The sequence below is a fragment of the Pseudomonas sp. GW821-FHT07B01 genome (assembly GCF_059419065.1).
The window spans coordinates 57,672-113,037 of sequence record NZ_JBWKRA010000005.1; the positions used below are offsets into that span (position 1 = coordinate 57,672).

The 55,366-nt window shown below is 60.4% G+C and carries 56 protein-coding genes (2 of these 56 only partly in view); 34 read left to right on the forward strand and 22 right to left on the reverse strand.

Going from position 1 to position 55,366, the window contains the following annotated elements:
* Both AC07S6_RS07560 and AC07S6_RS07565 read right to left on the reverse strand, forming a co-directional pair.
* Positions 1-889: the 5' end (the start) of a Tc toxin subunit A gene (locus tag AC07S6_RS07560; RefSeq protein ID WP_495112004.1), read on the reverse strand. Its footprint begins 1,748 nt before the window's first position; 889 of the gene's 2,637 nt are visible here — the first part of the coding sequence; the start codon lies at positions 887-889; its stop codon lies off the left edge, out of view.
* A 183-nt stretch (positions 890-1,072) separates the two neighbouring features.
* A complete protein-coding gene (locus tag AC07S6_RS07565) occupies positions 1,073-1,549 on the reverse strand; it encodes a PA2171 family ribosome-binding persister protein (RefSeq protein ID WP_020303041.1) in 477 nt (158 codons plus the stop codon).
* Positions 1,550-1,847: 298 nt separating this feature from the next.
* On the opposite strand from AC07S6_RS07565, the gene AC07S6_RS07570 reads away from it, so the two are divergent.
* Entirely contained in the window at positions 1,848-2,054 is a 207-nt protein-coding gene (locus AC07S6_RS07570; RefSeq protein WP_032896961.1) for a PLDc N-terminal domain-containing protein, read from the forward strand.
* Between the two features lie 60 nt (positions 2,055-2,114).
* Here AC07S6_RS07570 and AC07S6_RS07575 read toward each other — a convergent pair whose 3' ends face one another.
* Both AC07S6_RS07575 and AC07S6_RS07580 read right to left on the reverse strand, forming a co-directional pair.
* Complete coding sequence (locus AC07S6_RS07575) at positions 2,115-2,675, reverse strand: type 1 glutamine amidotransferase domain-containing protein (protein ID WP_197881991.1); 561 nt, start codon at positions 2,673-2,675, stop codon at positions 2,115-2,117.
* Between the two features lie 30 nt (positions 2,676-2,705).
* A complete protein-coding gene (locus AC07S6_RS07580; protein ID WP_020303039.1) occupies positions 2,706-3,209 on the reverse strand; it encodes a DUF4142 domain-containing protein in 504 nt (167 codons plus the stop codon).
* A 196-nt stretch (positions 3,210-3,405) separates the two neighbouring features.
* On the opposite strand from AC07S6_RS07580, the gene AC07S6_RS07585 reads away from it, so the two are divergent.
* Together AC07S6_RS07585 and AC07S6_RS07590 are read left to right on the forward strand one after the other, a co-directional pair.
* Positions 3,406-3,615, forward strand: coding sequence for a hypothetical protein (locus tag AC07S6_RS07585; protein WP_057977469.1), 210 nt, complete (start codon positions 3,406-3,408; stop codon positions 3,613-3,615).
* A 178-nt stretch (positions 3,616-3,793) separates the two neighbouring features.
* The gene (locus AC07S6_RS07590; RefSeq protein ID WP_495112005.1) at positions 3,794-4,588 is read left to right on the forward strand and encodes a class II aldolase/adducin family protein; all 795 of its coding nucleotides are present in this window, start codon (positions 3,794-3,796) and stop codon (positions 4,586-4,588) included.
* Positions 4,589-4,712: 124 nt separating this feature from the next.
* Here AC07S6_RS07590 and AC07S6_RS07595 read toward each other — a convergent pair whose 3' ends face one another.
* On the reverse strand, positions 4,713-5,558 hold the full coding sequence (locus AC07S6_RS07595) for an AraC family transcriptional regulator (protein ID WP_197881989.1): 846 nt from the start codon (positions 5,556-5,558) through the stop codon (positions 4,713-4,715).
* 109 nt (positions 5,559-5,667) lie between these two features.
* Here AC07S6_RS07595 and AC07S6_RS07600 point away from each other — a divergent pair, with 109 nt between their 5' ends.
* The 3 genes from AC07S6_RS07600 (at position 5,668) to glsB (ending at position 7,460) form a co-directional block, all read left to right on the forward strand.
* Positions 5,668-6,078 (forward strand): hypothetical protein, encoded by a 411-nt coding sequence (locus AC07S6_RS07600; protein WP_014718791.1) that lies wholly within the window; start codon positions 5,668-5,670, stop codon positions 6,076-6,078.
* 73 nt (positions 6,079-6,151) lie between these two features.
* Positions 6,152-6,496, forward strand: a complete 345-nt coding sequence (locus AC07S6_RS07605; RefSeq protein ID WP_014718790.1) for a hypothetical protein — start codon at positions 6,152-6,154, stop codon at positions 6,494-6,496.
* A 55-nt stretch (positions 6,497-6,551) separates the two neighbouring features.
* Entirely contained in the window at positions 6,552-7,460 is a 909-nt protein-coding gene (gene glsB, locus AC07S6_RS07610) for a glutaminase B (protein ID WP_014718789.1), read from the forward strand.
* A gap of 194 nt (positions 7,461-7,654) precedes the next feature.
* Here glsB and AC07S6_RS07615 read toward each other — a convergent pair whose 3' ends face one another.
* Positions 7,655-8,899, reverse strand: coding sequence for a saccharopine dehydrogenase family protein (locus AC07S6_RS07615; RefSeq protein ID WP_032901677.1), 1,245 nt, complete (start codon positions 8,897-8,899; stop codon positions 7,655-7,657).
* 28 nt (positions 8,900-8,927) lie between these two features.
* Positions 8,928-10,025 carry a carboxynorspermidine decarboxylase gene (locus AC07S6_RS07620; RefSeq protein ID WP_032896982.1) on the reverse strand — a complete coding sequence of 366 codons (1,098 nt, stop codon included), beginning with the start codon at positions 10,023-10,025 and terminating at the stop codon, positions 8,928-8,930.
* 344 nt (positions 10,026-10,369) lie between these two features.
* On the opposite strand from AC07S6_RS07620, the gene metE reads away from it, so the two are divergent.
* Entirely contained in the window at positions 10,370-12,658 is a 2,289-nt protein-coding gene (metE, locus tag AC07S6_RS07625; protein WP_495112006.1) for a 5-methyltetrahydropteroyltriglutamate--homocysteine S-methyltransferase, read from the forward strand.
* Positions 12,659-12,905: 247 nt separating this feature from the next.
* Here metE and AC07S6_RS07630 read toward each other — a convergent pair whose 3' ends face one another.
* Positions 12,906-14,060, reverse strand: coding sequence for an acetyltransferase domain-containing protein (locus AC07S6_RS07630; RefSeq protein ID WP_495112007.1), 1,155 nt, complete (start codon positions 14,058-14,060; stop codon positions 12,906-12,908).
* Positions 14,061-14,131: 71 nt separating this feature from the next.
* Here AC07S6_RS07630 and AC07S6_RS07635 point away from each other — a divergent pair, with 71 nt between their 5' ends.
* Complete coding sequence (locus tag AC07S6_RS07635) at positions 14,132-14,674, forward strand: DUF924 family protein (protein ID WP_490613889.1); 543 nt, start codon at positions 14,132-14,134, stop codon at positions 14,672-14,674.
* Here AC07S6_RS07635 and AC07S6_RS07640 read toward each other — a convergent pair.
* Entirely contained in the window at positions 14,671-16,110 is a 1,440-nt protein-coding gene (locus AC07S6_RS07640; RefSeq protein WP_495112008.1) for an alpha/beta hydrolase family protein, read from the reverse strand. The two genes, AC07S6_RS07635 and AC07S6_RS07640, sit on opposite strands and share 4 nt — an antisense overlap.
* A 146-nt stretch (positions 16,111-16,256) precedes the next feature.
* Here AC07S6_RS07640 and yfcF point away from each other — a divergent pair, with 146 nt between their 5' ends.
* Positions 16,257-16,889: a glutathione transferase gene (yfcF, locus tag AC07S6_RS07645; protein WP_058410523.1), complete on the forward strand. Its 633-nt coding sequence runs from the start codon at positions 16,257-16,259 to the stop codon at positions 16,887-16,889.
* Here the strand turns inward: yfcF and AC07S6_RS07650 are convergent.
* Positions 16,848-17,132 (reverse strand): hypothetical protein, encoded by a 285-nt coding sequence (locus tag AC07S6_RS07650; RefSeq protein WP_034125707.1) that lies wholly within the window; start codon positions 17,130-17,132, stop codon positions 16,848-16,850. The genes yfcF and AC07S6_RS07650 overlap by 42 nt on opposite strands.
* Before the next feature lie 138 nt (positions 17,133-17,270).
* On the opposite strand from AC07S6_RS07650, the gene AC07S6_RS07655 reads away from it, so the two are divergent.
* On the forward strand, positions 17,271-17,915 hold the full coding sequence (locus AC07S6_RS07655; RefSeq protein ID WP_105226663.1) for an ATPase: 645 nt from the start codon (positions 17,271-17,273) through the stop codon (positions 17,913-17,915).
* 46 nt (positions 17,916-17,961) lie between these two features.
* A complete protein-coding gene (locus tag AC07S6_RS07660) occupies positions 17,962-18,303 on the forward strand; it encodes a hypothetical protein (RefSeq protein ID WP_034135746.1) in 342 nt (113 codons plus the stop codon).
* Positions 18,304-18,375: 72 nt separating this feature from the next.
* Here the strand turns inward: AC07S6_RS07660 and AC07S6_RS07665 are convergent, their stop codons facing one another.
* Both AC07S6_RS07665 and AC07S6_RS07670 read right to left on the reverse strand, forming a co-directional pair.
* On the reverse strand, positions 18,376-19,122 hold the full coding sequence (locus AC07S6_RS07665; RefSeq protein WP_014718778.1) for a creatininase family protein: 747 nt from the start codon (positions 19,120-19,122) through the stop codon (positions 18,376-18,378).
* Between the two features lie 30 nt (positions 19,123-19,152).
* Entirely contained in the window at positions 19,153-19,881 is a 729-nt protein-coding gene (locus AC07S6_RS07670) for a murein L,D-transpeptidase catalytic domain family protein (RefSeq protein WP_495112009.1), read from the reverse strand.
* A gap of 39 nt (positions 19,882-19,920) precedes the next feature.
* Between AC07S6_RS07670 and AC07S6_RS07675 the strand changes: the two genes are divergently transcribed.
* On the forward strand, positions 19,921-21,522 hold the full coding sequence (locus AC07S6_RS07675) for a L,D-transpeptidase family protein (RefSeq protein ID WP_197901366.1): 1,602 nt from the start codon (positions 19,921-19,923) through the stop codon (positions 21,520-21,522).
* Positions 21,523-21,529: 7 nt separating this feature from the next.
* On the opposite strand, the gene AC07S6_RS07680 is transcribed toward AC07S6_RS07675, so the two are convergent.
* The gene (locus AC07S6_RS07680; protein ID WP_495112010.1) at positions 21,530-22,921 is read right to left on the reverse strand and encodes a sensor histidine kinase; all 1,392 of its coding nucleotides are present in this window, start codon (positions 22,919-22,921) and stop codon (positions 21,530-21,532) included.
* A complete protein-coding gene (locus AC07S6_RS07685) occupies positions 22,899-23,582 on the reverse strand; it encodes a response regulator transcription factor (protein ID WP_003191687.1) in 684 nt (227 codons plus the stop codon). Before AC07S6_RS07685 ends, AC07S6_RS07680 begins: the two co-directional genes overlap by 23 nt.
* 375 nt (positions 23,583-23,957) lie before the next feature.
* On the opposite strand from AC07S6_RS07685, the gene AC07S6_RS07690 reads away from it, so the two are divergent.
* Positions 23,958-24,863, forward strand: coding sequence for a hypothetical protein (locus tag AC07S6_RS07690; RefSeq protein ID WP_014718774.1), 906 nt, complete (start codon positions 23,958-23,960; stop codon positions 24,861-24,863).
* 214 nt (positions 24,864-25,077) lie between these two features.
* Here AC07S6_RS07690 and AC07S6_RS07695 read toward each other — a convergent pair whose 3' ends face one another.
* A complete protein-coding gene (locus AC07S6_RS07695) occupies positions 25,078-25,986 on the reverse strand; it encodes a MurR/RpiR family transcriptional regulator (protein WP_043050572.1) in 909 nt (302 codons plus the stop codon).
* Positions 25,987-26,270: 284 nt separating this feature from the next.
* Between AC07S6_RS07695 and AC07S6_RS07700 the strand changes: the two genes are divergently transcribed.
* The 13 genes from AC07S6_RS07700 to AC07S6_RS07760 all read left to right on the forward strand — a co-directional run bounded on the left by AC07S6_RS07700 (position 26,271) and on the right by AC07S6_RS07760 (position 40,306).
* Positions 26,271-28,208: a bifunctional 5-dehydro-2-deoxygluconokinase/5-dehydro-2-deoxyphosphogluconate aldolase gene (locus AC07S6_RS07700; RefSeq protein WP_197883303.1), complete on the forward strand. Its 1,938-nt coding sequence runs from the start codon at positions 26,271-26,273 to the stop codon at positions 28,206-28,208.
* A gap of 148 nt (positions 28,209-28,356) precedes the next feature.
* Positions 28,357-29,244, forward strand: coding sequence for a myo-inosose-2 dehydratase (gene iolE, locus AC07S6_RS07705; RefSeq protein WP_495112011.1), 888 nt, complete (start codon positions 28,357-28,359; stop codon positions 29,242-29,244).
* 3 nt (positions 29,245-29,247) lie between these two features.
* Positions 29,248-30,036 carry a 5-deoxy-glucuronate isomerase gene (iolB, locus tag AC07S6_RS07710; protein ID WP_019817190.1) on the forward strand — a complete coding sequence of 263 codons (789 nt, stop codon included), beginning with the start codon at positions 29,248-29,250 and terminating at the stop codon, positions 30,034-30,036.
* A gap of 23 nt (positions 30,037-30,059) precedes the next feature.
* Positions 30,060-30,881 (forward strand): TIM barrel protein, encoded by an 822-nt coding sequence (locus AC07S6_RS07715; RefSeq protein WP_073454308.1) that lies wholly within the window; start codon positions 30,060-30,062, stop codon positions 30,879-30,881.
* 149 nt (positions 30,882-31,030) lie between these two features.
* The gene (gene iolD / locus AC07S6_RS07720; RefSeq protein ID WP_495112012.1) at positions 31,031-32,962 is read left to right on the forward strand and encodes a 3D-(3,5/4)-trihydroxycyclohexane-1,2-dione acylhydrolase (decyclizing); all 1,932 of its coding nucleotides are present in this window, start codon (positions 31,031-31,033) and stop codon (positions 32,960-32,962) included.
* Between the two features lie 19 nt (positions 32,963-32,981).
* The gene (gene iolG, locus AC07S6_RS07725; protein WP_019817191.1) at positions 32,982-33,992 is read left to right on the forward strand and encodes a bifunctional inositol 2-dehydrogenase/D-chiro-inositol 1-dehydrogenase; all 1,011 of its coding nucleotides are present in this window, start codon (positions 32,982-32,984) and stop codon (positions 33,990-33,992) included.
* Positions 33,993-34,142: 150 nt separating this feature from the next.
* Positions 34,143-35,171, forward strand: a complete 1,029-nt coding sequence (locus AC07S6_RS07730; protein WP_495112013.1) for a Gfo/Idh/MocA family protein — start codon at positions 34,143-34,145, stop codon at positions 35,169-35,171.
* Positions 35,172-35,297: 126 nt separating this feature from the next.
* Entirely contained in the window at positions 35,298-35,474 is a 177-nt protein-coding gene (locus AC07S6_RS07735; RefSeq protein WP_003191673.1) for a hypothetical protein, read from the forward strand.
* A gap of 49 nt (positions 35,475-35,523) precedes the next feature.
* Positions 35,524-36,459, forward strand: a complete 936-nt coding sequence (locus tag AC07S6_RS07740; protein WP_197883295.1) for a sugar ABC transporter substrate-binding protein — start codon at positions 35,524-35,526, stop codon at positions 36,457-36,459.
* Positions 36,460-36,523: 64 nt separating this feature from the next.
* Positions 36,524-38,077: a sugar ABC transporter ATP-binding protein gene (locus AC07S6_RS07745; RefSeq protein WP_034125691.1), complete on the forward strand. Its 1,554-nt coding sequence runs from the start codon at positions 36,524-36,526 to the stop codon at positions 38,075-38,077.
* A gap of 26 nt (positions 38,078-38,103) precedes the next feature.
* Positions 38,104-39,126, forward strand: a complete 1,023-nt coding sequence (locus tag AC07S6_RS07750) for an ABC transporter permease (RefSeq protein ID WP_003191668.1) — start codon at positions 38,104-38,106, stop codon at positions 39,124-39,126.
* A gap of 414 nt (positions 39,127-39,540) precedes the next feature.
* Positions 39,541-39,945: a TraR/DksA family transcriptional regulator gene (locus AC07S6_RS07755; protein WP_003191666.1), complete on the forward strand. Its 405-nt coding sequence runs from the start codon at positions 39,541-39,543 to the stop codon at positions 39,943-39,945.
* A gap of 157 nt (positions 39,946-40,102) precedes the next feature.
* A complete protein-coding gene (locus AC07S6_RS07760) occupies positions 40,103-40,306 on the forward strand; it encodes a hypothetical protein (protein WP_034125690.1) in 204 nt (67 codons plus the stop codon).
* Here the strand turns inward: AC07S6_RS07760 and AC07S6_RS07765 are convergent, their stop codons facing one another.
* The 3 genes from AC07S6_RS07765 to AC07S6_RS07775 all read right to left on the reverse strand — a co-directional run bounded on the left by AC07S6_RS07765 (position 40,307) and on the right by AC07S6_RS07775 (position 41,234).
* Positions 40,307-40,549 (reverse strand): DUF2789 domain-containing protein, encoded by a 243-nt coding sequence (locus tag AC07S6_RS07765; RefSeq protein ID WP_034125689.1) that lies wholly within the window; start codon positions 40,547-40,549, stop codon positions 40,307-40,309.
* A 68-nt stretch (positions 40,550-40,617) separates the two neighbouring features.
* The gene (locus AC07S6_RS07770) at positions 40,618-40,848 is read right to left on the reverse strand and encodes a hypothetical protein (RefSeq protein ID WP_034125688.1); all 231 of its coding nucleotides are present in this window, start codon (positions 40,846-40,848) and stop codon (positions 40,618-40,620) included.
* A 110-nt stretch (positions 40,849-40,958) separates the two neighbouring features.
* Positions 40,959-41,234 carry a phospholipase A2 family protein gene (locus AC07S6_RS07775; RefSeq protein ID WP_032872432.1) on the reverse strand — a complete coding sequence of 92 codons (276 nt, stop codon included), beginning with the start codon at positions 41,232-41,234 and terminating at the stop codon, positions 40,959-40,961.
* A gap of 394 nt (positions 41,235-41,628) precedes the next feature.
* Here AC07S6_RS07775 and AC07S6_RS07780 point away from each other — a divergent pair, with 394 nt between their 5' ends.
* Positions 41,629-42,078 (forward strand): hypothetical protein, encoded by a 450-nt coding sequence (locus AC07S6_RS07780; protein WP_052199932.1) that lies wholly within the window; start codon positions 41,629-41,631, stop codon positions 42,076-42,078.
* A 131-nt stretch (positions 42,079-42,209) separates the two neighbouring features.
* Positions 42,210-43,217 (forward strand): ABC transporter substrate-binding protein, encoded by a 1,008-nt coding sequence (locus AC07S6_RS07785; RefSeq protein ID WP_060767672.1) that lies wholly within the window; start codon positions 42,210-42,212, stop codon positions 43,215-43,217.
* Between the two features lie 157 nt (positions 43,218-43,374).
* Here AC07S6_RS07785 and AC07S6_RS07790 read toward each other — a convergent pair whose 3' ends face one another.
* Entirely contained in the window at positions 43,375-45,501 is a 2,127-nt protein-coding gene (locus AC07S6_RS07790) for a TonB-dependent receptor (RefSeq protein WP_495112014.1), read from the reverse strand.
* Positions 45,502-45,592: 91 nt separating this feature from the next.
* Positions 45,593-45,982, reverse strand: coding sequence for a DUF2946 domain-containing protein (locus AC07S6_RS07795; RefSeq protein WP_044274076.1), 390 nt, complete (start codon positions 45,980-45,982; stop codon positions 45,593-45,595).
* Positions 45,983-46,075: 93 nt separating this feature from the next.
* On the opposite strand from AC07S6_RS07795, the gene AC07S6_RS07800 reads away from it, so the two are divergent.
* The 6 genes from AC07S6_RS07800 to AC07S6_RS07825 all read left to right on the forward strand — a co-directional run bounded on the left by AC07S6_RS07800 (position 46,076) and on the right by AC07S6_RS07825 (position 54,856).
* A complete protein-coding gene (locus AC07S6_RS07800; RefSeq protein WP_014718756.1) occupies positions 46,076-46,513 on the forward strand; it encodes a DUF3995 domain-containing protein in 438 nt (145 codons plus the stop codon).
* A 317-nt stretch (positions 46,514-46,830) separates the two neighbouring features.
* A complete protein-coding gene (locus AC07S6_RS07805; RefSeq protein ID WP_495112015.1) occupies positions 46,831-47,997 on the forward strand; it encodes an efflux RND transporter periplasmic adaptor subunit in 1,167 nt (388 codons plus the stop codon).
* Positions 47,994-51,170, forward strand: a complete 3,177-nt coding sequence (locus tag AC07S6_RS07810) for an efflux RND transporter permease subunit (protein WP_495112016.1) — start codon at positions 47,994-47,996, stop codon at positions 51,168-51,170. The genes AC07S6_RS07805 and AC07S6_RS07810 overlap by 4 nt, the downstream gene beginning before the upstream one ends.
* Entirely contained in the window at positions 51,167-52,618 is a 1,452-nt protein-coding gene (locus AC07S6_RS07815; RefSeq protein WP_495112017.1) for an efflux transporter outer membrane subunit, read from the forward strand. Before AC07S6_RS07810 ends, AC07S6_RS07815 begins: the two co-directional genes overlap by 4 nt.
* A 474-nt stretch (positions 52,619-53,092) precedes the next feature.
* Positions 53,093-54,199, forward strand: a complete 1,107-nt coding sequence (gene zapE / locus AC07S6_RS07820) for a cell division protein ZapE (RefSeq protein WP_495112018.1) — start codon at positions 53,093-53,095, stop codon at positions 54,197-54,199.
* Positions 54,200-54,364: 165 nt separating this feature from the next.
* The gene (locus AC07S6_RS07825; RefSeq protein WP_495112019.1) at positions 54,365-54,856 is read left to right on the forward strand and encodes a GNAT family N-acetyltransferase; all 492 of its coding nucleotides are present in this window, start codon (positions 54,365-54,367) and stop codon (positions 54,854-54,856) included.
* Positions 54,857-54,956: 100 nt separating this feature from the next.
* Here AC07S6_RS07825 and AC07S6_RS07830 read toward each other — a convergent pair whose 3' ends face one another.
* Both AC07S6_RS07830 and AC07S6_RS07835 read right to left on the reverse strand, forming a co-directional pair.
* On the reverse strand, positions 54,957-55,169 hold the full coding sequence (locus AC07S6_RS07830; protein WP_116665680.1) for a hypothetical protein: 213 nt from the start codon (positions 55,167-55,169) through the stop codon (positions 54,957-54,959).
* Between the two features lie 140 nt (positions 55,170-55,309).
* Positions 55,310-55,366 carry the 3' end of a TonB-dependent siderophore receptor gene (locus AC07S6_RS07835; RefSeq protein WP_495112020.1) on the reverse strand. It continues 2,181 nt past the right edge of the window, so only the last 57 of its 2,238 coding nucleotides appear in the window; its start codon lies off the right edge, out of view; the stop codon is at positions 55,310-55,312.

Sequence of the window (55,366 nt, forward strand, 5' to 3'; positions counted from 1 at the left end):
GGCGCGCAGCACCCTTGTCCGGTGTAGTGATCGACAGGGGCGACTGGGTCGCGCCAGCCTCGGTGATCGGCCCGTTCACGTACGCGGCACCGTCGTGCAGGCGCAGCTTGGCCGGCGGCGTTGGCAGGGCGCTTGCCAGAACATTGCTCGACAGTACCGGCACATACTTGCCGCAGGCCAGTAGCGCTTCGGTCTGATCGGCGGTGAGTCCGGTTTTTTGCAACCAGTGGGGCAACTCCTCAAGGGGCTGCTGCTGGGTGCCATAGTGCTGGGTAAAAAAATCCTCTGCCTGTACGTCTCCTGATCTTTTTAAAAAAGGCTCGGTCAATAACACCTGCTGAGCAGGGCTCAGCCCGGACAGCAAACGTTGCGCTTCATAGGCCTCGTGCCTGACCACGCCGTAAGTGTTTTGCGCGCGCTGGCTGGTGGGCAGCTTGAGGCTGATGCGGTAACTGAGTTCGCCCAATTGTGGCTTGTTGCCGGACAAACCGAGCCAACACTGCCGATGCGCACGTTCGAACGGCAGCACGAAGGGGAAACGTTGCTTGCCGAGCACCTCATCAAGTGAGCGACCGCGGTATTCACGAGGGGTTTTTTTGAGGTGAGCGTCAATCTGGCGGGACAGGGTTTCGTTGATCATCGAGAGTTGAGGAATCACAGCGCTGAGGCTGCGTTCGTCCAGGGGCAGCGTCTTGAGTTCGGGGCGTCGCTGGTCGAGGGTGACCTTGGGCTGTTTGCCTTTACCGCTTTTTTCCAGCGCTTGGGCAAACAGGTATAACGCCTTCAGGTAGGCGATCGGGGAGTCGATTGCCGCCATGGAAGAGGCCGAACACAGCAGGTGCCAGTCCTCTTTGAACAGGTGGGTATAGGTGGGGGAGTGCGTGTCCATTGTGATGAATCTCCTGAAAGCCCCCGGCCACTGCCAAGGGCAATGGCACGCTAGCATGGGGCGCCAGGCCGGCTCGGTCGGCCGGATCGCTGAGTGAGCGAGGAGAAATCATCGGTGCAACTCGATAGCGCGACAGGGCCTGTGGGTCACTGTCGCGCGAACATTGCTACGAGGAGGCAGCCGTTACGCGGCCAGCGGTTTTTTCGCCATGGCTTTTTTGTGCGCGGCCTTCATCGCTTCCATCTCGGCTCCCAGCTCTTCGAGCAGCGCCTTACCCAGCAGTTTCTTGGCCTGGGGGAACATCTCGGTTTCTTCTTCTTCGATATGGTGCTCAAGCAGCTCCTTGACCACTTTGACGCGACCGGAAAACTCGGTGGAAGATGGGTCGGTCTTTTTCAAGTCCGGCAGGACCAGCGAGTCGACGGTACGGTGCTCTTCCTTGGCTTCGTGGTACATGATGTCCTGTTCCTTGCCACCCGCTTTCCTGAACGCGGGGTAGAGGATTTCTTCTTCAAGTTGGGTGTGCAGGGTGACTTCCATTTCAAGTTTGGCCAGCAACTCGGTGCGCTTTTTCACCCCGCGTTCAGTGGATTCGCTCAACTGGGTCAGCAGGGTCTTGACGCGTTCATGGTCGGCTTTGAGCAGGTCGATGGCATTCATAGGTAACCTCACGGGGGTGTGCGGGCGTGTCGAAGTGCACGCCTCGTGGTGAGGAAGGTTGCATCAGGCGTACCAACTTTTATGGTTATAAATCATCTTTAAAATCAGATGGTTATATTTTCATGTGCGCTTGTCGGTCGTGCAGCTTGCATGGTCGGGCCGCGTTGAGATTGCACAACGCACAACCGGTTGCTGACGCTCCAGCGCAACGGGCGGCCATAAAGTGTGGCCAGGAAAATTCTAATGGAACCCTTGGGGCATCTGCTTGACCTAACGCTTAGACTTCAGGAGGTGAATCATGCAAATTGAATATATCTGGATCGTATTGGCGGTGATTCTGCTGCTCTTGGAACTCTGGGCGATCAATATCGTTTTGCGCAGCACTGGCGGATGGGAGACCAAGGGGTTGTGGGTCGTGGTGCTGGTGTTCGTGCCGCTGCTGGGGTTGATTGCGTGGGCGATGTTCGGACCCAAGCGTGAAATGGCGCAGCAGCGTAAAAGCTGAAGCGGTGAGTGATAAAAAACAGGCGCCCATGGGGCGCCTGTTTTCATTGCGGTCAACCGATCAGCCGCCGACGGCCTTGGCAATCGCCTCATTGAACGCCGGTAGATCGTCCGGCGTGCGCGAGGTGATCAAGGTCCAGCCATTGGCCTGGCACTCTTTAACCTCGGCATCCACCACGCCGGCAGCGCCGGCGTTTTCAAGGTCGATGCGCACGCTTTTATAGGCGGTCAGGGTTTTGCCCTTGACCACGCCAGCGTCGATCAGGGTCCATGGCCCGTGGCAGATCGCCGCGATGGCCTTGCCGGCCTGCACGAACTCATTGATCAAGCGCAGCGCGGCGGCATCCTGGCGCAGTGTATCGGCATTCACTGTACCGCCCGGGATGACCAGCGCATCGAAGTCGGCGCTGACAACATCCGACAGTTGCACGTCGGATTCCACGGTCTGGTCTTTTTCCGTGTCGCCGACAAATGTTTGGGTAGTGCCCCCTTTGCTGGAGGCGTGCGTTACGGTCGCGCCGTAGCCACGCAGCGTCTCCAGAGGCTTGAGCAACTCGTCGCGCTCGATGCCGGTGTTGGAGGTGATGACGAGGATGTGCTTGCCGTTGAGTTGCGAGCTCATGGTCGAGTGTCTCCTTGGGTCATGGATGGTTTAATGGGCGTATTTGGTTTGCAGTTCCTTGGCCATTTTCAGGTGGGCTTCAAGGGTGGGCAGGGTCTTGGTGGCGAAGGCTTTCAGCTCGGGATTGTCCGAGGAGGCCGCTTCTTTCTTGAACAGTTCGACGGTTTTTTCATGGGCCGCTACCTGGTTGTTGGCATAGGCCTTGTCGAAGGATTCATCGCGCATTTCCAGGATGGCTTTCTTCGCCTGGTCGGTGAGCGCGGCGTCATCGGGTACTTCGATATCGAGTTTTTTCGCCAGGGCCATCAGTTCCTGATTGGCCTTGGTGTGGTCTGTGACCATATGCTGGGCGAAGGTCTTTACGTCCGCCGAGCTGCTTTTTTCCAGGGCCAGCTTGCCCGCTTCCACCTCGGTGATACCGCCCTCGGCGGCGTTGTCGACAAAGTCGTTGGAGGTCGCCGCCATCGCGGTGGAAATCGAGCCTGCAATCAGCATGAAGGTAAGGCCCATCGGTTTCATCAGTCGAGTTTTCATGGTGTCTCTCCTTGGAAATGGCGGGATGCCGGTACCTGACTGTTGAATCGAGAGGCGGGTAAAAGGTTTAAATTTTTTTGCGCTTTTTTGCCCAGTGGTGAGGCGAGGCAATTGACTTGAACCAATCCGGATTCGCAGGGTTCTGCTGCATAGGGCCGCCATCTCAGGGGCCTGCCACTGCCAGGAGGATTGCACTGTGACTGATCGTAAAACCGCCGATAAAACCCCCGACCCCGTCAGCTCTGAAGATGCGCAAAAAGGTAATGCCCAGGCCACCAAAGGGCAGACGCTTGAACCTGCGAACCCCAAGACTGACACCATCGACAAAGTCGTGACGCCGACCTCGATCAAGGACATTGAACGGCAAACGGATGCAATCAACGAAAAGCTCAACAATGGGCGTTGAACCTGCGGAGTTGATTGGCGGCGAGGGAGCTTGCTCCCGTGGTGGCCTGAACGCTGCCACTGCTGCTTTTTATAAATAAATATAATAATTAGCTTAGATTAAAATGTGCTTTTTATTATTTATGACCATCCCCTAGTCTTGCCTGGAAGTCCCCTTAGGCCATCCAGGAAGATTTGCCATGAGTAGCGTCACGCCGATTTCCAGTGTCTTGAGCAATGTGCGCCAGCGGGTCACACCGCAAGAGTGGGAGGTGCGGGTCAAGTTGGCCGCGGCCTACCGACTGGCGGCGTTGTACAAGTGGACCGATCATATCTACACGCATTTCTCAGCGCGGGTGCCAGGGCCCGAGGCGCATTTCCTGATCAATGCTTTCGGGCTGTTGTTCGACGAAATCAGCGCCTCCAACCTGGTCAAGGTCGATCTGGACGGCACCATCGTCGATGACCCCACGGGCCTGGGGATCAACTACGCCGGCTATGTGATCCACAGTGCCATCCACGGCGCACGCCATGATTTGCAAGCGGTGCTGCACACCCACACCCGCGACGGTATTGCGGTGTCGGCGCAGAAGCAGGGGTTGTTGCCGATCTCCCAGCACGCTATCGCATTCTCGGGGCGTGTGGCTTACCACGGTTACGAAGGGGTGGCGCTGGACCTGGACGAGCGTGAACGGCTGGTGGCGGATTTGGGCGACAAGAGTGTGATGATCCTGCGCAACCACGGCTTGTTGACTGGCGGCGTCAGCGTCGAGCATGCCTTCCAGCAACTACAAAGCCTGGAGCGGGCCTGCAACATCCAGATTGCGGCACAGGCAGCGGGGAATGCCGAGTTGATCTTCCCACCCGCAGAGGTGGTGGCCAAAGTCGAGCAGCAGGCCAAGGTGTTCAGCAATGGCGAAGGCCCGGGCGTGGCGCGGCATTGGAATGCGCTGGTGCGCCAGCTTGAGCGTACCGATAGCGACTACAAGAACTGAGTCGAATGGATTGTTCCCACGCTCTGCGTGGGAACACAGCCCAGGACGCTCTGCGTCCCTAAGCGTGACGCGGAGCGGCACACGAGGCATTCCCACGCAGAGCGTGGGAACGATCATCAAAACCTCACGTCAAGGCGATAGTTGACGCGTTGCTGTGCGGCCCGACGGTACTGGCACGGTCCGCCAGGTAACGCGCCGGCGGTTGGCCCATGGCCTTGCGGAACATGGTGATAAACCCGCTGGCATTTTCATAACCCAGGTCCAGCGCCACGCTCTGCACACTTTCGCCGTTGGCCAAGCGCTGCAGTGAAAGGATTACATGCAACTGCCGGCGCCAGCGACCGAAGCTCAGGCCGATCTCTTCCAACAACAGGCGGGTCATGCTGCGTTCGCTCATGCCGATGCGCACGGCCCATTCGCCCAGGGTGGATTTATCGCCGGGGTTGGCCAATAAGCTGTTGGCCAGCCGATGCAAGCGGGGGTCTTGGGGCATCGGCAAATGCAGGGCTTCGATGGGGGCCTGGGCCAGCTCGTCGAGTAACGTCGCCACCAGGCGGCCCTGGGCGCCGTCTTCGTCGTAGAGCTGCGGGAAGCTGACCGCCTTGCCGATCAATTCGTGCAGCAATGGCGACACCGACAGCGTGCAACATTGCCGGGGCAGGGCGCTGGCGGCGTCCGGGTTGATCAACAGGCAATATACATCTGCTTCGCCAGCTCCACGGGCCGCGTGGGTCACACCGCCGGGAATCCACAATGCGCATTGCGGCGGCACGATCCAGATACCCGCCTCGATCACGCAATGCACCACGCCGCGCAAGGTGTAGATCAATTGCCCGTGTTGATGGTGGTGAGGGGTATGTTCCCAGCGTTCGGACGTACTCGAGGCGCCCACTGCAACAATCGAGCGAGGGATGGCGGCGGCGTCGCGGACCCGGCAGGGGTCGTAATGGTCGAGGCGGTGATGAACCATAGTGGGGACTGCCTTGGCTGGTTTGCGAAACATTCTGGCTATTCTGTGCAATGCTGTCCAGCGCCACGCGCTCTATGATGAGAACCAATCTCATCAAAGGAGCTTTGCCATGCGACTCGACAGTTCAACTTTCCCGGTGGTGAAAATCTTTTTCGACGCGCCTAGCGAAGGTGCGCCGGAAGACGCCTTCCTGACCTTCGAACGTCTGCTGGCCCGTGAGCAGCCCTTCTTGCTGCTGCACGAAAAAGCCGTGGATGAGAACAGTCATGAACACGCCCACGAAGAGCGCAAGCGCGCGTCTATCTGGATGAAGAAAAACAAGGCTGCCTTGCGCGCCTACGTCAAAGGCATGATCCAGGTGGAGCCCAGCGCTGCCAAGCGCCTGGCCCTCAAGCCCTTTGCCGTGACGTTCGGCAAGGCCTGGGGTTACCCGCTGCTGGTGGTGGAGTCCAAGGATCGCGCCTGGGCGTTGGCCCAGGATGTGCTGGATACAGAAGTGTCGGATGTGGCGCATTTCTGAGCCTGGCCAAAGCTCGACAGCGTCCACAATTGAACTACCTTGATTGACGAGCCTTCCCACTCGGTATTCAAGCATGCGCACTTTATGGACGCGGTACCTGGCGTTGCTGGAAAACGACCTGAGCACGCAGATTTTCGACAATGTTAAAAACCTGTTGGTCTGCGCGTTGTTGTTTGCGGCGGGGACCAACGCGCTGGTGGGACCGCGCGAGTTGCTGATCGGTATCTTCGCCTCCAGCGTCGCGGGCTGGGGCTTGATTGTGCTGTCGACGGTGCTGATGCTGTTGAACGTCAGCGACGGCATTCGCCGCCTGGCCAAATTGCGTTATCACTTGGCGTTGCAACTGTTGTTGATCCTGATCTACGTGGTGATTGCCGAGCGGGTGGTAGAGATTGTGTGGGTGTTGCGCGCCCATTGACGTATCCTCCGCGCCTCGTTTACCACTGATTCGAACAAAGATGACAGGACAAGCTATGCAGGCGCTGCTGGAGTCGATCCTCGACGAAGTGCGCCCCTTGATCGGCCTCGGCAAAGTCGCCGATTACATTCCCGCGCTGGCCGACGTGCCCGCCAACCAACTCGGCATCGCGGTATACGGCAACGACGGCACGGCCTACTGCGCTGGAGATGCAGACACGCTGTTTTCGGTGCAAAGCATTTCCAAGGTCTTCAGCCTGGTGCAGGCCATCGACCATGGCGGCGAATCCATCTGGGAGCGCTTGGGCCACGAGCCCTCGGGGCAGCCGTTCAACTCCATGGTGCAGCTGGAATTCGAGCGTGGCCGCCCGCGCAACCCCTTTATCAACGCTGGCGCGCTGGTGATCTGCGACATCAACCAGTCACGCTTCGCCGTGCCGATTCTGTCGATGCGCGACTTTGTACGGCGCCTGTCGGGCAACCCGCAGATCCTGGTCAATAGCGTCGTGGCCGAATCGGAAGCCCAGCATGGTGCGCGCAATGCGGCCATGGCCTACCTGATGAAGTCGTTCGGCAACTTTCATAACGATGTGGACGCGGTGCTGCACAGCTACTTCAACTATTGCGCGTTGCAGATGAGCTGCCTGGACCTGGCCCGAGCGTTCAGCTTTCTGGCCAATGAAGGCGTGAGTGCCCACAGTGGCGAGCAGGTGCTGACGGCGCGCCAGACCAAGCAGGTGAACTCGATCATGGCCACCAGCGGCTTGTACGACGAGGCGGGCAACTTTGCCTACCGCGTGGGCCTGCCGGGCAAGAGCGGGGTCGGCGGCGGAATTGTCGCGGTGGTGCCGGGGCAGTTTACGGTGTGCGTATGGTCGCCGGAGTTGAACGCAGCGGGCAACTCGCTGGCGGGGATGAAGGCGTTGGAATTGTTGAGTGAGCGGATTGGGTGGTCGGTGTTTTGAGATCGTTCTCTCTGTGGGAGTTGGCTTGCCTGCGAAAGCGGTGGTTCAGTTGAAGAATCATTGACTGACAGGTCGCCATCGCAGGCAAGCCAGCTCCCACATTTTGATCCTCATTGTTCTTCGAACTGTAGGTGAGCCCAAACAAAAAATGCGCCCCTTGGGGCGCATTCTTTTGCTCGGTCAGCTATGGCCTATCAGGCCGTCGCATCCCAGGCCCGATCACCGTTCTCGTCTTTGATCCGAGTCGGCAAGCCCATCACATCCAGCGCCTTGAGGAACGGCTCAGCCGGCAGTTCCTCGACGTTGGCCATGTGCTTCACATCCCACTCGCCACGCGCCACCAGCAGCGCAGCGGCTACTGGTGGTACGCCTGCGGTGTAGGAGATGCCCTGGCTGTCGGTCTCGGCATAGGCCTCTTCGTGATCAGCCACGTTGTAGATGAACATCTCACGCGGTTGGCCATCCTTGGTACCTTTGACCAGGTCGCCGATGCAGGTCTTGCCGGTATAGCCCGGGGCGAGCGAAGACGGGTCGGGCAGCACGGCCTTGACCACTTTCAACGGCACCACTTCCAGGCCTTCGGCGGTCTTGACCGGCTGTTCGGAGAGCAGGCCGAGGTTTTTCAGCACGGTGAACACGTTGATGTAGTGTTCGCCAAAGCTCATCCAGAAACGCACGTTGGGCACGTCGAGGTTTTTCGACAGCGAGTGCACTTCATCGTGGCCGGTGAGGTAGAGGTTCTGCGAGCCAACTACCGGCAGGTCGTCGGTGCGTTTGACTTCGAACATGGTGTTGCTGGTCCACTGGCTGTTCTGCCAGCTCCACACCTGCCCGGTGAATTCGCGGAAGTTGATTTCCGGATCGAAATTGGTGGCGAAGTATTTGCCATGGGAGCCGGCATTGACGTCGAGAATGTCGATCGAATCAATGCGGTCGAAATGCTGTTGCTGCGCCAGCGCGGCATACGCGTTGACGACACCTGGGTCGAAGCCCACGCCAAGGATGGCGGTGATGTTCTTCTGTTTGCACTCTTGCAGGTGGTTCCACTCGTAGTTGCCGTACCACGGCGGGGTCTCGCAGACCTTGCCCGGCTCTTCGTGGATGGCGGTGTCGAGGTAAGCCACGCCCGTGTCGATGCAGGCACGCAGTACCGACATGTTGAGGAAGGCGGAGCCGACGTTGATGACGATCTGCGAATCAGTCTCGCGGATCAGGGCCTTGGTCGCTTCCACGTCCAGGGCGTTCAGCGCGAAGGCTTGGATATCGGCGGGAACCTTGAGGCTACCCTTGGCCTTGACGCTGTCGATGATGGCCTGGCATTTGGAGATGTTGCGCGACGCGATAGCAATACGACCGAGTTCGTCGTTGTGCTGCGCGCACTTGTGGGCCACCACCTTGGCGACACCTCCTGCACCAATGATAAGAACGTTCTTTTTCAATTGCTTTATCTCTCCTTTATCCGCCAGCTCAGGACAGGCTGGACAGGTAGTCGTCGTAACCAAATTCACGAACCACCTCGACTGTACCGTCGAGTTGTTTCACTACGATGGACGGCATTTTCAGGCCGTTGAACCAGTTTTTCTTGACCATGGTGTAGCCTGCGGTGTCGATGAACGACAGCCGATCGCCGATGGCCAGCGGACGATCAAATTGATACTCGCCGAAGATGTCCCCGGCCAGGCAGGATTTGCCGCACACCATGTAGGTGTGTTCACCCTCGCTCGGCGCCAGTTTGGCGTTGAGGCGGTAGATCAGCAGGTCCAGCAGGTGGGCTTCGATGGAGCTATCGACCACGGCGAGATTCTTGCCGTTGTAGAGAGTGTCGAGCACGGTGACTTCCAGGGAGGCGCTGTTGGTGATCGCCGCTTCGCCGGGTTCCAGGTAGACCTGCACGCCGTACTTCTCGGAGAACGCTTTGAGCCGTGCGCAGAATGCATCCAGTGCATAGCCTTCGCCGGTGAAATGGATGCCGCCGCCGAGGCTGACCCACTTGACCTTATGCAGCAGCGCACCGAAGCGTTCCTCGATGGTGCCGAGCATCTTGTCGAACAGGCTGAAGTCGCCGTTCTCGCAGTTGTTGTGGAACATGAAGCCGGAGATCTGATCGATCACGCCATCGATCTTCACCGGGTCCCACTCGCCCAGGCGGCTGAACGGGCGCGCCGGGTCGGCCAGCAGGTAGTCAGAGCTGCTCACCTGCGGGTTCACACGCAGGCCGCGGGTCTTGCCTTCGCTGCGTTCGGCAAAACGCTGCAGCTGGCTGATGGAGTTGAAGATGATCTTGTCGCAGTTCTCCAGCATCTCTTCGATTTCATCGTCGGCCCAGGCCACGCTGTAGGCGTGCGCTTCACCTTCGAACTTCTGGCGACCGAGCTTGAGCTCATACAGCGACGACGAGGTGGTGCCGTCCATGTATTGCTGCATCAAGTCGAATACCGACCAGGTGGCAAAGCACTTGAGCGCCAGCAGAGCCTTGGCGCCGGACTGTTCGCGCACGTAGGCAATCTTCTGCATGTTGACCAGAAGCTTCTGTTTATCGATGAGGTAGTACGGCGTTTTGATCATTTTTGAGAGCCTGCGGCGGTGCCTGCCAAAAAAGGACACGCATTGTGCCCGCACTTGGAACAGATCGAAAGGTTAGCCGGCGGATTTTGCGCGCCACGTTAAGCATAGGGCGTAAGTATGACCGTTCATAAGAATCACCCGTCCCACTGTGGGAGCGCTCGAGCCTCAGCGAGGCCGCGATGACGCCGGCTCTGGCACCACAAACACCCACAGTAGCGCCGCTAATATCATGCCTACCTAAACATGAGCAAATCTTGTGATGATCTAGAAAAAAATGAGTTTGTTTCAAGACATCCCTCTGCCGACAATGATCGCCATCAATTAGACCATCGGAGTTGTAAGTCATGGCAGTCGCTCATTCCCTCGGGTTTCCACGCATTGGACGCGATCGTGAACTGAAAAAAGCGCAGGAAGCGTTCTGGAAGGGTGAGCTCGACGAAGCCGGCCTGCGCGCCGTTGGCCGTGACTTGCGAAGCACCCACTGGGCGCTGCAACAGCAAGCCGGTATCGAACTGTTGCCGGTCGGTGATTTCGCCTGGTACGACCAGGTGCTGACCCATTCGTTGATGTTCGGTGTGGTCCCTGAGCGGTTCCGCCCGGTCGATGGCCAGGCCACGTTGCATACCTTGTTCGCCATGGCCCGTGGCGTCAGCGACAGCTGCTGCGGCGGTGCCCATGCCCAGGAGATGACCAAGTGGTTCGACACCAACTATCACTACCTGGTGCCGGAGTTCAGCGTCGATCAGCAATTCCACCTGGCGTGGGATCAACTCTTCGAAGAGGTCCAGGAAGCCCTCGACCTGGGGCACAGCGTCAAGCCCGTGGTGATCGGCCCGCTGACCTATTTGTGGCTGGGCAAGGCCAAGGGCGCTGACTTCGACAAGCTCGACCTGCTCGAGCGCCTGCTGCCGCTGTATGGCCAGATATTCCAGCGCCTGGCCGAATTGGGCGTGGAATGGGTGCAGATCGACGAGCCGATCCTGGCGCTCGATCTGCCCCAGGACTGGAAGAACGCTTTCGAGCGCGCCTATAACCTGATCCAGCGCGACCCGCTGAAAAAATTGGTCGCCACTTACTTCGGCGGCCTGGAAGAAAACCTTGGCCTGGCTGCCAACCTGCCGGTGGATGGCCTGCATATCGACCTGGTGCGTGCGCCGGACCAGTACCCGACCATCCTCGACCGCCTGCCAGCGTACAAGGTGCTGTCCCTGGGCGTGGTCAACGGCCGAAACGTCTGGCGTTGCGACCTGGAAAAAACCCTGGCCACCTTGCAGCATGCCCATGAGAAGTTGGGCGATCGCCTGTGGGTCGCGCCGTCCTGCTCGCTGCTGCACAGCCCGGTGGACCTGGAGCGGGAAGATCAGTTGGATGCCGAACTGAAAAGCTGGCTGGCCTTCGCCGTGCAGAAGTGCGCGGAAGTGGCGCTACTGGCCAAGGCTGTTGATCAGCCCCAAGCCCCTGGCGTCCTCACCGCCCTGGCTGCGAGCCGCGCGGTGCAGGCAGCTCGTGCTGCATCGCCACGCATTCACAAGCCTGCCGTTCAAGCTCGTGTAGCGGCCATCACTGCACGGGACAGCCAGCGCCAGTCGCCGTTTGCCCAGCGCATCGAAAAGCAACGGGCCGGCCTTAACTTGCCGCTGTTCCCGACCACCACCATCGGCTCGTTCCCACAGACCGCGTCGATCCGTCTGGCGCGTCAGTCGTACAGGGCGGGCAAGTTGAGCCACGCCGAATACGTCGAAGCCATGCACAGTGAGATCAAGCACGCTGTCGAGGTGCAGGAAAACCTCGGCCTGGACGTGTTGGTGCACGGTGAAGCCGAGCGTAACGACATGGTCGAATACTTCGCCGAACAACTGGATGGCTACGTGTTTACCCGGTTCGGTTGGGTGCAGAGTTACGGTTCGCGTTGCGTGAAACCCGCAGTGATTGTCGGCGACCTGAGCCGCCCGAACGCCATGACCGTGGAGTGGATTCGCTATGCCCAAGGTCTTACCGACAAGGTGATGAAGGGCATGCTCACAGGCCCGGTGACCATGTTGATGTGGTCGTTCCCACGGGAAGACCTGAGCCGCGAAGTGCAGGCCCGGCAATTGGCCCTGGCGATTCGTGACGAAGTGGTGGACCTGGAAGCCGCCGGCATCAAGATCGTGCAGATCGACGAAGCGGCTTTTCGTGAGGGCTTGCCGTTGCGCCAGGCGCAGTGGCAACCCTACCTCGACTGGGCGACTGAAGTGTTTCGTTTGTGTGCGAGTGGCGTGGGCGATGAAACCCAGATCCACACCCACATGTGCTACAGCGAGTTCAACGATGTGATCGAGTCCATCGCCGCCATGGATGCCGACGTGATCACCATCGAAACCTCCCGCTCGGACATGGAGCTGCTCGACGCGTTCGAAGCCTTCGCCTACCCGAATGAGATCGGCCCGGGGGTCTACGACATTCACTCGCCGCGGGTGCCGGATGCCTCGGAAATGGCCAACTTGCTGCGCAAGGCCGCCAAGCGGATTCCGGCAGAGCGCTTATGGGTGAACCCCGATTGCGGCTTGAAGACGCGGGGCTGGCCGGAGACCGAGGCGGCGCTCATTCATATGGTCACCGCGGCCCGACAACTGCGTGCTGAACTGGCCTGACTCCTGAGCCTGGCGCGGTTAAAACTGTGGGAGCGGGCTTGCTCGCGAATGCGGTCTTTCAGTCACAGCAGCAGTGGCTGACACACCGCCTTCGCGAGCAAGCCCGCTCCCGCAGGGGATCTGTGGCAGGCGCTGATTATGTGGGCGATGCGTAACCAGTGTGGGAGCTGGCTTGCCTGCGAAAGCGGTGGTTCAGTTGAATATTTAGTAGCTGACACACCGCCCCGCACAATTTGCCTGCCTCAGGTCAGAAGTATTTGAGCCACGCCAGGTCCCGCCGCCGTGCTTTCAGGCCGGCGAACCAACGCACGGGCAAGTACAGGGCAATCGGCAACAGCAGCGCTGCCAACCACACCGCACCGATATCGTCGAAGCCAAAGTAAGTGCCATGGTTGAGGCCAAACAGCGCAACGCAGGCCACATAGAGCATTTTCAATACATAGAGGTGTAACAGATAAAAGAACATCGGCGCCGCGCCGAACACCGCCAGCACGCCGATCCAGCGCTTATGCCCGGCGCGTTCAAACGCCAACAGCAACAGCAAGCCAATCCCCAGGGTCAACGCCAGGAACAACAGCGAAGGCGGGTACTTGGTGATATTGAAAAAGCTCATCAGCGTCAGCACGCTGCTGTCATACGCCTGCCAAGGCTGCTCGCCATAGCCGTTGAGCGCTCGCAACAACCCAAAGCCCACCAGCGCGCCCACCCCTGCGACCAGTAAATAACGCTGACGCATAGCCGGCAGCGTGGCATTGGCAAACCATGGCCCGAGGCCGTAACCCAGGGCAATCACACCGATCCATGGCAGCACCGGGTAGGTGGTGCGCAGGCGCAGGTTTTCAGAGACTTCAATCCAGTTGCGTTCATGCAGGATCGTCCACGGCACATGCAACATCGAACCCGCTGCGAAGTGCAGCCCATCGAGCAGGTTGTGCCCGGCGATAATCACCAGCGCCAAGCCGATCAGCCAGGCACGCGGTAGCCAGACCAACGCGGCGAGGGCGATCATGCTGATGCCGATGGCCCAGATCACTTGCATGTAGATCACGCTGGGCGGCAGTTGGAAGGTCCATGCGAAGTTGACCAGGGTGAATTCCAGCACCACCAGGAACAGCCCGCGCTTGAACAAGAATGCCGACACGTCTCGACGACCCTGATATTTCTGACCGTACAGCCAAGCCGACAATCCGGTGAGCAGCACAAACACCGGCGCACACAAGTGAGCCAGGGTGCGGCTGAAAAACAACGCAGGCTCGGTGCTGTCTATGCTCATGGGGTCGCTGACCTGGCGGTGCAGCAGGAAGGTTTCACGCACGTGGTCCAGCAACATGAACAGGATCACCAGGCCGCGCAGGGCGTCGATGGACAGCAGGCGTTTGCGTAAAGTCATAGCGTCAGTCATAAGTTAAGGATCACACGCAAGCAAAATATTGACGTTATTCTATAACATTAAGCGAGGCGCTGATGACAAGCATGACCCCACACTCTGCCGAAGCCGTAATCGCGTTCTGGAAACAGGCGGGGCCCAAGCGTTGGTTCGCCAAGGACGAGGGGTTCGATAGGGACTTTCGCGATAGATTCAACGCGGCTCATATGCAGGCTGCACGGCGTGAACTCGAAGGTTGGTTGACCACGGCGCACGGGGCGCTGGCGTTATTGATCCTGCTGGATCAGTACCCGCGCAACGCCTTTCGCGGCACGGCGCATATGTTCGCCACCGACCCGCTGGCGCGGTTTTATGCGCGAAAGATGGTGGACGCGGGATTGGATCAACAGGTTGAACCTCAGTTGCGCGCGTTCTGCTATTTGCCTTTTGAACATTCGGAAGACCCGCAGGACCAGCAACGCTCCCTGGCCCTGAACCAGCAGTTGGATGCCAGCACCTACCACTGGGCCAAGGAGCATGCCGACATCATCGAGCGGTTCGGGCGGTTTCCCCATCGTAATGGGGTGTTGGGCAGGGCGAGCACCGATGAAGAACTCGCCTTCCTCAAGGCCGGTGGCTTCGCCGGTTAGGCGTGTTCTGGCGCCAGGCTCTGCTGGGTGGCGACACGGCGAAACCGCCGCACGCCCTTGAGGTCAATCGCCCAACGCAACGCTTCAGTGGCTGAAGGCCGCGGGCCTTGGGTGATTGCCTGTTCATCCTTGCCCAGTGCATCGAGGTAACCCTGGGCACCGCCGCGTTCGCTCCAATAGTGAGTGTGGCTGAGCCAGGACTTGGCCAGCCAGCCTTTGCCGTTGCCCACGGTCACCGGCAAGTCCAGCACGCCGCCGCCCATCACGGGCTTGACCGGGCCGCCGACGATGTCGCCGAACAGGCCGAAGGGGGCAGGGAAGTACAGGTTGGTCCAGCGCGTGACGGCAAAGGCTGCGGCGTGGTGCAGGTAGTGCGGGGTGAAGGGCTTTTGGCCGAGCATCAGCGGTTGGCGGGCGTTGTAGCCGTAGCCTTGGGTGTCTTCGGTAGGCGGGCAGGCCGGGGCTTCGCGGCGTTCCATGCGCTGTTTGAAGTCACTGACGCTGCGGCCTAGCAACAGGCTGGCGTGGGCCATCGGGCTGCCGACCGTGACCAGGTCAGTGATGCGCCAGGGGTTGCCCAGGCCGCGCTGTTCGGCAAAAGCTTCGGTCTGTTGCTGACGAAAATTCAACAGGCTACCCAGGCTGCCGTCCAGCAAGGCGCCGGCTGCGGGCAGGGCCTCCTTGACCACCGGTTGCAGCGGTTCGCGGTTGGCATAACGGGCTGCCAGCTCACGGTTGCTGGGGGTCAGTTGGGTCAGTTTGTCGTGGTACTCATGCCAGAGGTAGCCGACGATGTCGTAGGCAATCACGCTGCCCAAACTGTGGCCCACGACGATGATGCGCTCGTAGTCACCCTGATTGTGCAGAGCGCGCAGCAGGTCGACACCATCAGCACGGATCTGCTCGCGCACCATCACGTTTTGCGGGTTGGGGCTGAGGTAGCGTGCGGCGTCTCCCAGGTAGGCCAGCGCCGAATAGCGCAGCGCCAGTCCCATGGCCGCGAGCAGCAGGGGGATCAGCGCGAAGGGGTTGTCGCTGGGGGGCAATTGGCCCCAGGCCGTGGCCAATGTACCGCTGGCAACCAGCAGCAATAACACCAGCACCGTCCAGCGCGTGCTGCGCCAGATCGGCACGATGGCCTCGGGAATGTCGCGACGCGGGCGCTTGAAGATGTCCCACAGCCAGCCCAGCAGATGGCCGAACTTGGTGCCCTGCATCTTGTGGGCCCAGTAGTACTCATAGAAATCCGTCGAGGTACGGCCCGAGGCCTTCAGTACGCGCAGGTCGAAGTTGCGCGACAGCCGATCCGGCTTGCTCCAGTACAGAGGTTTGCCATCGGGGGTGTCCGTAGGGATCATCGCTTCGACAAAGCCGCGCAAGGTGTCCATTGGGCGCTGCTCGCCGATGCCGTGGATAACCACAACTGCTTGTTTCATGTGCTGTTCCTTCCTTGAAAATCAGCGGGAGCCATAATATTGCCACTAGCCGCGCTATTCCTGCCAGGAATGCCCCCATAAAAACCCTGCATTGTCTTTATCGGCCCGGATCTCGTAGCGTGATGCCTCACCCCAGGAGATTGCCTATGAGCCAAGGCCCGCTGCACCTCTACGTTGATTCGCTGTTCACCAGCCCCTATGCCATGTCGGTGTTTGTCGCCTTGCGCGAAAAAGGCCTGGCGTTCGAGACCCTCACCCTAGACCTCGATGCCGGGCAAACCCAGGCGGCAGATTACGCCCAACGCTCCCTGACCCAGCGAGTGCCGACCTTGGTAGACGGTGATTTTGCATTGTCTGAGTCTTCGGCCATCACCGAGTACCTGGACCAGGCCTACCCCGAGACCCGCGTGTACCCGGCGGATGTGCAGCAGCGGGCGAGGGCGCGACAGGTTCAAGCGTGGTTGCGCAGCGACCTGCTGCCGATTCGCCAGGAGCGCTCGACGCTGGTGGTGTTCTGCGGGCAGAAGAGGCCGCCGTTGTCAGCAGAGGCTCAAGCCGCCGCGACCAAGTTGATCAGCGCGGCGCAAGCCTTGCTGGCGGATAACCGCGAGTACCTGTGCGGCCAGTGGTCGATTGCCGATGTGGACCTGGCGGTGATGCTCAATCGTCTGATCCTCAACGGTGACGCCATGCCAGCGCAGCTGGTGGCCTACGCGCAACGCCAGTGGCAGCGGCCGTCAGTGCGCGAGTGGGTCGAGCTGCGACGGCCCGCGCTCTAGCTCTGCCTGCTGGGCAACGCGCCGGTCGAGGTCTTCCCAATCGGCCATGCCCAACACGCGCATGGTGTTCAAACCACGCAAGTAGCCGCGCAGTTGCTCGGCGCTGGCGCTGCCTTTTGCGGCGTCGGCGTGTGAGTCCAGCAGCACGGTTTCGTACTCGACCAGGTAGTCGGCGACTCGCTCGCGAAACTCTGGCAGGACTGCCTCGCGGATACGATCGAAGATTTTCTGGTAGGGCTTCATGGCGGGGTCCTTATAGATTTTATGGGCGGCCTGACACTATCGGTTCAAATGATAGTCACCATCAAGGATCACAAGTTCTGTTTTTTCGCCAAACGCGCAGAATCTGCACATCGAGACGCAGCCCAAGGAAAATGCGCGATGAGGACGATTATCCAGTTGGCTTTGATGGCCCTGATGCTGGGCACCGCGGTCATGACCACCCCGGCGATGGCCGATGAAGTGCGTACAGGCCATTTGCTGCCACTGGTGGGTAGCGTAGACTCCCTGCAGCGTGCCCAGTCGGTGGGGGTATTGTTCAGTGAAAACACCCGCGACAACCTCAGCTACCTTGAACGCTACCACGCCATGGCGTTGAACGGCGCCAAGGATGCCCTGGATGGGCGGATTCGCGAGGCGTTCGTCAACAGCTCCGACCCGGAACTGGCGATCGACTGGTTGATGCACTCGTTGCAGGGCACTTTTCTCTCGGTGACGGTCTATAGCAGCCTGGATGCCCTGGTGCAGGCGCACCCGGATGTGGTGGTGGTGCTCGATACCCATAACCAATTGCTGACCCAGCGTAATGACCGGGTCGAAGCACGCTTTGTCGCACGCTTCTATGACGCGAACCTGCAGTTTATCGCCAAGGCCGAAGGCTCGGTGGACAAGCACGTGCCGTCAGTGTGGGTGCACGACAAGGCGGCGCCGGAGATTGCTGCACTGATCGAGCAACAACGCGATGTACAGCAAGATGCGCTGAAGCAGTTCGATGCGTCGCTCAAGGCCCTGGTTCGCGCAGGTTGACCCGCGAATGGTTGTGAACCCTATTTGGTTATTTTCAGGAATGTTTATGCGCTCTTTCTTCGCCCCGGCCCTGGCTTGTGCTTCGTTATTGCTGACCGGCTGTATCACGGCGCCAAATGCCCCATCACTGACCCTGCAAACCAACAAGACCCCCGACGGCTATGTGCAATGCGTGTTGCCCAAGCTGGAAAAGCACGGCATCACCTCGACCGTCACCCAGAACTCGCGCCACGCCAAGGTGCTGTTGACCAGCAAGATTGCCGCCGATGATGTGCTGGAGGCCTACAAGTCCCAGGACGGCACCAAAGTGTTCCTGTATGAGCGCAAGCCGTTGGCTTCGGCGATCAAGCCATCTAGGCTCGAGCAGGCCGCCCAGGATTGCAAATAAACCCGGGCACAACGCAAATCCACTCTGTAGGAGCGAGCAAGCTCGCTCCTACAGAGTATTGGCCCATTTGGATCAGGGTTTGGCTTCGTTGCTGAAGCTGTCGACAGTCTTGACCAATCCCTGCGCCGCCAACGCCACCAACTCACCGCCTTTCTCCACAGTAGCCAACGCTGGGTCCGAGCCCATGCGGCCGTCAGGGAAGCGCGCACGGAAGTCCAGGGCCTCGCGGATCGGGCCGGTGTTGGCAATTTGTGGTGAGTACTCGGCAGACTTGATCGCGTCCGGATACGCCCACTGCGTCACGGCAATTTCCGACGGCGTGGCGTGGCTGCCATGCCCGACCGGGAATTGACGCTGGGCCAGGTCAGTGACGCCTTCCAGGTCCCACCAGTTCACCAGCTTCAGCGCGAACCCGGCCGGGCGGCGGGCGAAGCTGGCTTCGGCGTACAGCTCGGAGAACGCCGCTTCAATCGTGGCGATGTTGCCGCCGTGGCCGTTCAGGAACAGGATCTTTTCGAAACCATGCCCGGCCAACGAGCGCACCCAGTCGCCAATTGCGGCGATAAAGGTGGAAGGGCGCAGGGAGATGGTGCCGGGAAAGCCCAGGTGGTGTTGAGCCATGCCGATATTGAAGGTCGGGCCGACCAGGATGTCGGCGTGCTTCTGGGCGTGGTGGGCGATGATCTCCGGGCACATCCAGTCAGTGCCCAGCAGGCCGGTGGGGCCATGTTGCTCGTTGGAACCGATGGGAATCACCACCGTGCGGCTGCGTTCCAGGAACTGCCCGATTTCGATCCAGGTGGAGGTGTGTAGAAGCATGCGACGCTCTCTTTTATCTATGGGGACAGGCTATCCGCCACGGATTGTACGACTACTCGCCACCTGTTGGGGTTTGCAATTGAGGTAGGTCGACGACTTCAGCCAGCGCTGGTCGGGGTACCACGAAAACATGAACTGCCCGTCCTTGAGCTTGTCCACCACTTGACGGGCAACTTGCGGGCGCACGGCCGGGCAACCCTGGCTGCGGCCGATGCGGCCTTCGCGCTTGCTCCACAAGGGGCTGACGTAGTCGGCGGCATGAATCACGATGGCGCGGTCGCGGGCCTGGTCATTGAAACCGGGTTCCAGACCGTCCATGCGCAGCGAGTAGCCATGGGTGCCCAGGTAGCTTTCCTGGGTGCGGAACAACCCCAGGCTCGACTGGTGGCTGCCCTCGAGGTTGGAGAACTGGGTAGCGAAGTTTTCCCCGGACTTGGCGCCGTGGGCCACCAGGTCGCGCAATACCAGGGTCTTTTTGCGCAGGTCGAAGATCCACAGGCGACGGGCGGTCGAGGGCTGTGAGTAGTCAATAACCGCTAGGCGATCGGAACGTTCCTCGCCGTTATTGACCGCGCACTGCACGGCGCTCAGGGCGCTTTTCAGTACGGTGGGATTGAGTTCTGGAGCCGAGCGCGCCAGGCTGCTATACAGGGAAGGAGAGGTGTCATTGGCGGCGAGCGCAACATTGCTCAATAAAGCCAGGCACCCAGTGATCAAGCCCAGGCTGGTTAGCCTGAGCAGGCGTATAAAAGTCAGCATCTACAGTCGAGTCCCCGCTGTGGAGTGGAGCTAAGTCAATTGTTCAAAAAACACGCATGTTACTTGAGCATTTGCCTGCTCGTTGCACCATTGGTCGCTACAGCCGAAACGCTGCCGGTGGAGCCATTACCCGTCACCACCCCTGCACCGGTCGCGCTGGCGCCACTGCAACAGGCGTTGGCGCAGTTGACCAGTGTCTGCCCGCACCTTGCGCCGCGCATAGATGCCGCCGCGTTGGTGCGCCTGCAAGCCTTTTACCAGCAGCAGGGCGATGCGCCGCTATGGTCGGCTGATGAACGCCGGCAAGCCTTGCACAGCCAGTTGCTGATGCTTGCCGACGATGGCCTGGACCCCACCCACTATAGCTTGCCCGCGGCGGATGCCACGGCCAACGTGCTGTGCAGCGATATCGCCAACAGCCAGCAGTACCTGCAAGCCCTGCAGGATTTGCATTACGGGCGTCTACAGCAATCGCGCTTTGAGCCTCTATGGCATTCACAGCCGCCCAGTGGCGATCCTAATGCCGAGGTACTGGCGTTCGCCGCCACCGGCCTGCAAGACATGGCCCAAGCCTTCGATCAGGCGCGGCCCAGCGCCGATTTGTACCGCAGCCTGCGCAATGCCTACGCCAGCGTGCGCCAGCAACCGCTGCCCCACTGGGACCCGGTCGCCGAGGGCGCGTTGTTGCGCCCGGGCATGAATGACGCCCGAGTGCCGGAATTGGCGCGGCGCCTGCACAGCGGTGGCTACCTGGCCCAGTTGCCCAGCGGCAACGGCAAGCAATACCAGGGCGAACTGGTCAAGGCGGTGAAAGCCTTCCAGCTCAGCCACTCGTTGCAGGCCGACGGTGTGATCGGCGCCGGCACCGTGGCCGAACTCAATATCAGCCCGGCGGTGCGTCGTGAACAGCTGCGCATCAACCTGGAGCGCTTCCGCTGGCTGGCCCAGGACCTGGAGCCTGAAGGCGTCGTGGTCAATGTGGCCGCTGCGCAACTGAGCGTGTATCAGAGCGGCATCCCGGTGTGGCAAACCCGCCTTCAAGTGGGCCGGGCCGAACGCCAGACGCCATTGCTCAAGTCGCGCATCACCCGGCTGACCCTCAACCCCACCTGGACCATCCCGCCCACCATCATGCGCGAGGACAAGCTGCCCGCCATCCGCCTCAACCCTGAATACCTGCGTCAGCAAAACCTGCAAGTGCTCGACGCCGAAGGTCACCCATTGACCCCCGACCAGGTCGACTGGGCACGCCCCGGCAATATCCTGCTGCGCCAGCAGGCCGGCCCGCGTAACCCGCTGGGCAAGATTGTGATGCGCTTTCCCAATCCGTATTCGGTGTACCTGCATGACACCCCCAGCCAGCCCTTGTTCACCAAGGGCCCACGGGCGTTCAGTTCGGGATGCGTGCGGGTCGAGCAACCGTTGTTATTGCGTGACCTGCTGGTAACGCCGGCCGAACGCACCCGCACCGATGAGCTGTTGGCGACCGGCGAAACCCATGAATTCAGGCTGGCCACGCCGGTACCGGTGCTGTTGGGGTATTGGACGGTAGAAGTGGATCGTCAGGGCGAGTTGGTGTACGCGCCGGATATTTATGCGCGTGACCCGGTGTTGATCAAGGCCATGGGCAGCGTGCTCTAGGGCACGCTTATTCCGGCATCAGTTGCTGGCGGCATTCCAGCACCAGGCGGGCGCCGCCCAACTCACTGGTGCCGACCTCCAGCTTGAACCCATGCAAGTTGATGATCGCCGCCACAATCGACAGGCCCAGCCCAAAGCCGCCTTGCTGATCACTCTCATCGACCCGATAGAAACGCTGGAACACCGACGCGCGCTCGGCAGCCGGAATGCCTGGCCCGGAGTCGAGCACTTCGATGCGCGTACTGCCCAGGTCGTTGACTGCTCGCAGGATCACCTTGCCCTTGGGCGGGGTGAACTTGATCGAGTTACTCAGCAGGTTGGCCAGGGCTTCGAATAGCAGCGCACGGTCACCGGTAATCCACGGCAGTGAATCAGGCGCTTGTAACACCAGCTCAAGTTCGCCTTCTTCGGCCAGGGGCAGGTAGAAATCATGCAGTTCGCGCAGCAACGGCAGCGGGTCCAGCACCAGGAAGCCAGAGCGACGCTGGTGGTCTTCCAGTTCCGAGATGCGCAGCAGCCCGCGAAAACGCGCCATCAGCGTGTCGGTTTCGGCGATGGCGTCATCGAGCTTTACCGCGTGGGCCGAGTCTTCCTCGGCTTGTTGCTTGATGCGGTAAAGCTGGGCGCGCAAGCGGGTGAGCGGGGTGCGCAGGTCGTGGGCGATGTTGTCGCACACGCCCTTGACCTCGTTCATCAGTTTTTCGATGCGGTCGAGCATGGCATTGACGATGGCGGCAAGCATGTCCAGCTCGTCGCGCCGGTTGGACAGCGGCAACCGGTGCGTGAGGTCGCCGGCGACGATGGCCTCGGCGCTGGCCTGGATCCCGCGAATACGCCGCAACGGGCGACGGCGCAGCAGGTGCCAGCCGGCAGCGCCAGGAATGATGGTCAAGGACAGCGCCCACAGCAGGGCGTGCCAGATAATCCGCGTTACCCCGAACAACGAGCCGTTGGCGCGCACCAACACCAGCCAGCGGCCGTCTTCGGTGTGGGTGGCCACGGCATCGCAGCTGTCCTTGGGCAGTTTGGGGTCATCGGATTGCACGCAATTGGTCAGGGCGTAGATCTTGCCATCCAGCGGCAGGTCGGGTGGCAGGGCACGGATCGGCCCGCTCAAGGGGCGAAATTGCTCATCGAACAGGCCGTAGGCGTCAACGCCCTTCATGTCGAAGGTCATGCTGGTGGTCAGCGCTTCCACCAGTTCTTCGCCGTCGAAACGCTGGAAAAGATGCTGGCGCTGCAACAGGGAATGGCGCGACAAGTCGCTGAGGTAGCCTGAGACCTCGTAGTACAGCACCCCCATGAGGATGCAACTCCACGCCACGAACAACGAACTGTACAGCGCCAGCAAACGGCTGCTGGAAGAGCGCCAGCCTTTAGAGGGGTTCAGCAATGACATATCCCGAGCCTCGTACCGTGCGGATCAGCGGCGTGAGGCCCGGTGGGTCGATTTTCTTGCGCAGACGGCCGATGTGCACGTCGATCAGGTTGGTGCCGGGGTCGAAGTGATAACCCCAGACTTCCTCGAAAATCATCATCCGCGACAGGATCTGCCCGGTGTTGCGCATCAGGAATTCAAGCAGTTTGTATTCAGTGGGCAGCAGGGTCAGAGGCTGGTCGGCCCGGCTGGCTTCGCGGCTGATCAGGTTCAGTTCCAGGTCGGCCACGCGCAGGGCGGTTTCGAATTCCTGGACCGTACTTTTACGCCGCAGCAGCACCTCGACACGGGCGGCCATTTCATCCGAGGCGAAAGGCTTGGTCAGGTAGTCATCGCCGCCGGCACGCAGGCCGCGCACGCGCTCGTCGACATCGGAGAGGGCGCTGATCATCAGGATCGGCGTAGACACCCCAATGGTGCGCAACGTGGTGACGATGGCCAGGCCATCCAGCTCAGGCAGCATGCGGTCGAGGGTGATCAGGTCGTAATCACCACTTACGGCACGGACCAGGCCCTCGCGGCCGTTGTCCACCCAATCTACGTCCAGTCCATGGCTACTCAGCTCGGCGACAATCTCGCGGGCCGTTACGGCGTCATCCTCGATGGTCAAAATGCGGGTCATAGGATTACCTGGTGAGCGTTCACACTAGAAGTGGCGACATTTTGCCAAGAAGTTGCTGAATGTTTCCTAAATAAAACTTCATCTTCTTCAAGCCGACATCACACTGTGGGAGCTGGCTTGCCTGCGATGGCGGCTTACCTGCTGGCATATTCGTTGGCTGCCATGCCGCTATCGCAGGCAAGCCAGCTCTCACAGGGGAGTGCATTACGCCCGCCTAATATCGCCGTTTATTGCAACCTGCATGATCTGGCTAAGTTCAATTTAAATAAATCATTGAAATTAAAGGAATTTAATTTCAATCGCCGCTGGCACGCTGCCTGCACTGTCCGTTTTGAGACTTGTAACATCATTTTTCGTGCCTGGAGCAAAACAACAATGATCACATCCTCATCCACGCTGCAAGAGTCAAGCACGCTCTCCGGGGTTTCCTGGGGGGCGATTTTCGCCGGTGCCGCTGCGGCGGCTGCATTGTCATTGATCTTGGTATTGCTGGGCTTCGGCCTGGGCTTTTCGGCGGTGTCGCCTTGGGCTGACAGCGGTATCAGCGCCAAGGGCCTTGGCATTTCCACAATTGTCTGGCTGGCGTTCACCCAGATCGTTGCGTCGGGCCTGGGCGGTTACATCGCCGGTCGGTTACGGGTGAAGTGGGCCAATATGCACGGCGACGAGGTGTACTTTCGCGACACCGCCCATGGCTTCCTGGCGTGGGCAGTGGCCACATTGATCACGGCGATGCTGGTGGTCGGCTCGGTCAGCAGTGTGGTCAGCGGCGGCGTGAAAGCTGGCGCCAGCGTGGCATCGGGCGCCGCCAGCGGCCTCACCCAAGCTGCCGGCAGCGCGGCAAAAGGTGCCGACAGTGGTGACTTCGGTTATTACGTCGACAGCCTGTTCCGCGATGATCGCCCAGCGGCGGTCAGCGATGATGCAGCCCACGCCGTGGTCGGTCGTATCCTGACGCGTACGTTGAGCAACGACGGCCAACTGGCAGCGGAAGATCGCGCCTACCTGGCCCAACTGATCAGCCAGCGCACCAACCTGAGCCAGGCCGATGCCGAAGCCCGTATCGACAAGGTGTATGGCGATGCGCGCAAAGCCGTCGAAGACGCCAAGCTCAAAGCCAAGCAAGCTGCTGAAACCGCAGCGAAAGTGGCGGCCTACACATCCCTGTGGACCTTCGTGGCCTTGCTCATCGGTGCGTTCTTCGCCAGCTTCGCCGCTACCTTTGGCGGTCGCCGCCGGGATGCCGTGGTGTACGTCGAAACCGAAAACTACGTTCGTTAATTCAAGGAGAACATGATGCGCTCATTACTGCTGTGGTTCCTCGGCGTGCCGATTCCGGTGATCATCCTGATCGCGATTTTCATGCACTAATTGTAGGAGCGAGCTTGCTCGCGAAGAACTGCTAGGCGCCGCGTTCATTCAAAATGGCCGCGGCGTTCTTGCGTTTTTCGCGAGCAAGCTCGCCCCTACAGGGGCAGGGGTAGGGCAGGCCCCGTCAGTCGTCGAACCCAACCTGCTCATGAATCTCATCCACCTTCAATTCCAACCGATACGCCACCGCAATGAACAACGCCTGGCACAGGCACAGCGTGGCGCTCAGCGAGCGGAAAGCAAACGAGGAGCCTTCATTGACCAACAGCACCGCATTCGCGCGCTTGGCCAGGGGCGACAGGTTGCTGTCGGTGATGATCAGGGTCTTGGCCTGGTGATGCTGCGCGATGCGCAGGCAGTGCTGGGTCTCTTTGCCGTAGGGCGTGAAGCTGATGGCTATCACCAGGTCATTGGCGCGCACGCTGCGCATCTGCTCGCGATAACTGCCGCCTAGCCCCGAGATCAGGTGGATGCGCTTGTTTGTGTGCTGCAGGTTGTAGACCAGGTAGTCGGCCACCGCAAAGGAGCGGCGCACGCCGACCACGTAGATGTTGTCGGCATTGACCACCAGGTCCACGGCTTTCTCGAAGGCCGTGTCGTCCAGCTCCAGCCCCAAGCGTTCGATGCCCGAGAGGGTGGCGTTGACGCACTCGCGCGCCAGGTCGCCGCCGCTGGCCTTCTGGGACTTGTTGGCGATCATGCTGCGGATGCGCTGCTGGTAGTTCTGTACCGGCGTGGTCTTGTGGGTATACGCCTCACGAAACAGCGCCTGCATCTCACTGAACCCACTAAAGCCGAAACGCTGGGAGAACCGCACGATGGCCGAGGGGTGCACTTCGCATTCCCGGGCGATGTCGCTGATGCGGTCGACCATGATCCGGTCGCTCTGCTGGCTCATGTAGCTGGCGATGCGCTTGAGCTGGCGCGGCAGGCTCTCGTATTCGTCGGTGATCAGCTGCAACAGGCGTTCGGCATTGATCGGAGGGCTGGCGACAGTTTCTTCCAGGGTGGTCTCGGGATCGGTGCGGGACATGGGCAATCCTTCTGGCGTGTTCGTCTGATGCGCTGATAGGTGGCGCAAGTCTACAGGGTAGGCGCAAAAAAATACCCCGGCATCACGGCCCGCGTGGCCTGCTGAAACGATGCATGGGCGCTGGCGTGCCGCTATCCTGAGGTATTGGAAAAAATATTCCACTAAAAATAATTATGGAATAAATATTGATTGCTGCCACCGGACGTTCTAGTCTGCTCCCACCAAGAGCGTTTGCCGTCGCCACGGCGGCACAACGCAGGCTGATAAAAATAACAGGAGCCAGCATGGGCCAGACTCGTTTTGCCAGTGGGCGTCAATTGGATCTGATTTGCCTCGGGCGCCTGGGCGTCGATCTCTATGCGCAGCAAGTCGGTGCGCGGCTTGAGGATGTGTCCAGCTTCGCCAAGTATCTGGGCGGATCTTCCGCCAACATCGCTTTCGGCACCGCCAGGCTGGGGCTGAAGTCGGCGATGCTGAGCCGGGTCGGCGATGACCACATGGGCCGTTTCCTGGTGGAATCCCTGGCCCGCGAAGGCTGTGATGTCAGTGGCATCAAGGTCGACCCTGAGCGCCTCACCGCCCTGGTCCTGCTGGGCCTCAAGGACCGCGAAACCTTCCCCCTGGTGTTCTACCGCGAAAACTGCGCCGACATGGCCTTGCGCGCCGAAGACATCAGCGAAGCCTTTATCGCCTCCAGCAAAGCGTTGTTGATCACCGGTACGCATTTCTCCACCGACGGCGTGTACAAGGCCAGCCTCCAGGCCCTGGATTACGCGGCCAGGCACAACGTCAAGCGCGTGCTAGACATCGACTACCGCCCCGTGTTGTGGGGCCTGGCCGGCAAGGCCGATGGCGAAACCCGTTTCGTCGCCGACCAGAATGTCAGCCAGCATGTGCAGAAGATCCTGCCGCGTTTCGACCTGATCGTCGGCACCGAAGAGGAATTCCTGATTGCCGGCGGCAGTGAAGACCTGCTCACGGCCCTGCGCACCGTGCGCGAACTGACCCCGGCCACCCTGGTGGTCAAGCTCGGCCCCCAGGGCTGCACGGTGATCCACGGCGCAATCCCGGCGCGCCTGGAAGACGGGGCCATCTATCCTGGCGTGCGGGTTGAAGTGCTCAACGTGCTGGGCGCAGGCGATGCTTTTATGTCGGGCTTTCTCAGCGGCTGGATCAATGACGCCAGCGATGAGCGTTGCAGCCAGTTGGCCAATGCCTGTGGCGGCCTGGTGGTATCGCGCCACGCCTGTGCGCCAGCGATGCCGACCCCCGCCGAACTCGATTACCTGTTCAACAGCCCCGTGCCTATCACCCGGCCGGACCAGGACGTGACCCTGCAACGCCTGCACCGTGTCACGGTGCCGCGCAAAGTCTGGAAGCAACTGTTCGTCTTTGCCTTCGACCACCGCTGGCAATTGGTGGAGTTGGCGCAAAAAGGCGGCCAGGCCCCTGAGCGTATCAGCGACATCAAGCAGTTGTTTATCCAGGCCATCGAACGCGTGGAGCGCAAACTCAGCGAGCAGGGCGTCGAGGCGGATGTGGGCCTGCTAGCCGACCAACGCTTTGGCCAGGATGCACTCAACGCCGCCAGCGGTCGCGGCTGGTGGATCGCTCGCCCGGTGGAAGTGCAGAACTCGCGGCCCCTGGCGTTCGAGCACGGGCGTTCGATCGGCAGCAACCTGATTGCCTGGCCCCAGGAACACATCATCAAGTGCCTGGTGCAGTTTCACCCCGATGACGAGCCGATGCTGCGCCTGGAACAGGAAGCGCAACTCAAGGCGGTGTACGAGGCGTCGCTGGTCAGTGGTCACGAACTGCTGCTGGAAGTCATCCCACCCAAGGATCACCCGTCCACCTACCCGGACGTGCTCTACCGCAGCCTTAAACGCCTGTACAACCTTGGCATTTACCCGGCCTGGTGGAAGATCGAAACCCAATCGGCCGAAGACTGGAAAAAGCTCGACGAACTGATCCAGGAACGCGACCCCTACTGCCGTGGCGTGGTGTTGCTGGGCCTGAATGCTTCCCCCGAGTTTCTCGCCGATGGCTTCAAGCAAGCCAGCCAGAGCAGCACCTGCCGTGGGTTTGCCGTGGGCCGCACGATCTTCCACGAGCCGAGCCGGGCGTGGATGGCGGGGGAGATTGATGATGAAACGCTGATCCAGCAGGTGCAGGCGACCTTCGAACAGCTCATCAATGCCTGGCTCAGCGCCCGACAGTAAATACGATCAAATGTGGGAGCTGGCTTGCCTGCGATAGCAATCTATCCGTTGCAAATGTACTGCCTGACACACTGCTATCGCAGGCAAGCCAGCTCCCACACAAAGCAGATCCCAGTGAATTCTGAAGATAAAAACAAAAGGTGCAGCCATGCCCGCAATCCGAATTGGCATCAACCCGATCTCCTGGAGCAACGACGACCTCCCGGCCCTCGGCGGTGAGACCCCGCTGAGCACGGCCCTGAGCGAAGGCAAGGACATCGGCTACGAAGGTTTTGAACTCAACGGCAAATTCCCCAAGGATGCCAAGGGCGTCGCTGACGTGCTGCGTCCTTATGACCTGGCGCTGGTGTCCGGTTGGTACTCCAGCCGTCTGGCCCACCGTTCGGTGGCTGAAGAAATCGAGGCGATTGCCGCCCATGTCGAACTACTCAAACACAACGGCGCCTCGGTACTGGTATACGGCGAAGTGGCTGACTCGATCCAGGGCTCGCGCATCCGCCTGATCGAGCGCCCGCGTTTTCACAGTGAACAGGCCTGGCAGGCTTACGCCGACAAGCTTACCGAGCTGGCGCGTTTCACCCTGTCCCAGGGCGTGCGCCTGGCCTATCACCACCATATGGGCGCGTACGTCGAATCCCCCGAGGACATCGACCAGTTGATGAAACGCACGGGCCCGGAAGTCGGCTTGCTTCTCGATTCGGGCCACTGCTACATGGGCGGCGGCGAACCCATCGAGGTGCTGCGCAAGCATATCGACCGCGTCTGCCATGTGCATTTCAAGGATGTACGCAAACCCGTGGTGCAACTGGCGCGTAACCAGATGTGGAGCTTCCCGGACTGCATCGTCAACGGCACTTTTACCGTGCCCGGCGATGGTGATATCGACTTCGCACCGTTGCTGGATGTGTTGCTCGCGGCGAACTACAAGGGCTGGCTGGTGGTGGAAGCCGAGCAGGACCCGGCCGTGGCGCCCAGCTATATCTACGCCAAGAAGGGTTACGACACCCTGCGTGCGCTTCTCAACCAGAGGACTTGAGTGATGAGCTTGTTGGTCAAAAGCAGCAAACGCGGGCAAACCATGGTTGCCCTGGAGGCGGGTCGCCTGGAGTACGTGGGCTTTGCCGCCTACCGCCTGAGCCTGGGCGAAACCCTGCCGGTCAGTGCGGGCGATCAGGAACTGTGCCTGGTGCTGCTCAGCGGTCGGGTGAATATTGAAGGCGAAGGCTTCAATTGGCAGAACCTGGGGGATCGCCAGTCGGTGTTCGAAGACAAGTCACCGTTCGCCGCCTATTTGCCGCCGGGCACTGACGCCCGAGTCACGGCCCTGAGCGACGTGCAGATTGCCGTCTGCGCAGCGCCGGGTGCTACGGGTTTTGCCCCGCGCTTGATCCGCCCCGAGCAGTGCAAGCGCAGTGTGCGCGGCAAAGGCGCCAATACCCGTTACGTGTGCGACATCCTGCCCGACAGCGAGCCGGCTCATTCGCTGCTAGTGGTGGAAGTGCGCACGCCGTCGGGGCATTCCTCCAGCTACCCGCCGCACAAGCACGACACCGACGACCTGCCGCACCAGAGCTTTCTGGAAGAGACCTACTACCACCAGGTCAATCCGCCTCAGGGCTTCGTGTTCCAGCGTGTGTACACGGATGATCGCAGCATTGACCAGGCCATGGCCGTGGAAAACAGCGACCTGGTGGTGGTGCCCAAGGGGTATCACCCGGTCAGTGTGCCGTATGGCTACGAGTCTTATTACCTGAACGTGATGGCCGGCCCCAAGCGTGCATGGCATTTCCATAACGACCCGCAGCATAGTTGGCTGCTGGACCTATAAACGGTTTTGGACGGAGAACAACAATGAAGTCGCCGCTACGTTTTGCCCTTAACCGTATGGTCGCGCCTGATTTGCCCCTGGCGGATTTTATCCAGTTGGCCAAAGCCCTTCAGTGCGATGCCATCGAGATCCGCAACGACCTCAAGAACCGCGAGATCGAATACGGCATGTCCGCCAGCCGCGTGCGTGAGTTGTGCGCCGCGCAGGGCATCAAGGTGTTGTCGATCAACGCGCTGTACCCCTTTGATGTGTGGAACGACGAACGCCGTGCCCAGGCAATCGAACTGGCCACCTACGCCCGTGAGTGCGGGGCCCAGGGCCTGGTGATGTGCCCGTTCAATCAGCCTGGTGATACGCGCAACGACGCGCAGCGCGCCGCCGGTTTGCGCACGGCGTTGAGCGAGCTGGCGTTGATCCTGCGCGAGTACGGGATTCTGGGTTTCATCGAGCCCCTGGGCTTCACCGTATCCGCCCTGCGCCGCAAGCGCGTGGCAGTGGATGCCATCAAGGCCATCGGTGGCCTGGATGTGTTTCGTGTGGTGCACGACACCTTTCATCATCACCTGGCCGGCGAGCATGAGTTCTTCCCGGAGCTGACCGGGCTGGTGCACATCTCCGGGGTGGAAGACCGCGAGGCGCCGCTCGACTCGATCCGCGACGGTCACCGCGTGCTGGTGGGCGAGGACGATATCCTCGGGAATGCGGCGCAGATCGACACCTTGCTCAGCACTGGCTACAGCGGCTATCTGTCGTTCGAACCGTTTGCCGAAAGCGTGCACGGGTTGGCGGATATCCAGCAGGCGTTGGGCAGCAGCATGGCGTATTTGCAAAAGCCCTTGCCATAACGCGATCAAAAATGTGGGAGCTGGCTTGCCTGCGATAGCAGTTTGTCAGGCAATACATATGCAACTGATAGACCGCTATCGTAGGCAAGCCAGCTCCCACAGTGGATCGGTGTTGAACACTTCAATTGCAGTCACACAAGGTGCAAGTGATGACCACAACAAGATTGACCATGGCCCAGGCCCTGGTGAAGTTCCTGGACAACCAATACATCGAAGTCGACGGCGTACAGAGCAAGTTTGTCGCCGGGGTCTTCACTATTTTCGGGCATGGCAATGTGTTGGGCCTCGGTCAGGCCCTGGAGCAGGACAGCGGCGACTTGGTGGTGCATCAGGGCCGCAATGAGCAAGGCATGGCCCACGCAGCCATCGGGTTCGCCAAGCAGCACCTGCGCCGCCAGATCTATGCGTGCACGGCCTCGGTCGGGCCGGGCGCGGCCAATATGCTCACCGCCGCAGCCACCGCCACCGCCAACCGCATCCCGTTGCTGTTGTTGCCCGGCGATGTCTATGCCAGCCGTCAGCCCGACCCGGTGTTGCAGCAGATCGAGCAGTTCCACGACCTGAGCATCAGCACCAACGACGCCTTCCGCTCCGTGAGCAAATACTGGGACCGCATCAACCGCCCGGAGCAACTGATGACCGCGGCGATCCATGCCATGCGCGTGCTGACCGACCCGGCTGAAACCGGCACGGTGACCCTGGCCTTGCCCCAGGATGTACAAGCCGAAGCCTGGGACTACCCCGACTATTTCCTGCAAAAACGCGTGCACCGCATCGACCGACGCCCGGCCACCAGCGCCATGATCGGCGATGCGCTGGCTGCGTTTCGCGGCAAGCGCAAGCCGCTGATCATTTGCGGCGGCGGGGTCAAATACTCCGGCGCCAACCAGGCACTGCAAGCCTTCGCCGAGCGTTTCGATATTCCTTTCGCGGAAACCCAGGCGGGCAAGAGCGCTGTGGTGTCCAGTCATCCGCTGAACGTCGGCGGCATCGGCGAAACCGGCTGCCTGGCGGCTAACTTGCTGGCGCCTGAGGCCGACCTGATTATTGGCATCGGCACTCGTTATACCGACTTCACCACCTCCTCAAAATCGCTGTTCAAGCACCCCGAGGTGAAGTTTCTCAACCTCAATATAAGCCCCTGCGATGCGTTGAAGCTGGACGGCGTGCAAGTGCTGGCCGATGCAAAAGTCGCCCTTGAAGCACTGGCCGATGCCCTGGGCGATTACCGTTCGGGCTGGGGCGAGCAGATCGCCGACGCCAAGGCGCAACTCGACGCTGAAGTGGACCGCGTGCATCAGGTGCACTACCAGGGCGATGAGTTTGTCCCCGAAGTCGACGACCACCTGGACCGTGCCGTGCTGCGGGAATTCATCGAGCTGACCGGTTCGTGCCTGACCCAGAGCGCTGTGCTCGGCGTGCTCAATGCACGCCTGGCCGATGACGCAATCATCGTGGCCGCCGCTGGCAGCCTGCCCGGCGATTTGCAGCGTGCCTGGCGCAGCAAGGGCGTCAACACCTACCACGTCGAGTATGGCTATTCATGCATGGGCTACGAGATCAATGCCGCCCTGGGCGTGAAGCTGGCCGAGCCGAGCAAGGAGGTGTACGCCCTGGTCGGCGATGGCTCCTACATGATGCTGCACTCGGAGCTGGCCACCTCGATCCAGGAGCGCCGCAAGATCAACGTGGTGCTGTTGGACAACATGGCGTTCGGTTGCATCAACAACCTGCAGATTGGCAATGGCATGGACAGCTTCGGCACCGAGTTCCGCTACCGCAACCCCGAGAGCGGCAAGCTCGACGGTGGCCTGGTGCCAGTGGACTTCGCCATGAGCGCAGCGGCCTACGGTTGCAAGACCTACAAGGTCAGCACGCTGGAACAGTTGGAAGCGGCGTTGGCGGATGCCCGCACGCAAAGCGTCTCCACGCTGATCGATATCAAGGTGCTGCCCAAGACCATGATCCACGGCTACCTGTCGTGGTGGCGGGTGGGTGTGGCGCAAGTGTCCACCAGTGAACGCACGAATGCAGCGGCAAAAAAACTCAATGAACACCTGGCCAAGGCCCGGCAGTACTAACAACAAGAGGAGTGTTTGCATGTCTTTGAAACTTGGAGTGATTGGTACGGGCGCCATTGGCCGGGACCATATTCGTCGTTGCAGCCAGGCCTTGCTCAACAGCCAGGTGGTGGCCGTCACCGACATCAACCTTGAGCAGGCGGCCCAGGTGGTGGCGGATTTAAAGCTGGACGCCGAGGTGTACCCGGACGGCCATGCGTTGATCAATTCGCCGGAGGTCGAAGCGATCCTCGTGACCTCGTGGGGCCCCAGCCACGAAGAGTTCGTACTGGCCGCCATCGCCGCCGGCAAACCGGTGTTCTGTGAAAAACCGCTGGCGGTGACGGCCGAGGGCTGCCGCAACATTGTCGAGGCCGAAGTAGCACACGGTAAGCGTCTGGTCCAGGTGGGCTTCATGCGCCCTTATGATCAAGGCTACCGCGCCCTCAAGGCGGTGATCGACAGTGGCCAGATTGGCGAGCCGTTAATGCTGCACTGCGCGCACCGTAACCCCACGGTGGGCGAGAACTACAACACCGGCATGGCGATCACCGACACCCTGATCCATGAGCTGGACGTGCTGCGTTGGCTGCTCAACGACGACTACGTGTCCGTGCAGGTGGTGTTCCCGCGCAAGACCAGCAAGGCGCTGGCGCACCTGCGCGACCCACAGATCGTGCTGCTGGAAACTGCAAAAGGCACGCGTATCGACGTGGAAGTGTTTGTGAACTGCCAATACGGCTACGACATCCAGTGTGAGGTGGTGGGGGAGAGCGGTATCGCCAAGTTGCCGGAGCCATCTCAGGTGCAACTGCGCAGCGACGCGAAGCTGTCCAACGCGATCCTGATGGATTGGAAGGATAGGTTTATCGGTGCTTATGACGTGGAGTTGCAGGCATTTATCGACAGCGTGCTGGCCGGGCAGGTCGGCGGGCCGTCGGCCTGGGATGGGTTTGCGGCGGCGGTGGCGGCGGATGCGTGTATTGAAGCCCAGGGCAGTGGGCAGATTGTGAAAGTCAGCCTGCCGGATCGCCCACACTTCTACGGCTAACTCACTGAAGAAATGTGGTTAACACTGTGGGAGCTGGCTTGCCTGCGATAGCGGTCTATCAGTGGCAGATTCAGTGCCTGACACACTGCTATCGCAGGCAAGCCAGCTCCCACAGTTGCTTGGGTTCCCAAATCAATTCTGGAGTTGAGCATGCGAATCGGACTAGTGGGTTACGGCCACGGTGGGCGCTTTTTTCATGCGCCGCTGATCGCCACCCTGCCTGGCGCCACCTTTGTCGGCGTGGTGACGCGTTCACCCGAACGTCGCCAGCAATTGAGTACTGATCTTCCAGGTGTCAAAGCCTTCGACTCCATCGGCCAGATCGTCGAAGCCGGCGTCGATGCCCTGGTGATTTCCACCACCCTCAAAGGTCGCCCGGCCCTGGTGCTGGAAGCCATCGAGCACGGGGTAGCGGTGGTCAGCGACAAGCCCTTTGCCGCCAACGCCGAACAAGCCCAGGCCCTGATTACCGCTGCCGAGCGTCAGGGCTCGTTGCTCAGTGTTTATCAGAATCGGCGCTGGGATTCGGATTACCTGACCCTGCGCAAACTGATCGACGCTGGCGCCTTGGGCACCATCACCCGCTTTGAATCCCGCGTGGAGCGCTACAGCCCGCAAGCTGTGGGCAATGCCAGCGGTGGAGGATGGCTGCGCGACCTGGGCAGCCATCTGGTAGACCAGGCGTTGCAACTGTTCGGACCGGTGGAGCGGGTGTTCGCCCAATTGCACTACACACCAGAACATCCCACCGTGGACCACGGCTTCTTTGTCTCCCTCACTCATGCCAACGGCGTGATATCGCACCTGTGGGGCAACGCGTTGCAGAACAGCCAGGCGCCGCGATTTCGCGTCAGTGGCAGCCTGGGTTGCTACACCATCGACGGCCTGGACGGCCAAGAAGAAGCGCTGCTGGCCGGCAAGTCGCCGAAAACCGAAGGTGACCACTGGGGCGCTGAGGAGCACCGACGCTGGGGCTGGTTCGAACAAGGGTCGGAGCGTGAGCGGGTGCCGTCGGAGAAGGGCTGCTGGCCCCAATTCTATCGGCAGTTGCAAGCGGCCGTGGTGGGGCAGGAGCCGCTGCCGGTCAACGCCTATGACGCCCTGGAAACCACCCGTATATTGGATGCCGCACGTTTGAGCGCTGAGCGCCAGCAGGTGGTCTCGACAAAAATAGAATAAAATTCTAAAACAAGTTGATATGGAAATTATTTTCTAATACAGTCTTTTCCAGGTTGCATAAAGTACGTCCCGGAACCTACGGGCGACTCAACAAAAACAAGATCAAAAACAACCAGGTACCGTCAGATGAAAATCTTCAACGCTGTACTGCGAGTTTTACGCCCCCTCCAAGCGCCACGCGGACTGCCCCGCGCCCGGCCGTTCTACTTCTCCTTCCTGAATGTGCTGTGCGTCGAAAACCAGGGCGCACTGGTGTGCTGCATTCCTGGCGCGCCGGTGGTGCGACTGACAGCCGAGTCCTGATCAACGCAACGTCGAAAAAAACCAACAAGAAAGTGGAGACAGACCGTTCATGAAGACCCCGATCCGTTTTACCGCCCTGGCCCTGTCCATGCTGCTGGCCAGTGGCGTTGCCGGCGCCGCTGACCTCAAGGTGGGCGTGACGATGTCCGCGTTCGATGACACCTTCCTCACTTACCTGCGCGAGGACATGGACAAGCAAGCCAAGTCCTATCCAAAAGGCGATGGCGTGCAACTGCAGTTCGAAGATGCCCGCGCCGATGTGGTCAAGCAGTTAAGCCAGGTCGAGAACTTCATCAGCCAGAAGGTCGACGCGATTATCGTCAACCCGGTCGATACCGCGTCGACCAAGAACATCATCAGTGCCGCCACAAAGGCGGGTATCCCGCTGGTGTTCGTCAACCGCCGCCCCGACCAGAAAGACCTGCCCAAGGACGTGGTGGCCGTGACCTCCGATGACGTCGAGGCCGGCCGCCTGCAAATGCAGTACATCGCCGAAAAGCTCGGCGGCAAGGGCAAGATCGTGATTCTTTTGGGCGACCTGGCGAACAACTCCACCACCAACCGCACCAAGGGCGTGAAGGAAGTGCTGGCCAAGTACCCGGACATCAAGATCGAGCAGGAGCAAACCGGCATTTGGTTGCGTGATAGGGGCATGACCCTGGTCAACGACTGGCTGACCCAGGGCCGGGAGTTCAATGCGGTGCTGGCCAACAACGATGAGATGGCGATCGGTGCATCCATGGCCCTGAGATCGGCCGGCAAGGAAAAAGGCAGCGTATTGATTGCCGGTGTGGACGGCACGCCCGATGGCTTGAACGCGATCACCAAGGGCGACATGACCGTGTCGGCCTTCCAGGACGCCAAGGGCCAGGCGGTAGGTTCGGTAGAGGCAGCGCGCAAGATGGCCAAGAAGGAGCCGGTCGAGCAGAACGTGGTGATCCCGTTCCAGTTGATCACCCCGGACAACGTCAAAGACTTCAAGTAGCCCCGACATAACAACAAAAGCTGGCAGGGCGGTCACGGCCGCCCTGCAGATGGAGTACCTCCCTATGCTTGCTCAAGCCGCCACGTCTCAGCCCGCCGCCCACCCGGCGCTGGCGCTGGACGAACCCTACCTGCTGGAAATCCTCAACATCAGCAAAGGCTTTCCCGGTGTCGTGGCCCTGGACGATGTGCAGCTGCGGGTGCGCCCCGGCACGGTGCTGGCGTTGATGGGCGAGAACGGTGCGGGCAAGTCGACGCTGATGAAGATCATCGCCGGCATCTACCAGCCCGACGCCGGCGAAATTCGCCTGCGTGGCAAGCCGATCACCTTTGAAACGCCGCTGGCCGCGCAAAAGGCCGGGATCGCGATGATCCACCAGGAGCTCAACCTGATGCCCCATATGAGCATCGCCGAGAACATCTGGATCGGCCGCGAACAGCTCAATAGCCTGCACATGGTCAACCACCGCGAAATGCACCGCTGCACCGCCGAGTTGCTGGCGCGCCTGCGCATCAACCTCGACCCCGAAGAACAGGTCGGCAACCTGAGCATTGCCGAACGGCAGATGGTCGAGATTGCCAAGGCAGTGTCCTACGACTCCGACATCCTGATCATGGATGAACCCACCTCGGCCATTACCGACAAGGAAGTGGCCCACCTGTTTTCGATCATTGCCGACCTCAAGTCCCAGGGCAAAGGCATCGTCTATATCACCCACAAGATGAACGAAGTGTTCGCCATCGCCGATGAAGTGGCGGTGTTCCGCGACGGCCAATACATCGGCTTGCAACGGGCCGACAGCATGAACAGCGACAGCCTCATCTCGATGATGGTCGGGCGTGAACTGAGCCAGCTGTTTCCGGTGCGCGAAACGCCTATTGGCGAGCTGCTGCTGTCGGTGCGCGACCTGAGCCTGGACGGCGTGTTCAAGGACGTATCGTTCGACCTGCACGCCGGGGAGATCCTCGGTATCGCCGGGCTGATGGGCTCCGGGCGCACCAATGTGGCGGAAACCATTTTTGGCATCACCCCAAGCTCCAGCGGGCAAATCACCCTGGACGGCAAGGCGGTGCGCATTACCGACCCGCATATGGCCATCGAAAAAGGCTTTGCGCTGTTGACCGAGGACCGCAAGCTCAGCGGCCTGTTCCCGTGCCTGTCAGTGCTGGAGAACATGGAGATGGCGGTGCTGCCGCACTATTCGGGCAACGGTTTTATCCAGCAGAAAGCCTTGCGTGCCCTGTGTGAAGACATGTGCAAGAAACTGCGGGTGAAAACCCCGTCCCTGGAGCAATGCATCGACACCTTGTCCGGTGGCAACCAGCAAAAGGCCTTGCTGGCGCGCTGGCTGATGACCAACCCACGCTTGCTGATCCTCGATGAGCCGACGCGTGGTATCGATGTGGGCGCCAAGGCTGAGATCTATCGCTTGATCGCCTTCCTCGCCAGCGAGGGCATGGCGGTGATCATGATTTCTTCCGAACTGCCCGAAGTGCTCGGCATGAGCGACCGGGTGATGGTAATGCACGAAGGTGAACTGATGGGCACCCTGGATCGCGCCGAGGCGACCCAGGAAAAAGTCATGCAGTTGGCTTCCGGGATGACCGCAGTCCACTGATCTACAGAATAAGAAGGTGATGGGTTATGAACGCAATAACAGACAACAAGCCGGCAACCGCACCGGTCAAGAACCGTCGACGCATGCCCACCGAGCTGAGTATCTTCCTGGTGCTGATCGGTATCGGCCTGGTGTTTGAACTGTTTGGCTGGATCGTGCGCGACCAGAGCTTTCTGATGAACTCCCAGCGCCTGGTGCTGATGATTCTGCAGGTGTCGATCATCGGCCTGCTGGCCATCGGTGTGACCCAGGTGATTATCACCACGGGCATCGACTTGTCGTCCGGCTCGGTGCTGGCCTTGTCAGCGATGATCGCCGCCAGCCTGGCGCAGACCTCCGACTTTTCCCGGGCGGTGTTTCCGTCCCTCACCGACTTGCCGGTGTGGATCCCGGTGGCGATGGGTTTGGGCGTGGGGCTTTTAGCGGGCGCGATCAACGGGAGCATTATTGCGGTCACCGGCATTCCGCCGTTTATCGCAACCCTGGGCATGATGGTCTCGGCCCGTGGCCTGGCGCGCTATTACACCGAAGGTCAGCCGGTGAGCATGCTCTCGGACTCCTACACGGCGATCGGCCATGGCGCGATGCCGGTGATTATCTTCCTGGTGGTGGCGGTGATCTTCCACATTGCCCTGCGTTACACCAAGTATGGCAAGTACACCTATGCCATCGGCGGCAACATGCAAGCGGCGCGCACTTCGGGGATCAACGTCAAGCGTCACCTGATCATCGTCTATAGCATCGCCGGTCTCTTGGCGGGCCTGGCCGGCGTGGTGGCCTCGGCACGTGCAGCGACGGGGCAGGCCGGCATGGGCATGTCTTACGAGCTGGACGCGATTGCCGCCGCAGTGATCGGCGGTACCAGCCTGGCCGGTGGAGTAGGGCGCATCACCGGCACGGTGATCGGCGCGCTGATCCTCGGCGTCATGGCCAGCGGGTTTACCTTTGTCGGGGTGGATGCGTATATCCAGGACATCATCAAGGGCCTGATCATCGTGGTGGCGGTGGTGATCGATCAATACCGCAACAAGCGCAAGCTCAAGCGCTGAGTACCTGCCCTTGTAGGAGCGAGCTTGCGTGGGGCGAAGCACTCCCAATAAAAGCCGGAGACTGCTGCGCAGTCGGCGGGAGCAAGCTCCCTCGCCACAGCAAGCTCGCGCCTACAGGGGATCAGGCACTTTCAACCGTTTGTCTCCTATATAGCTCCACAACACTGAATTTCTTGCTATAAACGCACTCCGATGACCGTTCGCCAAGCCCGTCCTGGTGCTTTTGGGGGTTGATCGGGAAAAAATGCCTGTCTTTTCAGTTGCTGCGCCCTCAAGTCGGCCTTAGACTGCCGCCCCTCGTAAATTGAGTGCCGGGTGGCGCTTGGAATGGATGGCGCCCTTCCGAGACCTGCACAGGTCGGCCGGAACGCTCCCTAATTCGCCTTAATGCACGTATTTTTTATAGAGAAATCAATGACAAAGGAAAAGTTGCTGGCCATGCCGGCGGATGACTACATGAATGCCGAACAGCACGCTTTTTTCGAGAAGTTGCTGCAAGACATGAAGGTGGAGCACCACGAGCGCATTGAGCAGAACCGTATCGCCATTGAGAGCCTGGATACCCCGGCCGACCCGGCTGACGCGGCTTCTGTCGAAGAAGAGCGCACCTGGCTGGTAAACGCCATTGACCGCGACCAGCGCATGCTGCCGCAACTTGAGCGTGCTCTGGAACGCATCAAGGAAGATTCCTTTGGCTGGTGTGACGACAGCGGCGAGCCTATCGGCCTCAAGCGCTTGCTGATCAGTCCTACCACCAAGTACTGCATCGAAGCGCAAGAGCGCCACGAGCAGATCGACAAGCACCAGCGTCAAGCCTGATGCGGTGAAGGGGGCGGCTCTCTAGCTGGCCGCCCTGGATCGGCATTGTTGCTGTTTATGCAATGAAGCTATTCCGTGGATAGCTTTTTCCAACTGGAATAAAGCCGTAGCATGGCCAACATTGTTAGCCAGCTAACTAATGCTGCGGAGAAGCTCCATGCAAAACAAAGTCGATGTGGCCGTAATGATCGGCAGTGGCGTACCCCAAACCCTGCGAGCCCTGGGCCAGCGAGCCTGCTGGGTGGTGTTGCTCAACGGTGAGCAGCGCGGCACTGCATTCGCCAGCCGGGACGAGGCGCAGGAATGCCAGGCTGCCTGGCAAGCGCTATTGCGCAGGGAAGCGTCAGACAGCCTGCATTGATCAAGCGCGGGGAGGCTCATGCAGCAGCGCATTGAGGTCATCCACTGCGGGAGCCCATTCTGCGTCGACCTGCAATTGTTCCCTGAGGAAGTTCGCCTGCTGTTCGCTCCAGAATGGCGCGTCGATGAGTTTTACATCATCGGGCAGTCGATGTTCGGCGGTAAAACGTTCGATGGCTTCCTGGCTGGAATCCAGCCCCAGTTGTTCGAACAGGGTTTCAAGGGTTGGGGTGGTGGTGTCCATAGCGTTCTCCATGCGGGCTTATCGTCATGCATGTGAGGGGCAGGGCACGCCAGAGTTCTATCGGATTGTCAGGTATTGAGCGCGCCGCAATCCACGGCAGTTTTCAGTGCCTTGGCCGCCTCTTTGCCAGCCACGGCCGCTGCGTCGGCGGTTTTGAACCAGCGGTCTTTCTCCACCTGGTGCGCGGTGACCTTGTTCAGCGGTGGTTTGGCTCGCATGATGATGACCGCTTGAAACTCACCGTCTACTTCCCTCGCATCGCCGTGGATAATAAATTCGCCAATATCAAATTCCGTCACGTATGGCTTTCCCTTCAAGGTAACTGCGTTGATGAAACCTGACCCGCGGGGGGCAAACTTCCATGGACAGGCCAGTATGGCAGTTGTTGAGGGGCAGTGGCGCGGTAAAGTCATCCAGGCGACGAAACGATTCCGCCGCCTGAGGCGTATAGCTTGGCTTCAAGGGACTTGGCCAGTTCGCAGGCTTTGATGTGATCGCTGCGAAACCCCTTGATCTTGCCGCTGGGCACTTCAAGAATATGAAAAAAGTTCTTTCCTGCGGGTACAACTTGGTAAAGCACCGAATTGGAGTACCCATTCAGGTTCAGCAGGCAGTAGTATTGCTGTTCGTCAGGACATGGTGAACGAGTGTGGAAAGACGTAGCGTCGTGTTGACGTCGTTGCATGCTCAGCTCCTGTCGATCGATCCGGTTAGCTTGTCTGCGTTGTTTCGGGTGGTTTTCACCCTGGTTGCTGTTCTAGTATTGTCGTCGGTAGTTCGTGACTGGTTCCATGCCCAGATGTTTTTTTGTGTTGGGGTGTCGGAAAACTGCATTTTTAATTGGGTTATTCTCTGAAGTCGGCAGACCCGTATTCTCGGGTCGTTGAACCTGTGATTTGCTGTATCGCGGTTGACTTCCCATGAGGTCCGCCGTTGAGGTTTGTACTAGCCTTACGAGTTCTCTTCAGTTTTTTAATGACTCTGTATCGTGTCGTAACGGCCATTTTTTGTGCTGTTCGCTTTGGCGGCCAGTACTTTTTTGATGTGGGGGCGTTTCCTTGGCAGTCAGTAATCTGGATATGCACGCGTTATTCGTGCTGGGTGATTTGCGCGCAAAGTTGGTCAAGCAGTTTCAATCTCGGTTTGTCTACGTCACTGAACAGACGCCGGAAGGTATTTATATCGCCGAAATCGATACCGAAACGGCGCTGGTCGTGGATGACAAGCCACGTCTGGAACTCAAAGTAGGTGACCATTTTCGCGCAGCGGTATTGCCCAGCCGCGAAGGTGGCAAGTTCGAATTGAGGTTTCGCGATATCAAGTTGACCGTCTACGGCCTCGGCGACTATGCCTTTGTGTCGTCGAACGAAGGCCAGGGTATTGTGTTCAAGGAAGGCCACAGCGTGATGCTGGTATTCGCCGCCCATGAGCAATTGCAGGAAGGGTTGACCAAGACCCTGAAGGCCGTGACTGGCAAAGCCGCCAAATGGCGCAAGGGTGAACTGGTGACCTTCAAGGCCAGCGAGTAGGCGATAAATACGCTGTGCATCTTTGTCTTTTGGAACCTCTACTACAGTTGAGTTGACTTAACTATTCAGAGGCTTCGCGCATTCGCAGCAAAGCCGTTCGCCATGACTGCGAAAACGCGAGGTGCACAGGCATGAAAGGATTGAAGTCACTGCTGGCGGCGGGCCTGACGACCCTGAGTCTGTCATTGCCGGTATCGGCTGCCCAGGCACCGGTGCATTTTGCCGACCTGAACTGGGAAAGCGGCAGCCTGATCACTGAAGTACTGCGTTTTATCGTCGAGAAGGGCTATGACCTGCCCACCGACACCTTGCCTGGTACCACCATTACCCTGGAAACCGCCCTGGCCAAGAATGACATCCAGGTGATCGGCGAGGAATGGGCAGGCCGCAGCCCGGTGTGGGTCAAGGCTGAAGCCGAAGGCAAGGTGGCGGGCCTGGGCGATATCGTCAAAGGTGCGACCGAAGGCTGGTGGGTGCCGGAATACGTGGTCAAGGGTGACCCCTCCAAAGGGCTAAAACCCCTGGCTCCAGACCTCAAAAGCGTACAGGACCTGGCGCGCTACAAGGACGTGTTCAAAGACCCTGAATCTCCGGGCAAGGGGCGTTTTCTGAACAGCCCCATTGGCTGGACCTCCGAAGTGGTCAACAAACAGAAGCTCAAGGCTTATGGCCTGGACGACAGCTATGTGAACTTCCGCAGCGGTTCGGGGGCGGCGCTGGATGCGGAGATTGCCTCGTCGATTCGCCGGGGCAAGCCCGTGCTGTTCTATTACTGGTCGCCGACCCCGTTGATGGGGCGCTATAAATTGATCCAGCTGGAAGAACCGCCATTTGATGCAGATGCGTGGAAGACCCTGACTGACGCAGACAACCCGAACCCGAAGCCGACACGCTCATTGGCTTCCAAGCTGAGCATTGGCGTGTCGACGCCGTTCCAGCAGGAACATCCACAGATTGCCCAGTTCTTCGAGAAGGTCGAGTTTCCCATCGAGCCGCTTAACAAAGCCTTGGCGACGATGAGCGAGCACCACACGCCGCCTCGAGAGGTGGCCCAGGCGTTTCTCAAGGAACATCCGCAGGTATGGAAGGCCTGGTTGACGGAAGATGTGGCGCAGAAGATCGAGGCGAGCCTCCAGTAACCGGCGGTCTTTGTATCGAGCGAAGATCAAGATGTGGGAGCTGGCTTGCCTGCGATGACTGAGTGTCAGACAACATATTTTTATGCTGACCCACCGCTATCGCAGGCAAGCCAGCTCCCACATTCAATTGCATTTCAAGTCAACGGTCGTTGCAGCGTTAGAACTTGGTCTGTACGGCCAGCTCAAAGGTCCTCGCTGATCCCAGATAGTACGCCGGCGACACATGGGCAAACTCGGCATACACCTCGTTAGTCAGGTTACGCACGCGCCCGGTTACCGAGGTATGCGCATCCACCTTATAGCGCAGGAAGGTGCCGAACAGCGTATAGGCCGGTACGGTCTGGGTGTTGGCATTGTCTGCATACACCTGGGCGACATAGCGCGCATCCACCCCGCCTTGCCAATCCTCGGCAAAGTCATAGGTCAACCACAGGTTACCCACGCGCTTGGGCACGTTGGTTGGCGTATTGCCCTTGCGCGACACCACGGCGCCGCTGGCGATTTTCTCGTTGAACTCATCGTACTGCGCGTCCACCCAGGCGAAGTTGCCTTCGGCCAATAGCCTCGGCGTGATGCGCAACGAACTGGCCAGTTCGATGCCCTTGGACGACTGCGCGCCCACCGGGATGCTGCTGGTCGGGTCCAACGGGTCGGTGACGGCGAAGTCCCTGCGCTCGATCTTGTACGCGGCGACCGTGGCGGAACCGCGGCCTTCCAGATAATCGAACTTGCTGCCGATTTCCCATTGCTTGCCGGTGGACACGTCGAACACCTGGGTAGTGGTGTTGGGCTGTTCGACGGCGGTGCTGTATTGCACATAGACGTTGGCGGAGGGGATGAACTGATAGGTCAGGCCCACCCGGCCCGTTACCGGCTCCCAACTGCGCTTGAAGTGTCGCGGGTTGGTGGCGGTGATCGTACGATGGTTGGTCACGTCCAGATCGATGGCGTCATAGCGCAGGCCAGTCAGCAGCGAGAGCTTATCCGTCAGTCCCAGACGGTTTTCCACGAACAGTGCCTTGGTCGTCACCTGGTTGGTCTTGTCCTTGACGAAACCTGGTCGGGTACCGGGAATATCATAGAAGTGCCCTGGGTCGTAGTGGTTTAGGTCTACGGTACTTTTGCCTGGCACGTTCAACGGGCTGTTAGTGGTGCTGTTGATCTTGTACTCAAAACCTCCGGACCAGGTGGTGGTGAGGCCGAAGACGCTGGTGTCATGGCGCAGTTCGAACTGGTTGCCGTTCTGCTCGCCCTGATGCCGCACCTGATAGGCCGTCGATCGGTTCACCGCGCTGTTGTCGGCGTTGTATTGGTAGGTCTCCAGGTTGCGGTAGTCGCGCTGACTGTCGAGGTGATAGAGGGTGTTTTTCAGTGTGGTGCTGTCGTTGATCCGGTAGTCGATGATCGAGCGTGCCCAGATCGTACGTTGCTCATAACGGCCGTCGGCGACGTTGTAGTTATTGAAGCGGTTGTGCTTGTCGATCTTCAGCTCACCGGCCTTGGGGTTGAGTACCGGCGTGCCCCAATACGGGCTGTCTTCATGCTCGTCCTGATACTCCAGCGCCAGGGTGTGGGACAGGTTCGGGGTGAGGTCGCTGAGCAGGGAAAACGCCACGCTCCACGCATCGCGCTGGTCGCGGTCGATGTAGCTGTGATTGGTGTTGCGGCTCACATCCAGGCGGGCGTAGTGCTGCACCTCGGTGCCGGGTTCGGTCAGCGCATGGTTGAGGCCGAACGCCATACCGGCGGTGTCGTAGCTGCCATAGTTCAGCTGGCCTTCGATGGCCTGTTCCTCGCGGCTTGCCAGCTTGGTCACGTAGTTCAGCGAGCCACCCACTGAGCCTGCGCCGTTAATCAAGGAGGAGGGGCCGCCTACCAGTTCGACGCGGTCATAGATCCACGCATCCACCGGCCGCGCCAGGCCCGTGGCGACATTGATGCCGTTGAACATCTGGGTGATCTGGCTGCTGGTAAACCCTCGGTACGAGACAAAGCCGCCAAAACCGGGCGGGGCGCTGGCGTTGACACCGGGCAGGGTATTGGCCGCATCGCGGAAGGTCTTGGCGCCGTGGCGCTCGATATCGTTGCGGTTGGCGATGGCCACTGACGCCGGGGTTTCCCGCACGCTCAGGCCCAGGCGCGAGGCCATGCCGCTGGATTGGTCCAGGGCCAGCCCAGGCTCGGCACTTTGCTCGCCGTCAATGGTGGTCGGCGCCAGCTCAAGGGCCGAGGCGCAAACAGGCAGGCAGCCGAACAGGCCCGCCAACAGGGGTAAATGTTTCATGGTTGAATCCTGAAAACTTGGCTCGAAAACAACGCACTGCTCCCCGTACTCCTTACGGAAACGAAGCGGTGCAGATCAGAACGCGCAGGGATCAGGCGAAGGCAGGTGGCGCGCGCGGATTAGCCGCAGGCCAGGTGAAGCGGGCAGGAATGTCAGCGGCAAGCACCACCGCAGCAGGCGGTGCATGGGGTTGCGGCAGGACCGCTACATTCAGGTGGGAGTTGAGCGCCGGGCCCATGCCGCCGGTAGAACACAGCGGGCAACCAAACGCCTTCGACAGCGTTGGCAGGTTCTCGTCCGTCGAGTTGCTGGGCAGCGGCGCCTGGGTACGTGGGTCGACCGTACAGAACTGGCCGCTGATGCCGTTGAGCTGCATCCCCACCATTTGCCCATGACCAATACTGCAGGCGAACACATTGAACAGGACGCAGCAGTACAGCATCCAGGCAATGAGTGAACGGTCGGCACGGGCAAGTTTCATGGGGCGGCACTTTATCATCAGCGACCGACGAAATGCCTGCAAAAAAACTCAGGGCGGCTATCCTCATTCGCACATTTTTGTGGAGCACCGACCATGAGCTTTGTGATTGCGCGGTGGATCGTCGGGGTATTTACCTTCATCAGCATGGTGCATCTGTATTGGGCTGCGGGTGGCAAGCTCGGCAGCCTGGCCGCTATCCCGCAACTGCCCGGAGAGTTTGCCAGCGGGCCGCGACCGGCGTTCAAACCGTCGGCGCTGGGTACTTTTCTGGTGGCGATGGGGCTGGTGGCGATTGCCTTGCTCGTGTGTCTGCGCGCCGGGCTGTATTTCTCTCCGGTGTCCCATGGGGCGTTGCAGTGGGGTATCAGCGCGATTGCCGTGCTGATGTTTGCCCGGGCGATTGGGGATTCGGAGCTGGTGGGGTTTTTCAAGAAGGTCGGCGGGTCTAGGTTCGCTCGTCTGGACACCTACTTCTATTCGCCGTTGTGCCTGGTGTTGGGCGCCGGCTTGCTGGTAGTCGCCTGGACCTGAGCCTGAGCCCACAGATACCTGGCTGACACCGCGCAATCCAAAGGTGGGAGCTGGCTTGCCTGCGATGCAGGCACCTCGGTCTATCAACCAAACCGGGTCGATCCCTTCGCAGGCAAGCCAGCTCCCACCTTCAGCCGCGTTCGACAGGTAACCCCGAGCGCCACCAAGCCCCGCTGGCCGCCATTTGATTCACCTCCAAGTATTTCCCAGACAAAAACACACCCCCCGGTTTTATAGCGCTTGACCTTCCCAGTATGGCAAGCCGGATAAAAACCCCAAGTGTCGGTTTGTCTTGAAAATTCCAAGGAGGGTGAACGATGTACACCAAACCAGTAAGCCTCATTACCGGTGCGTTGGCCGTAGCATTGATGCTCGGCGGATGCTCAGACAATTCACCGCCAGCCGCGGCCGCCAAGCCCCCTGGCGTGCCGGTAGCCCAGGTGGTGGCGCGTGCGGTGACGCCGTTTGTGGAGTACACCGGTTCGTTGACCGCCATCGACCAGGTTCAATTGCGCCCGCGAGTCAGTGGCTATCTGCAAAGTGTCAGCGTGCCTGAAGGGCAGTTCGTGGCCAAGGGCAGTCCATTGTTTGTGATCGATCCGCGTATGTTCCAGGCGGCAGTGAACGCAGCCAAGGCACGTCTGCGCGAGGCCGAGGCCAATGCGTTGCTGGCCCAGGCCGAGCATGGCCGTGCCGAGCAGTTATATGCCAAGAAGGTGGTGGCACGTGATCGTCTCGACACCGCCGTTGCTTCGCTGAACGCCGGCAGAGCGCAGGTGGAGGGCGCCAGGGCTGCGCTGGACAAGGCCCAACTGGACCTGAGTTACACCCGCGTCACCGCACCTATCAGCGGGCGTATCGACCGCGCCCTGGTGACGGAAGGCAACTATGTCACCCGTGGGGAAACAGCGCTGACCACGATTGTTTCCATCGACCCCTTGCATGTGTATTTCGATGTGGATGAACGCACCTACCTGCATTCGTTGGCAGCGACGCGGCAACACGCCGGGTCCAAGGGCGACCAAGCCGCCAAGGTCATGGTGGCGATGCTCAACGACACCACCTATGCACGGGCCGGTCGCGTGGATTTTCTGGCCAACTCGGCTGACCGCAAGACTGGCACGGTGCGCGTGCGTGCGGTAGTGGAGAACCCGGATGGGCGCTTGACGCCGGGGCTGTTCGCCAAGGTCAAGCTGGATACCGGCGCGGCGCAACCCCGGGTGTTGATTGCCGACCAATCCATCGGCACCGACCAGGGCCGTCGCTATGTGCTGGTAGTCGGTGAAGGTGATAAAACCGAATACCGCCCGGTGGAACTGGGCCCAGTGGTCGACGGCCTGCGGGTCATCGAACAGGGGCTGCAACCGGGCGAGCGCATTGTCGTCAAAGGGCTGGTGCGCCCCGGCATGCAGGTGACACCGCTGGCTGCCAGTATTGAGGGCAAGCCGCTTGAGGCTCCGCTGGCGGTGGGGGGCGTGCAATGAACTTCCCACGCTTTTTCATTGACCGACCGATCTTCGCCATTGTCCTCTCGGTGTTGATGATGATCGGCGGCATCGTGGCCTTCTTCCATCTACCGTTGAGCGAATATCCCGCCGTCACGCCGCCCACGGTGCAAGTGACGGCGTCGTATCCGGGGGCCAACCCGCAGGTAATTGCCGAGACGGTGGCGGCGCCGCTGGAACAGGTGATCACCGGGGTGGAAGGCATGCTTTACATGACCTCGCAGTCGGCCACCGATGGCCGCATGATCCTGACCGCGACCTTCTCCCAGGGCACCAACGCGGACATGGCGCAGATCCAGGTGCAGAACCGTGTTTCGCGAGCTTTGCCGCGCTTGCCCGAAGAGGTGCAGCGCCTGGGCGTGGTCACGCAGAAGACCTCGCCGGACATCCTCATGGTGGTCCACCTGCTGTCCCCCGACCAACGTTATGATCCGCTCTATATCTCCAACTATGCCTACCTGCAGGTGCGCGATGAGTTGTCGCGCCTGCCGGGGATCAACGATGTGCTGGTGTGGGGCGCGGGTGAATACAGCATGCGCCTGTGGCTCGACCCGGACCTGATCGCCGCCCGTGGCTTGACCGCCGGTGATGTGATTGCTGCCGTGCGCGAGCAGAACGTGCAAGTGGCCGCCGGCTCGGTCGGCCAGGCGCCGGACTCTACTGCGGCGTTCCAAGTCACGGTCAATACCCTCGGGCGCCTGACGGACGAAGAGCAGTTCGGCGATATCATCATCCGCACCGGCGATAACGGCCAGGTCACGCGCCTGCGTGATGTGGCCCGTATCGAGATGGGCGCCGATGCCTACGCGCTGCGCAGCCTGTTGGACGGCGAGCCGGCGGTGGCCTTGCAGATCATCCAGAGCCCAGGGGCCAATGCCCTCGATGTGGCGCAGTCGGTGCGCGAGACCATGCAGCGTCTGCAAACCAACTTCCCCGAGGGGCTGGTGTCGCGGATTGCCTATGACCCCACCGTGTTTGTGCGCGCTTCGCTGGAGTCGGTGGCCATCACGCTGATGGAAGCGATCCTGCTGGTGGTGATCGTGGTGGTGGTGTTCCTGCGCAACTGGCGTGCGTCGCTGATTCCTTTGATGGCCGTGCCGGTGTCGATCATTGGCACCTTTGCGGTCATGCACCTGATGGGCTTTTCCCTCAATACCTTGTCGCTGTTTGGCCTGGTGCTGTCGATTGGCATCGTGGTCGACGATGCAATCGTGGTGGTGGAGAACGTCGAGCGGCATATCGAGAACGGCGAGGAGCCGATGCAGGCTGCGCGACGGGCGATGGGCGAGGTCACCGGCCCTATCATTGCGATCACCTCGGTGCTGGCGGCCGTGTTCATTCCCACCGCGTTTCTCAGTGGCCTGCAAGGCGAGTTCTATCGGCAATTTGCGCTGACCATCGCGATTTCCACTATCCTCTCGGCGGTCAACTCGTTGACCCTCAGCCCGGCGCTGGCCGGCCTGTTGCTGCGGCCACGGCATGCGGCCTTGGTGCATGACCCGCGCAGCCTGCGTGGTCGCGCCACGCGGCTGCTTGAGGTGCTGGGCCGGCCGTTTCAGCGAGCGCCACAAGCCTATGGCAATACCGTGCGCAAGGTCGTCGGCCGTCGCGGCGTGGCGCTGTTGGCCTACGGCGGTTTGCTCGCGTTGACCTGGTTCGGCTTCAACGCGGTACCGGCCGGCTTCGTGCCGATGCAAGACAAATACTACCTGGTCGGCATCGCCCAACTGCCGAACGCGGCCTCGTTGGAGCGTACCGATGCGGTGGTGCGGCAAATGTCGAAAATCGCCCTGGATGAGCCGGGGGTCGAGAGCGTCGTGGCGTTCCCGGGGCTGTCGGTCAACGGCTTCGTCAACGTCCCGAATGCGGCGGTGATGTTCGTGATGCTTGATCCGTTCAAAGAACGCACCTCGCCGGATATGACAGCGGTCGCCATCGCCGGGCGCCTGCAAGCCAAGTTCGCGAGCATCCCCGACGGCTTCCTCGGGGTGTTCCCACCGCCGCCGGTACCGGGGCTCGGGGTCACCGGGGGCTTCAAGCTGCAGGTCGAGGACCGTGGCGGCGTCGGGCTGGAGGCGCTGGTGCAGCAGACTCAGGTACTGATGACCAAAGCCACTGAGTCAGGCCAGGTGGCCGGACTGATGACCAGCCTGGACGTCAATGCGCCGCAACTGAATGTCGACATCGACCGCACCCAGGTCAAGAGCCAGGGCGTGCGCCTGGCGGATGTGTTCGAGTCGCTGCAGGTCTATCTGGGGTCGCTGTACGTCAACGACTTCAACCGGTTTGGCCGCACCTACAAAGTCACGGCCCAGGCCGACGCGGACCATCGCATGCAGGCCGAAGCCATTGGCCGCCTGCAGGTGCGCAATGCCGCCGGGGACATGCTGCCGTTATCAGCGTTTGTCACGGTCACGCCGAGCTCCGGGCCTGACCGGGTGATTCACTACAACGGCTATCCCTCGGCGGATATCTCTGGCGGCGCGATGCCAGGGGTCAGCTCCGGGCAGGCGGTTGCGCTCATGGAGCGCCTGGCCCAGGAGGTACTGCCCGAGGGCGTGACCTATGAATGGACAGACCTGACCTACCAGCAAAAGCTCGCCGGCTCATCGGCCCTGTTTATTTTCCCGCTGTGTGTGCTGCTGGCTTATCTGATCCTTGCCGCGCAGTACAACAGTTGGCTGCTGCCGTTGGCGGTGTTGCTGATCGTGCCCATGTGCCTGCTCAGCGCAATCCTCGGCGTGTGGCTGGTGGAGGGCGACAACAACGTGTTCGTGCAGATCGGGTTGGTGGTGCTGGTGGGCTTGGCGGCGAAGAACGCCATCCTGATCGTCGAGTTTGCCCGCAGCCTCGAAGCCGAAGGCGCCAGCCCATTGGAAGCGGTGATCCACGCCTGTCAATTGCGCCTGCGCCCGATCCTGATGACGTCCCTGGCGTTTATCGCCGGCGTAGTCCCGCTGGTATTTGCCAGTGGCGCCGGCGCCGAGATGCGCCATGCCATGGGGGTTGCGGTGTTTGCCGGGATGTTGGGCGTGACGCTGTTCGGCCTGTTCCTGACGCCCGTGTTCTATGTGGTGATGCGCAGCCTGGCGCTGCGCGTGCAGCGTCAGGGGGCGAGTCCGACGGTGCAGCTAAAGGAGAGCGCATCATGAAACAGGCGTATCCAGCTTTTCTGTTGTCGTTGACCCTGCTGGCCGGTTGCGGCTCGGTTGGGCCTGATTACTCCGCGCCGGTGCTGCCTGCTGCGCAGCGGGCGACGAGCTTCGGCGCGCCCATCGCCGGGCTTGGTCCGGGCGAGGTCGAAGTGCAGTGGTGGCAAGTGTTCGACGAGCCGGCATTGAGCCAATTGATCCAACAGGCACTGGCTGCCAACCACGACATCGGCATCGCCGTCGCACGCCTGGACGAAGCCAAGGCGCTGTTGCGCGAAAGCCGCCAAGGGTTCCTGCCCAGCGGCGGCGCTGCCCTGGGCTACGAGCACCGCCAGCGTAGCGAGGTAGAGACCCCGTTCGGCGAGCAGCGCTCTATTGAAACCACCCGCGCGGCGGTGGATGCAGCCTGGGAAATCGACTTGTTTGGGCGCGTGCGTCGCTCGGTGGAGGCGGCCCAGGCCCAGGCGGGGTCGCGTCAGGCATTGCTGCGCAGCGTGCAAGCGAGCGTCGCGGCGACGGTCGCGGCAACCTGGTTCGAGTTACAAGGGATCGAAGCCGAACAGGCGGTGGTCGCGGATATCAGCCAGAGTCAGCGCGACAGCCTGGGCCTGGTGGGGCAGATGGTCAGCGTCGGCGCCGCCACCGAATTCGACCGGCTGCGGGCCGAGGCCTTGTTGCGCAATGTCGAGGCGGTAGCGCCTGACCTGGAGCGACGTCGCGCCAAGTCAACCAACGCGCTGGCGGTGCTGCTGGGGCAAGCGCCCCAGGGGTTCAAGCCACCGCTGGCCCGGCCTGGGCGTGAAACCTTGAACCTGCGCACGTTGCAGGTGGGAGACCCGGCCGGCTTGTTGGCGCGCCGCGCCGATATTGCCACGGCCGAACGCACGCTGGCGGCTGCGACCGCGCAGATTGGCGTGGAAACCGCTGGCTTGTATCCGGACATCCAGGTGCAGGGCTCTATCGGTTTACTGGCCGGAAGTCTCAGCGCCCTGGGCGATGCGGGCATGCAGTCGAACTTTATCGCGCCGGTGATTCGCTGGTCGTTGCTGGACACCGGGCGCGTACGAGCGCGGATTGCCGCCAGCGAAGCACGTACCCAAGCCGCGTTGATCGCCTATGACCAGACCGTGTTGCGGGCCCTGCAGGAAACCGATGATGCGTTCCAGGCTAACCGTGCGGCCGGCAACGCTCTGGGCTTGCGGCTGTTGGAGGCGGCGGCCAACCGTGAGGCAGCCAGCTTTGCGCGCGAGCGGTTTGCGCAAGGCGAGGGCGTGTACCTGGATGTGCTTGAGGCCGAACGCGCGGACTTCACCAGCCGCCGGGCATTGACGGCGGCGCGCACGGAACAGCGCTTGGCGGTGGTGGGGATCTATAAGGCGCTGGGTGGTGGGTGGGAGGTCTGTGAGCAGGCGGGGCAGGCGTGCCAGGGGGCCACGGTGTTGCGCTAGCGTGGACCTGTGGGAGCTGGCTTGCCTGCGAAGGCGGCCCGCCAGCCGACGCCTATCTACCCGACACCCCAACGATCCAACTGTGGGAGCTGGCTTGCCTGCGATAGCGGCCTGACAGTCGTTACAGTTATACCGAGTACATATCCATTCCTGCGGTAACGGCCACTTAGGGTTCCGCTTTTACAGCGGCTCACTTTTGAAAAGCGCAAAAGTAAGCAAAACGCTCTTGCCCCACCACTCGGCACCTCGCTTGGGCTCCGTGTGCCCGTAATCCGCCAGTGATTTGGGCCAGCGTGGTTTGACAGGGCGCCTTAGATCAAGATCACAAGCAGAGCAAGAGCAAGAGCAAGAGCAAGAGCAAGAGCAAGATCAAGAGCAAGAGCAAGATCAAGAGCGGCTCGCTTCGCATCGTGGTTACCGTTGGCAGGCAAGATTTCGCGCCTCTACAGCTCTGCGTCCGTCATACTGGCAAGCATGACTTTCGACTCGCCTCTCGCCGCTTATCAACATGCCATCGCCCAACCAGGTTTCGTCGCCGACGACGCCCAGCGCCGGGCGGTACAAGCCTTGCAAGCCTGTCACGAGGCCTTGCATCAAGGGCGTTCGTCGATTGCCGGCGTTTACCTCTGGGGGCCGGTGGGGCGTGGCAAGACCTGGTTGATGGACCAGTTCTACCAAAGCCTGCGCGTGCCTGCGCGGCGTCAGCATTTCCACCACTTCATGGCCTGGGTCCACCAGCGTTTATTCCAGCTCACGGGCACCCAGGACCCCTTGCAGGTGTTGGCCAGGGAGCTGAGCCAGGCGGTGCGTGTGCTGTGCTTCGATGAGCTGTTTGTGAATGACATCGGGGACGCGATCATTCTCGGTCGCCTGTTCCAAGTGATGTTCGAGGAGGGTGTGGTGATGGTGTGCACGTCCAACCAGCCGCCCGACCAGCTGTATGCCGATGGCTTCAACCGTGAGCGTTTCCTGCCGGGCATCGATGCGCTCAAGCAGCATATGCAGGTGGTGGCCGTGGACGGTGGCGAGGATCATCGCTTGCATCCCGGCGTGGGCATGCAGCGTTATTGGGTGAATCAACCCGAGGCACTGGCGGCGGTGTTCCGACAGTTGAGCCAAGGCCAAGCCGTGAACAGTGTGGCGGTAAGCGTAGGGTACCGCACCATCATGACGGTGCAGGCCAGTGACACCGTGCTTTGGTGTCGCTATGCCGACCTGTGTGAGCAGCCCCTGGCCGCGATGGATTTCATGCTGTTATGTGATCGCTTCCACGCCATTCTGCTGGGAGACGTCCCCAACCTCAGTGCACAGAAACGCCCGGGCCGGATTGCCCGTGGCACCGAAGACGGTGCCGAGCGCGTGGTGGCCGGGGATCGAGAGTTGCCACAGTTGTCGGTGCATGACGACAGCGTACGGCGTTTTATCGCGTTAGTGGACGAATGCTACGACCGCAAAGTGCCACTCTTTATCGACGCCGCGGTGCCGTTGCACAGCCTGTACACCGAAGGCTACCTGGAGTTTCCTTTCCGCCGCACCCTGAGCCGTCTGCAAGAGATGCAACTGGAACGCTTCGCCACCTAGGAAAAATCGCCGCTCCAAAGCTCTTTGCACGCTTTGATGCGCGCAACCTTCGCATTTTCTGTCAGCGATTTGTCGCTTATCTCCTTCATCTACTGCCGACTCCACGCTTACAATCGCAGCTCTCAAAGGGAAACGATTCCCTGGTTGTCGCTATCGAGGAAGGAAATGGACACCCCAGACATCCTGGTGCTGCAAGCCAGCTATACCAACGCCGTGCACGCCGACGCCATTGGCCTGTTGCTCAACCATTACGCTGAAGATCCGATGGGCGGCGGCCACAGCCTGCCAGCCGATCTCTTGCAGCAGTTGCCAGCCGAACTGGCCAAGCGCCCACACGCGTTCAGTGTGCTGGCGTTCGTCGGGGGGGAGCCAGCGGGATTGGTCAATTGTTTCGAGGGCTTTTCGACCTTCGCCTGCCGGCCCTTGGTCAATGTCCATGATGTGGTGGTGAAAGAGCAGTTTCGGGGGGTGGGGTTGAGTCAGAAGATGCTGCAAAAGGTCGAGGAAATCGCCCGGCAGCGCGGTTGCTGCAAGATTACCCTCGAAGTGCTGGAAGGCAATACTCGGGCGCAGGCGGCGTACCGCAAGTTCGGTTTTGACGACTCAGTGTTTGATCCGGCCCATGGGCGGATGTTGTTCTGGAATAAATCGTTGTAATAAATAACCGGCAAAAAAAGGCGCCATTAAATGGCGCCCAATAAACCTTTGCCAACGGAGCAGAATGGCGCAGGGTGCTACGGATTAAGTAAGCATTAACTCAGCTGTTCGGTTGCGCCTGATCAACCGTGTCGGCCTTGACCGACTTGCCATCGGCGCTGGCAACTTGTTGCTCAGCCTTGCCGTGGGTTTTTTCCTGAATGAAGCTGAAGTTGTTGTAGAACTCCTTGGAGCGCTCTGCGCCGCCCTCTGCAAAGGCAGCGGCAGAGGTCAGGGTCATCAGGCTGGCCAGCATCAAGGTCGAGAGTTTCATAGTGGTATCCCCATTAAAGTGATAGGTGTCTGGTCGCTTCGTGATCAGATCATGGAGCGACTATGGCGTTATCTTATTAAGTGGGAATTAACGGGAGATGCCGTTGAAGTTAACAGTTTTGTTAACTTCAACGTGCGAGGCTATAACTTCCAATCCAACGCCAGCGTGACGGAACGCGGCTCACCCCAATACACGCC

What these genes read in the sequence shown, in the direction of transcription:
- AC07S6_RS07565 (WP_020303041.1), bottom strand. Translation starts at nt 1,549, where the DNA reads ATGAATGCCATCGACCTGCTCAAAGCCGACCATGAACGCGTCAAGACC.
- AC07S6_RS07570 (WP_032896961.1), top strand. Translation starts at nt 1,848, where the DNA reads ATGCAAATTGAATATATCTGGATCGTATTGGCGGTGATTCTGCTGCTC.
- AC07S6_RS07575 (WP_197881991.1), bottom strand. Translation starts at nt 2,675, where the DNA reads ATGAGCTCGCAACTCAACGGCAAGCACATCCTCGTCATCACCTCCAAC.
- AC07S6_RS07580 (WP_020303039.1), bottom strand. Translation starts at nt 3,209, where the DNA reads ATGAAAACTCGACTGATGAAACCGATGGGCCTTACCTTCATGCTGATT.
- AC07S6_RS07590 (WP_495112005.1), top strand. Translation starts at nt 3,794, where the DNA reads ATGAGTAGCGTCACGCCGATTTCCAGTGTCTTGAGCAATGTGCGCCAG.
- AC07S6_RS07595 (WP_197881989.1), bottom strand. Translation starts at nt 5,558, where the DNA reads ATGGTTCATCACCGCCTCGACCATTACGACCCCTGCCGGGTCCGCGAC.
- AC07S6_RS07600 (WP_014718791.1), top strand. Translation starts at nt 5,668, where the DNA reads ATGCGACTCGACAGTTCAACTTTCCCGGTGGTGAAAATCTTTTTCGAC.
- AC07S6_RS07605 (WP_014718790.1), top strand. Translation starts at nt 6,152, where the DNA reads ATGCGCACTTTATGGACGCGGTACCTGGCGTTGCTGGAAAACGACCTG.
- glsB (WP_014718789.1), top strand. Translation starts at nt 6,552, where the DNA reads ATGCAGGCGCTGCTGGAGTCGATCCTCGACGAAGTGCGCCCCTTGATC.
- AC07S6_RS07620 (WP_032896982.1), bottom strand. Translation starts at nt 10,025, where the DNA reads ATGATCAAAACGCCGTACTACCTCATCGATAAACAGAAGCTTCTGGTC.
- metE (WP_495112006.1), top strand. Translation starts at nt 10,370, where the DNA reads ATGGCAGTCGCTCATTCCCTCGGGTTTCCACGCATTGGACGCGATCGT.
- AC07S6_RS07630 (WP_495112007.1), bottom strand. Translation starts at nt 14,060, where the DNA reads ATGACTGACGCTATGACTTTACGCAAACGCCTGCTGTCCATCGACGCC.
- AC07S6_RS07635 (WP_490613889.1), top strand. Translation starts at nt 14,132, where the DNA reads ATGACCCCACACTCTGCCGAAGCCGTAATCGCGTTCTGGAAACAGGCG.
- AC07S6_RS07640 (WP_495112008.1), bottom strand. Translation starts at nt 16,110, where the DNA reads ATGAAACAAGCAGTTGTGGTTATCCACGGCATCGGCGAGCAGCGCCCA.
- yfcF (WP_058410523.1), top strand. Translation starts at nt 16,257, where the DNA reads ATGAGCCAAGGCCCGCTGCACCTCTACGTTGATTCGCTGTTCACCAGC.
- AC07S6_RS07650 (WP_034125707.1), bottom strand. Translation starts at nt 17,132, where the DNA reads ATGAAGCCCTACCAGAAAATCTTCGATCGTATCCGCGAGGCAGTCCTG.
- AC07S6_RS07655 (WP_105226663.1), top strand. Translation starts at nt 17,271, where the DNA reads ATGAGGACGATTATCCAGTTGGCTTTGATGGCCCTGATGCTGGGCACC.
- AC07S6_RS07660 (WP_034135746.1), top strand. Translation starts at nt 17,962, where the DNA reads ATGCGCTCTTTCTTCGCCCCGGCCCTGGCTTGTGCTTCGTTATTGCTG.
- AC07S6_RS07665 (WP_014718778.1), bottom strand. Translation starts at nt 19,122, where the DNA reads ATGCTTCTACACACCTCCACCTGGATCGAAATCGGGCAGTTCCTGGAA.
- AC07S6_RS07670 (WP_495112009.1), bottom strand. Translation starts at nt 19,881, where the DNA reads ATGCTGACTTTTATACGCCTGCTCAGGCTAACCAGCCTGGGCTTGATC.
- AC07S6_RS07680 (WP_495112010.1), bottom strand. Translation starts at nt 22,921, where the DNA reads ATGTCATTGCTGAACCCCTCTAAAGGCTGGCGCTCTTCCAGCAGCCGT.
- AC07S6_RS07685 (WP_003191687.1), bottom strand. Translation starts at nt 23,582, where the DNA reads ATGACCCGCATTTTGACCATCGAGGATGACGCCGTAACGGCCCGCGAG.
- AC07S6_RS07690 (WP_014718774.1), top strand. Translation starts at nt 23,958, where the DNA reads ATGATCACATCCTCATCCACGCTGCAAGAGTCAAGCACGCTCTCCGGG.
- AC07S6_RS07695 (WP_043050572.1), bottom strand. Translation starts at nt 25,986, where the DNA reads ATGTCCCGCACCGATCCCGAGACCACCCTGGAAGAAACTGTCGCCAGC.
- AC07S6_RS07700 (WP_197883303.1), top strand. Translation starts at nt 26,271, where the DNA reads ATGGGCCAGACTCGTTTTGCCAGTGGGCGTCAATTGGATCTGATTTGC.
- iolE (WP_495112011.1), top strand. Translation starts at nt 28,357, where the DNA reads ATGCCCGCAATCCGAATTGGCATCAACCCGATCTCCTGGAGCAACGAC.
- iolB (WP_019817190.1), top strand. Translation starts at nt 29,248, where the DNA reads ATGAGCTTGTTGGTCAAAAGCAGCAAACGCGGGCAAACCATGGTTGCC.
- AC07S6_RS07715 (WP_073454308.1), top strand. Translation starts at nt 30,060, where the DNA reads ATGAAGTCGCCGCTACGTTTTGCCCTTAACCGTATGGTCGCGCCTGAT.
- iolD (WP_495112012.1), top strand. Translation starts at nt 31,031, where the DNA reads ATGACCACAACAAGATTGACCATGGCCCAGGCCCTGGTGAAGTTCCTG.
- iolG (WP_019817191.1), top strand. Translation starts at nt 32,982, where the DNA reads ATGTCTTTGAAACTTGGAGTGATTGGTACGGGCGCCATTGGCCGGGAC.
- AC07S6_RS07730 (WP_495112013.1), top strand. Translation starts at nt 34,143, where the DNA reads ATGCGAATCGGACTAGTGGGTTACGGCCACGGTGGGCGCTTTTTTCAT.
- AC07S6_RS07735 (WP_003191673.1), top strand. Translation starts at nt 35,298, where the DNA reads ATGAAAATCTTCAACGCTGTACTGCGAGTTTTACGCCCCCTCCAAGCG.
- AC07S6_RS07740 (WP_197883295.1), top strand. Translation starts at nt 35,524, where the DNA reads ATGAAGACCCCGATCCGTTTTACCGCCCTGGCCCTGTCCATGCTGCTG.
- AC07S6_RS07745 (WP_034125691.1), top strand. Translation starts at nt 36,524, where the DNA reads ATGCTTGCTCAAGCCGCCACGTCTCAGCCCGCCGCCCACCCGGCGCTG.
- AC07S6_RS07750 (WP_003191668.1), top strand. Translation starts at nt 38,104, where the DNA reads ATGAACGCAATAACAGACAACAAGCCGGCAACCGCACCGGTCAAGAAC.
- AC07S6_RS07755 (WP_003191666.1), top strand. Translation starts at nt 39,541, where the DNA reads ATGACAAAGGAAAAGTTGCTGGCCATGCCGGCGGATGACTACATGAAT.
- AC07S6_RS07760 (WP_034125690.1), top strand. Translation starts at nt 40,103, where the DNA reads ATGCAAAACAAAGTCGATGTGGCCGTAATGATCGGCAGTGGCGTACCC.
- AC07S6_RS07765 (WP_034125689.1), bottom strand. Translation starts at nt 40,549, where the DNA reads ATGGACACCACCACCCCAACCCTTGAAACCCTGTTCGAACAACTGGGG.
- AC07S6_RS07775 (WP_032872432.1), bottom strand. Translation starts at nt 41,234, where the DNA reads ATGCAACGACGTCAACACGACGCTACGTCTTTCCACACTCGTTCACCA.
- AC07S6_RS07780 (WP_052199932.1), top strand. Translation starts at nt 41,629, where the DNA reads ATGCACGCGTTATTCGTGCTGGGTGATTTGCGCGCAAAGTTGGTCAAG.
- AC07S6_RS07785 (WP_060767672.1), top strand. Translation starts at nt 42,210, where the DNA reads ATGAAAGGATTGAAGTCACTGCTGGCGGCGGGCCTGACGACCCTGAGT.
- AC07S6_RS07790 (WP_495112014.1), bottom strand. Translation starts at nt 45,501, where the DNA reads ATGAAACATTTACCCCTGTTGGCGGGCCTGTTCGGCTGCCTGCCTGTT.
- AC07S6_RS07795 (WP_044274076.1), bottom strand. Translation starts at nt 45,982, where the DNA reads ATGAAACTTGCCCGTGCCGACCGTTCACTCATTGCCTGGATGCTGTAC.
- AC07S6_RS07800 (WP_014718756.1), top strand. Translation starts at nt 46,076, where the DNA reads ATGAGCTTTGTGATTGCGCGGTGGATCGTCGGGGTATTTACCTTCATC.
- AC07S6_RS07805 (WP_495112015.1), top strand. Translation starts at nt 46,831, where the DNA reads ATGTACACCAAACCAGTAAGCCTCATTACCGGTGCGTTGGCCGTAGCA.
- AC07S6_RS07810 (WP_495112016.1), top strand. Translation starts at nt 47,994, where the DNA reads ATGAACTTCCCACGCTTTTTCATTGACCGACCGATCTTCGCCATTGTC.
- AC07S6_RS07815 (WP_495112017.1), top strand. Translation starts at nt 51,167, where the DNA reads ATGAAACAGGCGTATCCAGCTTTTCTGTTGTCGTTGACCCTGCTGGCC.
- zapE (WP_495112018.1), top strand. Translation starts at nt 53,093, where the DNA reads ATGACTTTCGACTCGCCTCTCGCCGCTTATCAACATGCCATCGCCCAA.
- AC07S6_RS07825 (WP_495112019.1), top strand. Translation starts at nt 54,365, where the DNA reads ATGGACACCCCAGACATCCTGGTGCTGCAAGCCAGCTATACCAACGCC.
- AC07S6_RS07830 (WP_116665680.1), bottom strand. Translation starts at nt 55,169, where the DNA reads ATGAAACTCTCGACCTTGATGCTGGCCAGCCTGATGACCCTGACCTCT.